This window comes from Leyella stercorea, from assembly GCF_019052365.1.
Classification (GTDB): Bacteria; Bacteroidota; Bacteroidia; order Bacteroidales; family Bacteroidaceae; genus Prevotella.
This window is the reverse complement of the sequence record NZ_JAHQUY010000006.1, coordinates 1-57,671: the sequence shown is the minus strand read 5'-3', so window position 1 is coordinate 57,671 and position 57,671 is coordinate 1. Positions and strand designations below refer to the sequence as shown.

General features: G+C 49.5%; 52 protein-coding genes and 2 tRNA genes (1 of these 54 running past the window's edge). 37 read left to right on the top strand and 17 right to left on the bottom strand.

All coding sequences use genetic code 11. The features are described from left to right. From lon to KTQ90_RS02145, 3 genes are all read right to left on the bottom strand, one after another. Window positions 1-775 carry the start of an endopeptidase La gene (lon, locus tag KTQ90_RS02155; protein WP_217317057.1) on the bottom strand. 1,682 nt of this gene lie to the left of the window's left edge, so the window shows 775 of its 2,457 coding nt (coding positions 1-775); it begins with the start codon at window positions 773-775; the stop codon falls past the left edge of the window. A gap of 80 nt (window positions 776-855) precedes the next feature. Further along, on the bottom strand, window positions 856-1,548 hold the full coding sequence (locus KTQ90_RS02150) for a tRNA1(Val) (adenine(37)-N6)-methyltransferase (protein WP_217317056.1): 693 nt from the start codon (window positions 1,546-1,548) through the stop codon (window positions 856-858). 47 nt (window positions 1,549-1,595) lie between these two features. Further along, the gene (locus KTQ90_RS02145; RefSeq protein ID WP_217317055.1) at window positions 1,596-2,627 is read right to left on the bottom strand and encodes a diacylglycerol/lipid kinase family protein; all 1,032 of its coding nucleotides are present in this window, start codon (window positions 2,625-2,627) and stop codon (window positions 1,596-1,598) included. A 179-nt stretch (window positions 2,628-2,806) separates the two neighbouring features. Here KTQ90_RS02145 and spt point away from each other — a divergent pair, with 179 nt between their 5' ends. The 7 genes from spt to menB all read left to right on the top strand — a co-directional run bounded on the left by spt (window position 2,807) and on the right by menB (window position 9,088). After that, window positions 2,807-3,997: a serine palmitoyltransferase gene (gene spt / locus KTQ90_RS02140; protein ID WP_217317054.1), complete on the top strand. Its 1,191-nt coding sequence runs from the start codon at window positions 2,807-2,809 to the stop codon at window positions 3,995-3,997. Between the two features lie 228 nt (window positions 3,998-4,225). Further along, window positions 4,226-4,299, top strand: a tRNA-Pro gene (locus KTQ90_RS02135). Between the two features lie 61 nt (window positions 4,300-4,360). Further along, window positions 4,361-4,434, top strand: a tRNA-Pro gene (locus KTQ90_RS02130). Window positions 4,435-4,609: 175 nt separating this feature from the next. Then, window positions 4,610-7,072 (top strand): phenylalanine--tRNA ligase subunit beta, encoded by a 2,463-nt coding sequence (pheT, locus tag KTQ90_RS02125; RefSeq protein WP_217317053.1) that lies wholly within the window; start codon window positions 4,610-4,612, stop codon window positions 7,070-7,072. 29 nt (window positions 7,073-7,101) lie between these two features. After that, window positions 7,102-7,839: a YebC/PmpR family DNA-binding transcriptional regulator gene (locus KTQ90_RS02120; RefSeq protein ID WP_022159141.1), complete on the top strand. Its 738-nt coding sequence runs from the start codon at window positions 7,102-7,104 to the stop codon at window positions 7,837-7,839. A 120-nt stretch (window positions 7,840-7,959) separates the two neighbouring features. Beyond that, complete coding sequence (locus tag KTQ90_RS02115; protein WP_022159140.1) at window positions 7,960-8,211, top strand: TIGR03905 family TSCPD domain-containing protein; 252 nt, start codon at window positions 7,960-7,962, stop codon at window positions 8,209-8,211. Between the two features lie 49 nt (window positions 8,212-8,260). Further along, window positions 8,261-9,088 (top strand): 1,4-dihydroxy-2-naphthoyl-CoA synthase, encoded by an 828-nt coding sequence (menB, locus tag KTQ90_RS02110; RefSeq protein WP_217317052.1) that lies wholly within the window; start codon window positions 8,261-8,263, stop codon window positions 9,086-9,088. A gap of 127 nt (window positions 9,089-9,215) precedes the next feature. Here the strand turns inward: menB and KTQ90_RS02105 are convergent, their stop codons facing one another. Further along, complete coding sequence (locus tag KTQ90_RS02105; RefSeq protein ID WP_217317051.1) at window positions 9,216-9,617, bottom strand: hypothetical protein; 402 nt, start codon at window positions 9,615-9,617, stop codon at window positions 9,216-9,218. An 83-nt stretch (window positions 9,618-9,700) separates the two neighbouring features. Between KTQ90_RS02105 and lepA the strand changes: the two genes are divergently transcribed. Both lepA and KTQ90_RS02095 read left to right on the top strand, forming a co-directional pair. Next, a complete protein-coding gene (gene lepA / locus KTQ90_RS02100; protein WP_217317050.1) occupies window positions 9,701-11,482 on the top strand; it encodes a translation elongation factor 4 in 1,782 nt (593 codons plus the stop codon). Window positions 11,483-11,554: 72 nt separating this feature from the next. Further along, window positions 11,555-12,154: a Crp/Fnr family transcriptional regulator gene (locus KTQ90_RS02095; RefSeq protein WP_217317049.1), complete on the top strand. Its 600-nt coding sequence runs from the start codon at window positions 11,555-11,557 to the stop codon at window positions 12,152-12,154. 65 nt (window positions 12,155-12,219) lie between these two features. On the opposite strand, the gene KTQ90_RS02090 is transcribed toward KTQ90_RS02095, so the two are convergent. From KTQ90_RS02090 to KTQ90_RS02080, 3 genes are all read right to left on the bottom strand, one after another. After that, complete coding sequence (locus KTQ90_RS02090) at window positions 12,220-12,618, bottom strand: BamJ family beta-barrel-assembly machinery protein (RefSeq protein ID WP_022159135.1); 399 nt, start codon at window positions 12,616-12,618, stop codon at window positions 12,220-12,222. 126 nt (window positions 12,619-12,744) lie between these two features. Then, window positions 12,745-13,494: a class I SAM-dependent methyltransferase gene (locus KTQ90_RS02085; protein WP_254359314.1), complete on the bottom strand. Its 750-nt coding sequence runs from the start codon at window positions 13,492-13,494 to the stop codon at window positions 12,745-12,747. 12 nt (window positions 13,495-13,506) lie between these two features. After that, entirely contained in the window at window positions 13,507-14,811 is a 1,305-nt protein-coding gene (locus KTQ90_RS02080; protein ID WP_217317048.1) for a M18 family aminopeptidase, read from the bottom strand. Window positions 14,812-14,961: 150 nt separating this feature from the next. On the opposite strand from KTQ90_RS02080, the gene KTQ90_RS02075 reads away from it, so the two are divergent. Both KTQ90_RS02075 and KTQ90_RS02070 read left to right on the top strand, forming a co-directional pair. Further along, window positions 14,962-18,492, top strand: a complete 3,531-nt coding sequence (locus KTQ90_RS02075; protein WP_217317047.1) for a sensor histidine kinase — start codon at window positions 14,962-14,964, stop codon at window positions 18,490-18,492. After that, window positions 18,471-19,196: a DUF5932 domain-containing protein gene (locus KTQ90_RS02070; RefSeq protein ID WP_217317046.1), complete on the top strand. Its 726-nt coding sequence runs from the start codon at window positions 18,471-18,473 to the stop codon at window positions 19,194-19,196. Before KTQ90_RS02075 ends, KTQ90_RS02070 begins: the two co-directional genes overlap by 22 nt. Before the next feature lie 137 nt (window positions 19,197-19,333). Here KTQ90_RS02070 and KTQ90_RS02065 read toward each other — a convergent pair whose 3' ends face one another. The 4 genes from KTQ90_RS02065 to KTQ90_RS02050 form a co-directional block, all read right to left on the bottom strand. Further along, the gene (locus tag KTQ90_RS02065; protein WP_217317045.1) at window positions 19,334-22,879 is read right to left on the bottom strand and encodes an Eco57I restriction-modification methylase domain-containing protein; all 3,546 of its coding nucleotides are present in this window, start codon (window positions 22,877-22,879) and stop codon (window positions 19,334-19,336) included. A gap of 40 nt (window positions 22,880-22,919) precedes the next feature. Beyond that, window positions 22,920-23,828, bottom strand: coding sequence for a restriction endonuclease subunit M (locus tag KTQ90_RS02060; RefSeq protein WP_217317044.1), 909 nt, complete (start codon window positions 23,826-23,828; stop codon window positions 22,920-22,922). Further along, the gene (xpt, locus tag KTQ90_RS02055) at window positions 23,828-24,400 is read right to left on the bottom strand and encodes a xanthine phosphoribosyltransferase (RefSeq protein WP_022159128.1); all 573 of its coding nucleotides are present in this window, start codon (window positions 24,398-24,400) and stop codon (window positions 23,828-23,830) included. Before xpt ends, KTQ90_RS02060 begins: the two co-directional genes overlap by 1 nt. Window positions 24,401-24,493: 93 nt before the next feature. Beyond that, window positions 24,494-25,351, bottom strand: coding sequence for a GNAT family N-acetyltransferase (locus KTQ90_RS02050; RefSeq protein ID WP_217317043.1), 858 nt, complete (start codon window positions 25,349-25,351; stop codon window positions 24,494-24,496). 226 nt (window positions 25,352-25,577) lie between these two features. Between KTQ90_RS02050 and KTQ90_RS02045 the strand changes: the two genes are divergently transcribed. Together KTQ90_RS02045 and KTQ90_RS02040 are read left to right on the top strand one after the other, a co-directional pair. After that, window positions 25,578-26,348 (top strand): Rossmann-like and DUF2520 domain-containing protein, encoded by a 771-nt coding sequence (locus KTQ90_RS02045; protein ID WP_217317042.1) that lies wholly within the window; start codon window positions 25,578-25,580, stop codon window positions 26,346-26,348. Between the two features lie 31 nt (window positions 26,349-26,379). Continuing rightward, the gene (locus KTQ90_RS02040; RefSeq protein ID WP_217317041.1) at window positions 26,380-26,898 is read left to right on the top strand and encodes a KdsC family phosphatase; all 519 of its coding nucleotides are present in this window, start codon (window positions 26,380-26,382) and stop codon (window positions 26,896-26,898) included. A 17-nt stretch (window positions 26,899-26,915) separates the two neighbouring features. On the opposite strand, the gene KTQ90_RS02035 is transcribed toward KTQ90_RS02040, so the two are convergent. Next, complete coding sequence (locus KTQ90_RS02035; protein ID WP_217317040.1) at window positions 26,916-27,347, bottom strand: Fur family transcriptional regulator; 432 nt, start codon at window positions 27,345-27,347, stop codon at window positions 26,916-26,918. Between the two features lie 151 nt (window positions 27,348-27,498). Here KTQ90_RS02035 and KTQ90_RS02030 point away from each other — a divergent pair, with 151 nt between their 5' ends. The 20 genes from KTQ90_RS02030 to KTQ90_RS01935 all read left to right on the top strand — a co-directional run bounded on the left by KTQ90_RS02030 (window position 27,499) and on the right by KTQ90_RS01935 (window position 50,539). Next, window positions 27,499-28,566 (top strand): bifunctional 3-deoxy-7-phosphoheptulonate synthase/chorismate mutase type II, encoded by a 1,068-nt coding sequence (locus KTQ90_RS02030; protein WP_217317039.1) that lies wholly within the window; start codon window positions 27,499-27,501, stop codon window positions 28,564-28,566. A 9-nt stretch (window positions 28,567-28,575) separates the two neighbouring features. Beyond that, a complete protein-coding gene (locus KTQ90_RS02025; protein ID WP_217317038.1) occupies window positions 28,576-29,148 on the top strand; it encodes a Maf-like protein in 573 nt (190 codons plus the stop codon). Between the two features lie 141 nt (window positions 29,149-29,289). Continuing rightward, on the top strand, window positions 29,290-30,285 hold the full coding sequence (locus tag KTQ90_RS02020) for an AAA family ATPase (protein WP_217317037.1): 996 nt from the start codon (window positions 29,290-29,292) through the stop codon (window positions 30,283-30,285). Window positions 30,286-30,295: 10 nt separating this feature from the next. After that, on the top strand, window positions 30,296-31,168 hold the full coding sequence (locus KTQ90_RS02015; protein ID WP_217317036.1) for a DUF58 domain-containing protein: 873 nt from the start codon (window positions 30,296-30,298) through the stop codon (window positions 31,166-31,168). A gap of 3 nt (window positions 31,169-31,171) precedes the next feature. After that, entirely contained in the window at window positions 31,172-32,242 is a 1,071-nt protein-coding gene (locus KTQ90_RS02010) for a BatD family protein (protein WP_217317035.1), read from the top strand. A gap of 36 nt (window positions 32,243-32,278) precedes the next feature. Continuing rightward, window positions 32,279-33,277, top strand: coding sequence for a vWA domain-containing protein (locus KTQ90_RS02005; RefSeq protein WP_217317034.1), 999 nt, complete (start codon window positions 32,279-32,281; stop codon window positions 33,275-33,277). A gap of 121 nt (window positions 33,278-33,398) precedes the next feature. Beyond that, window positions 33,399-34,418, top strand: coding sequence for a VWA domain-containing protein (locus tag KTQ90_RS02000; protein WP_217317033.1), 1,020 nt, complete (start codon window positions 33,399-33,401; stop codon window positions 34,416-34,418). Window positions 34,419-34,430: 12 nt separating this feature from the next. Beyond that, window positions 34,431-35,105, top strand: a complete 675-nt coding sequence (locus KTQ90_RS01995) for a tetratricopeptide repeat protein (protein ID WP_217317032.1) — start codon at window positions 34,431-34,433, stop codon at window positions 35,103-35,105. A 25-nt stretch (window positions 35,106-35,130) separates the two neighbouring features. After that, entirely contained in the window at window positions 35,131-37,791 is a 2,661-nt protein-coding gene (locus KTQ90_RS01990) for a BatD family protein (protein WP_217317031.1), read from the top strand. A 76-nt stretch (window positions 37,792-37,867) separates the two neighbouring features. Further along, entirely contained in the window at window positions 37,868-38,563 is a 696-nt protein-coding gene (locus tag KTQ90_RS01985) for a phosphatase PAP2 family protein (protein ID WP_217317030.1), read from the top strand. 203 nt (window positions 38,564-38,766) lie between these two features. Then, window positions 38,767-39,987: an S-adenosylmethionine:tRNA ribosyltransferase-isomerase gene (locus KTQ90_RS01980; RefSeq protein WP_217317029.1), complete on the top strand. Its 1,221-nt coding sequence runs from the start codon at window positions 38,767-38,769 to the stop codon at window positions 39,985-39,987. A gap of 32 nt (window positions 39,988-40,019) precedes the next feature. Beyond that, window positions 40,020-41,222 (top strand): DUF2027 domain-containing protein, encoded by a 1,203-nt coding sequence (locus KTQ90_RS01975; RefSeq protein ID WP_217317028.1) that lies wholly within the window; start codon window positions 40,020-40,022, stop codon window positions 41,220-41,222. Window positions 41,223-41,313: 91 nt separating this feature from the next. Continuing rightward, window positions 41,314-43,242 (top strand): NAD(+) synthase, encoded by a 1,929-nt coding sequence (locus KTQ90_RS01970; RefSeq protein WP_217317027.1) that lies wholly within the window; start codon window positions 41,314-41,316, stop codon window positions 43,240-43,242. Window positions 43,243-43,251: 9 nt separating this feature from the next. Beyond that, window positions 43,252-45,174 (top strand): dipeptidyl-peptidase 3 family protein, encoded by a 1,923-nt coding sequence (locus KTQ90_RS01965; protein WP_217317026.1) that lies wholly within the window; start codon window positions 43,252-43,254, stop codon window positions 45,172-45,174. 23 nt (window positions 45,175-45,197) lie between these two features. Further along, window positions 45,198-45,812 (top strand): DNA alkylation repair protein, encoded by a 615-nt coding sequence (locus tag KTQ90_RS01960; RefSeq protein WP_217317025.1) that lies wholly within the window; start codon window positions 45,198-45,200, stop codon window positions 45,810-45,812. Between the two features lie 47 nt (window positions 45,813-45,859). After that, window positions 45,860-46,360, top strand: a complete 501-nt coding sequence (locus tag KTQ90_RS01955) for a Fur family transcriptional regulator (RefSeq protein ID WP_022159108.1) — start codon at window positions 45,860-45,862, stop codon at window positions 46,358-46,360. Further along, entirely contained in the window at window positions 46,353-47,627 is a 1,275-nt protein-coding gene (locus tag KTQ90_RS01950; RefSeq protein WP_022159107.1) for an adenylosuccinate synthase, read from the top strand. The genes KTQ90_RS01955 and KTQ90_RS01950 overlap by 8 nt, the downstream gene beginning before the upstream one ends. Before the next feature lie 86 nt (window positions 47,628-47,713). Continuing rightward, window positions 47,714-49,075: a histidine--tRNA ligase gene (hisS, locus tag KTQ90_RS01945; RefSeq protein WP_217317024.1), complete on the top strand. Its 1,362-nt coding sequence runs from the start codon at window positions 47,714-47,716 to the stop codon at window positions 49,073-49,075. Between the two features lie 413 nt (window positions 49,076-49,488). Further along, window positions 49,489-49,842 carry a CidA/LrgA family protein gene (locus KTQ90_RS01940; protein ID WP_217317064.1) on the top strand — a complete coding sequence of 118 codons (354 nt, stop codon included), beginning with the start codon at window positions 49,489-49,491 and terminating at the stop codon, window positions 49,840-49,842. Window positions 49,843-49,846: 4 nt separating this feature from the next. Then, complete coding sequence (locus KTQ90_RS01935) at window positions 49,847-50,539, top strand: LrgB family protein (protein WP_217317023.1); 693 nt, start codon at window positions 49,847-49,849, stop codon at window positions 50,537-50,539. 106 nt (window positions 50,540-50,645) lie between these two features. On the opposite strand, the gene rlmH is transcribed toward KTQ90_RS01935, so the two are convergent. Both rlmH and KTQ90_RS01925 read right to left on the bottom strand, forming a co-directional pair. Then, the gene (gene rlmH, locus KTQ90_RS01930) at window positions 50,646-51,116 is read right to left on the bottom strand and encodes a 23S rRNA (pseudouridine(1915)-N(3))-methyltransferase RlmH (RefSeq protein ID WP_022159103.1); all 471 of its coding nucleotides are present in this window, start codon (window positions 51,114-51,116) and stop codon (window positions 50,646-50,648) included. Continuing rightward, window positions 51,106-51,414 carry a DUF4491 family protein gene (locus tag KTQ90_RS01925; protein ID WP_217317022.1) on the bottom strand — a complete coding sequence of 103 codons (309 nt, stop codon included), beginning with the start codon at window positions 51,412-51,414 and terminating at the stop codon, window positions 51,106-51,108. The genes rlmH and KTQ90_RS01925 overlap by 11 nt, the downstream gene beginning before the upstream one ends. A 151-nt stretch (window positions 51,415-51,565) precedes the next feature. Here KTQ90_RS01925 and infC point away from each other — a divergent pair, with 151 nt between their 5' ends. From infC to rplT, 3 genes are all read left to right on the top strand, one after another. Next, the gene (gene infC / locus KTQ90_RS01920; protein WP_022159101.1) at window positions 51,566-52,255 is read left to right on the top strand and encodes a translation initiation factor IF-3; all 690 of its coding nucleotides are present in this window, start codon (window positions 51,566-51,568) and stop codon (window positions 52,253-52,255) included. 89 nt (window positions 52,256-52,344) lie between these two features. After that, window positions 52,345-52,542 carry a 50S ribosomal protein L35 gene (gene rpmI / locus KTQ90_RS01915; protein WP_022430121.1) on the top strand — a complete coding sequence of 66 codons (198 nt, stop codon included), beginning with the start codon at window positions 52,345-52,347 and terminating at the stop codon, window positions 52,540-52,542. Window positions 52,543-52,578: 36 nt separating this feature from the next. Continuing rightward, entirely contained in the window at window positions 52,579-52,923 is a 345-nt protein-coding gene (rplT, locus tag KTQ90_RS01910) for a 50S ribosomal protein L20 (RefSeq protein WP_007903208.1), read from the top strand. A gap of 104 nt (window positions 52,924-53,027) precedes the next feature. Here rplT and KTQ90_RS01905 read toward each other — a convergent pair whose 3' ends face one another. From KTQ90_RS01905 to ispE, 3 genes are all read right to left on the bottom strand, one after another. After that, window positions 53,028-53,717 carry a DnaJ domain-containing protein gene (locus tag KTQ90_RS01905; protein ID WP_217317021.1) on the bottom strand — a complete coding sequence of 230 codons (690 nt, stop codon included), beginning with the start codon at window positions 53,715-53,717 and terminating at the stop codon, window positions 53,028-53,030. Between the two features lie 156 nt (window positions 53,718-53,873). Beyond that, window positions 53,874-54,770, bottom strand: coding sequence for an RluA family pseudouridine synthase (locus KTQ90_RS01900; protein WP_254359316.1), 897 nt, complete (start codon window positions 54,768-54,770; stop codon window positions 53,874-53,876). A gap of 87 nt (window positions 54,771-54,857) precedes the next feature. Further along, on the bottom strand, window positions 54,858-55,703 hold the full coding sequence (gene ispE / locus KTQ90_RS01895; RefSeq protein ID WP_217317020.1) for a 4-(cytidine 5'-diphospho)-2-C-methyl-D-erythritol kinase: 846 nt from the start codon (window positions 55,701-55,703) through the stop codon (window positions 54,858-54,860). A 199-nt stretch (window positions 55,704-55,902) separates the two neighbouring features. Between ispE and KTQ90_RS01890 the strand changes: the two genes are divergently transcribed. Then, window positions 55,903-57,420 (top strand): DUF4301 family protein, encoded by a 1,518-nt coding sequence (locus tag KTQ90_RS01890; protein ID WP_217317019.1) that lies wholly within the window; start codon window positions 55,903-55,905, stop codon window positions 57,418-57,420. Window positions 57,421-57,671: the final 251 nt, after the last annotated feature.

The window sequence follows — 57,671 nt, the reverse complement described above, 5'->3', positions numbered from 1 at the left end:
TCTGCTGCTGCAGGAAGTATTCGCGCTGCTGCTCATCGAGATCCTCGCGAGTCTTTGTGCGGATATTCTGCTTCAGTTCGAGCAACTGAATCTCCTTGTGCAGCACCTTCAGCGTCTTGATTACACGATCCTTGATAGAACTTGTAGAGATAAGTTCAGCCTTGTCGTCTATCGAGAAGGGCAGATTCGTACATACGAAGTCGACAGCTATAACATCATTCGATATGTTGTTCAGAGCGAACTGTGACTCGTCGGGTAGGTCTTCGTTCTGTCTGATATACTCTATGGTTGTAGAGCGCAAGTCATCCATTGCGGTGTTGAACTCCTTGTCGTCGGCAGCGGGCAGTTCCTCCATCGCCGGTGCCACTTCGCCCATGAGGAATGGCTTGTTGGTCGTGAGCTTGTTCAGACGGCAACGACCCAAGCCCTGGATTATGGCTGTAATGTTATTGCCAGGTCCGGGCAGTTCAAGTATCTTTACGAGGCGTGCATAAACTCCGTATTCGAAGAGATCGTTGGTGCTTGGATGCTCAACCTCCTGATCGTGTTGGCAGAACACAGCGAAACTTATGTCCTGCTTCTTGCGTAAATGATCGAGCAGATTGAGGCTTTGTTTTCTTCCGATGATGACAGGAGTAATCACTCCCGGGAACATTGCCATGTTACGTGTGGCAAGGATGGGCAATTCGCCTTCTATATTTACGTTGAACAAATTTGAAATATCGCCGTCGTAATCGGCAATCATCTGTATTGAAGTACTCGTTCTCTTATTCATATCTCGTTATCTGTGTATCGGGGCGTGTGTATTTCCGTGCAAAGTTACTTAAAATTCTGCTAATGAGTGAATTTTTGCTGTTATTTTATGTAGAAATCAGCGGTCAGATTAGCGTACCATTCTGATCTCGATCCGTCTGCCTCTTGCAGGCATACTTCCTCCATTTCTCTCTCGCATCTGCAGTAGGCGTGACGGAACGCAACAAGATGGCGTTTAGGTTGTTTGCGTGGGGTGGTGCGCACGGCGCATTGGCGTGACATCGCAAGTCCTGCCTTGTAAGCTTCCGCAATGAACGCTTGCAGACACTCCGTAGGTATTATAGCGCTGAACTCGCCGTCGCTATCGAGTAGCGCTTTCACGGCGGCGAATAACTCGCAGTATTTCAGCGCACAAGCATGTCTTGCTGTGGTACGCTGTGCGTTGGGGTTGATGAGGCTGTCGATGAAGAAAGGAGGATTTGACACTATTGCGTCGTACTTGTGGTGAGTAGGGTAGAGCTGGATGGCTGTTTCCGCAATGCTGATGCGGTCGGCGTATGCAGTGGCGGCTACGTTCTCGCGTGCCTGAGTGGCGGCTTCAGCGTCTATCTCAACGGCGTCGATGGTGGCTTTAGCGAAACGCTGAGCCATCATGAGCGCAATGAGTCCGGTGCCAGTGCCAATGTCGAGAATGCGTGAGCCGCCATTGGCCCATGCTCCGAGTAGCACGCCATCGGTGCCCACCTTCATGGCGCAGCGGTCTTGGTGGATTACAAACTTCTTAAAAGCAAACATTCGTGATAGTAAAGATGTGTTGGTGGAGGCGTGGCGCCTCCGCTGTATTACAAGTCGAACTTATTCTGCACAGCTTTGCTCCACTGCTGCAGTTTCTGTCGACTCTTGCTTATTTCCTCGCGTATGTTATTTATCTCGTTAAACAGTTCGGTAGCAGCGTTCTGTAGCGCATTCGGTTTGCGCTGGTTTCTGTCGGCGAACGGGTTCACTACGATCTTTATTCCCTTCGGCTTAAGCTCGACGTCTATGTCCGCACCAGTCATTACAGGGTCGCCGTCGTAGTGGATGGCGCCGGGGCTGTCGCGATGAACGTGCAGCTTCTTGCAGCGGAATGTCTTTATCTTCGAGTTGTTCTTGTTGAGCGTCTTGTTGAACATCTCGATGCTTATCTGCGGAGCGTCGATGAGTCCGAACGGTTCCATGATGATAACATCCATCAGTCCGTCGCTCATGGAAGCTTGCGGTGCGATATATGCGTTGTTGCCGTACTGCGACGCGTTGGCGCACGATATGAGGAATGCCTTGTGCAGGCTCGTCTCGTCGTCTGCCATCACGGTATATGTCTCTGGCTCGTATTTGAGTCCTTCTCGCAGCACATTCTCTATATATGTGAGCGGTCCGCGTTTACCAGCCTCGGCGAACTTCAGGCTGATGAAGGCGTCGAATCCCATTCCGCAGGTGCAGAAGAACGGGTAGCCGTTGATGATGCCGTAGTCGAGATCGCGCACCTCGAAAGCGTTTATTATTTCAATCGACTTCTTTACGTTGATAGGCAACTGCAGGTGGCGTGCCAGTCCATTGCCCGAACCGCATGGTATGATGCCGAGAGCAGTGTTGGAGTGCACGATGGCGCGTGCCACTTCGTTTACGGTGCCGTCGCCTCCGACAGCCACAACCATGTCTACGCCGTCATCCTTAGCCTTAGCGGCTATCTCCGAGGCGTGTCCGGCGTATTCGGTTATTGCGATTTCATATTCAAACTTCTCTTTGTCAAGAAGCTGGTCGATCAGTCCGGGGATGGCAGCCTTGTCCGACGTGCCTGAAATGAGGTTGATTATGAAAATGGCTTTTTTCTTCATATTTATTAATGCTATAAATAAGGCACAAAGATAATAAAATAATGTTACACGTAGGAATTTCGTTTGGTGAAAAATATCAAAAAGTCATATTTCTTGCGAAAAATGTGCGTGTTTAACATATTTTTCGTACCTTTGCACCTTGGAAATAACAAATTTGAAATATACCTATTTAAATTATAATGGGACAGTTACAAGAAAAGTATAAAAGCTATCGCCTTCCACAGAAGTACATGGCAGAAGGTGTTTATCCCTATTTTCGTGAGATTACGAGCAAGCAGGGCACAGAAGTAGAAATGGGCGGACACAAGGTCCTTATGTTCGGCTCGAACGCTTATACCGGACTTACCGGCGATCAGCGCATCATTGATGCTGGTAAGGCAGCTCTCGACAAATACGGTTCTGGTTGCGCAGGTAGCCGCTTCCTCAACGGTACGCTCGATATTCACGTACAGCTTGAAAAAGAACTTTCTGAGTACATCGGCAAGGACGACGCTCTCTGTTTCTCTACAGGTTTCTTCGTGAACAGCGGTGTAATCCCCGCAGTTGTTGGTCGTGGCGACTATATCATCTGCGACGATCGCGACCACGCCAGCATCGTTGACGGACGTCGTCTCTCGTTTGCTACACAGCTCCACTACAAGCACAACGATATGGAAGATCTTGAGCGCGTGCTGAAGAACCTTCCAGAGGAGGCTATCAAGCTCATCATCGTTGACGGCGTGTTCTCAATGGAGGGTGACCTTGCTAATCTGCCTGCTATTGTAGAACTGAAGCATAAGTACAATTGCTCTATTATGGTAGACGAGGCTCACGGTCTCGGTGTGTTTGGCAAGCAGGGTCGTGGTGTTTGCGACCACTTCGGACTTACCGATGAGGTTGACCTTATCATGGGTACATTCTCTAAGTCGATGGCTTCTATCGGTGGTTTCATCGCTGGCGATAAGGACACAATCAACTGGTTGCGCCACACTTGTCGCACATACATTTTCAGCGCATCTAACACTCCGGCTGCTACAGCAGCTGCTCTTGAGGCCCTGCACATCATCCAGAATGAGCCGCAGCGCATCGACGACCTTTGGAAGGTTACACGCTACGCGCTCCGCCGCTTCAAGGAAGAGGGCTTTGAGATTGGAGAGACACAGAGTCCGATTATTCCGCTCTATGTTCACGATGTTGAGAAGACATTCGTTGCTACAGCAAAGGCTTTCGAGTATGGCGTGTTCATCAACCCCGTTATTCCGCCGGCTTGCGCCCCACAGGATACTCTCGTGCGTTTCGCGCTCATGGCAACCCATACAGAGGAGCAAGTAGAGCGTGGCGTTCAGATTCTAAAGCGTGTGTTCAAGGAACTTGACATCATTAAGGACTAATGTATTATTTCTATATGCAGCAAAAGGCAGGCTTTCCGTGTGGATTGCCTGCCTTTTGCGTTATGCGGTTTGGAGTCTGCAAGTAAAGGTGGAGTAGGAAAGTGTGGCATGTTATTTGCTATTATTGTGCATTATTGTTTCGATTATTGTGGTGTTTGGTGAAAAAACACGTGCTAAATTTTGGTTGTGTCAAAAAATAATTGTACCTTTGCACTCGCAATTTGAAAACGGGGTGTAGCGCAGTCCGGTAGCGCGCCTGGTTTGGGACCAGGTGGTCGCAGGTTCGAATCCTGTCGCCCCGACTTCTTTCCGATTGCAACAACGGGTTTCTCAACTGAGGAACTTGAATATAATCAACACCAACGGGGTGTAGCGCAGTCCGGTAGCGCGCCTGGTTTGGGACCAGGTGGTCGCAGGTTCGAATCCTGTCGCCCCGACTGAAAAGAGAAACGTTTTTATGCAAGCGTTTCTCTTTTTTTGTATCTGATAGTGTGCAATTTAACATTGCTACGCAACTCTTGCTACTTTTATTATTCATAATTTTGCTCACTTTCTCAAATTTTATTACTTTTGCACAAAGTTTCAAGTAGTAAACAAAATAAAATCAATATAATGGAGATTTCATACAAATGGCTTAAGGAGTATGTCGATTTCGACCTTACACCGCAGGAGACAGCCGACGCGCTGACATCATGCGGTCTCGAAGTAGACGCTCTTGAAGAAGTGCAGACTATCCGTGGCGGATTGAAAGGTCTGTACGTGGGCAAGGTGCTCACATGCGAACTGCATCCTAATTCAGACCACCTTCATATCACAACCGTCGACCTCGGCAAGGGCGAACCGCAGCAGATTGTCTGCGGCGCACCGAACGTAGCTGCTGGTCAGAAGGTTATCGTTGCCGACCTGGGCTGCGTGCTCTACGACGGCGACAGCGAGTTTACGATCAAGAAGTCGAAGCTCCGCGGCGTAGAGTCTTTTGGTATGATTTGTGCCGAAGACGAGATAGGCGTGGGCACCGCTCATGATGGCATCATCGTGCTGCCGGAGGATGCTCCCGTCGGTCAGCCTGCTGCCGAGTATTATCACTTGGAGAGCGACTGGGTTATCGAGATAGACATCACAGCCAACCGCTCTGACGCACTCTCTCACTGGGGCGTAGCGCGCGACCTCTATGCTTGGCTCAAGCGCAACGGTCACGAGACATCGTTGCACCGTCCCGACTGCTCTGAGTTCAACGCTGACAACAACGACATGCCTATCGACATAGAGATAGAGAACACCGAGGCTTGCCGCCGCTATGCTTGCGTAAGCATCACAGGCTGCGAGGTGAAGGAGAGCCCCGAGTGGTTGCAGGACAAACTGAAGATTGTAGGTCTGCGTCCTATCAACAACATCGTCGACATCACCAACTATGTGATGATGGCATACGGTCAGCCGATGCATTGCTTCGATGCCGACATGGTGGAAGGCAAGAAGATTGTTGTGCGCACTCAGCCCGAAGGTACAAAGTTCGTCACTCTCGACGGCGAGGAGCACACACTCGGCGAGCACGACCTCAGCATCTGCAACGCCAACGAGCCGATGTGCATCGCTGGCATTTTCGGCGGTAAGGGCTCGGGCACATACGACACAACTACAAACGTTGTCCTGGAGAGCGCTTACTTCCACCAGACATGGATACGCAAGAGCGCACGCCGTCATGGCCTGAGCACAGACGCAAGCTATCGTTTCGAGCGCGGCATAGACCCGAACGGTACAATCTATGCCTTGAAACAGGCTGCCATCCTTTGCAAGCAGTTGGCTGGCGGAAAGGTGAGCATGGAGATAAAGGACGTATATCCTACTCCGATTGCCGACGCACGTGTGCAGCTCGACTTCGAGTATGTAGACCGTCTGATTGGCAAGAAGATTGGCAATGATATGATAAAGAGCATCGTGGAGAGCCTTGATATGAAGATCGTTGAGGAGACAGCTGAGGGATTGCTGCTCGACGTGCCGGCTTATCGCGTAGACGTACAGCGTCCGTGCGACGTTGTGGAGGATATTCTGCGCATCTACGGATATAATAATGTAGAGATTCCGACACAGCTCAAGTCGTCGCTCACAATCCTCGGCGACGAGGACAAGGCATACCACTGGCAGAACGTAGTGGGAGAACAGCTCGTAGGCTGCGGCTTCCGCGAGATTCTCAACAACTCGCTCACAAAGACGGCATACTATACCGAACTGAACCGCTACACAGAGGAGACAACCGTAAAGGTGATGAACCCGCTGAGCTCTGACCTCGGTGTTATGCGCCAGACTCTGCTTTTCGGCGGTCTGGAGAGTGTAGGTCGCAACGTGAACCACAAGATGCCTAACCTGCGTTTCTTCGAGTTCGGCAACTGCTACCACTACTCGCCGGAGAAGAAGAACGATGAGGACCCGATAAAGGCTTATACCGAGGAGATGCATCTCGGCATGTGGCTCACTGGCAAGCGCGTTGAAGGCTCATGGGCACACGCTGACGAGCAGTCGTCGTTCTATGAATTGAAGGCTTATGTGATGAACATCTTCACACGCTTGGGTGTCAACCCGGGCATCGTCGTTACAGAGTCGTCAGACAACAACGTGTTCGGCAAGGCGCTCGCTCTGAAGGCACGCTCTGGTAAGGTGCTCTGCGAGATGGGCATCGTTTCGCACAAGTTGCTCAAGAAGATGGACATCGAGCAGGAGGTGTTCTATGCCGACATCAACTGGGACAACATGATGCGCGCCATCAAGAAGAACGAGGTGCTCTATCACGACATCTGCAAATTCCCGTCGGTAAGCCGCGACCTCGCATTGCTTCTCGACAAGAATGTACAATTCGAGCAGATTGAGCAGATTGCACGTCAGACAGAGAAGAAGCTCCTCAAGAGCGTAGAACTCTTCGACGTGTACGAAGGCAAGAACCTGCCGGAAGGCAAGAAGAGCTACGCCGTTAACTTCATTCTGCAGGACGAGACAAAGACTCTCAACGACAAGCAGATTGAGGCTATCATGTCTAAGCTCATCAACAACCTGAAGACTAAGTTGGGAGCAGAACTCAGATAATAAACAATAAAAATACAATATAAAACAAAATGGGAAGAGCATTTGAATACCGCAAAGCTACAAAGCTGAAGCGTTGGGGCCACATGGCTAAGACATTCACCCGTCTGGGCAAGCAGATCGCTATCGCTGTTAAGGCAGGCGGTCCGGAACCTGAGAACAACCCGTCACTCCGTTCTATCATCGCTACATGTAAGCGCGAGAACATGCCGAAGGATAACATCGAGCGTGCTATCAAGAACGCTATGGGTAAGGACCAGAGCGAGTACAAGGAAGTAACATACGAGGGATATGGCCCTCATGGCATCGCTGTCTTCGTTGACACACTTACCGACAACACTACACGTACTGTAGGCGACGTTCGCTCGGTGTTCAACAAGTTCAACGGTACACTCGGTACAACTGGTTCGCTTTCTTACCTCTTCGACCACAAGTGCGTGTTCACTTTTAAGAAGAAAGACGGCGTGGACATGGAAGAGCTTATTCTTGAGCTCATCGACTTCAACGTTGAGGACGAGTTCGACGAGGACGACGAGGAAGGCACAATCACTATCTACGGTGACGATGTAAAGGCTTACGCACAAATCCAGAAGTTCCTCGAGGAGCAGGGCTTTGAAGATATCGGTGGCGAGTTCACATACGTACCTAACGACCTTAAGGACCTTGACGCTGAGCAGCGTGCTACCATCGACAAGATGGTTGAGCGCCTTGAGGAGTTTGACGATGTACAGAACGTTTACACAAACATGAAGCCGGAAGAGGCTGAGTAAGAGTAAGAATAAAAAATATTGAAAAGAGTGGTTGGCTACAGCCACTCTTTTTTTAGTTGACAACAGATGTTCCGCAAGTGTTGTTCCTGCGGAACGCTTTAGAAGATAACAATATTAGGCATGAATCATTTGGAGTACGTAACCTGCGGCACATGCAGCCGACTTATCACTATCGACGTTGATGCGGCCGGCATCATCCGCAACCTTTCTTTCCTCGGCGGCTGCAACGGCAACCTTAAGGGTATCTGCGCCCTCGCTGTCGGTAAGCCGGCTGCAGAGATAAAGCAGACGCTCAAGGGCATCACCTGCGGCAGTAAGGACACAAGTTGTCCTGACCAGCTTGCTGCAGCCTTGGAGCAGATGGGCTATTAACTTCGGTGCCGTCCTTACGTGACGCACCTAATATAATAAAAAAAAATATATGGAGACAAGAAATTGGAAAACCATTGAAGGTTTCGACTTTAAGGAGATACTCTTCGAAGAATATAATGGCATAGCGAAGATAACGATCAATCGTCCGCGCTATCGCAACGCATTCACACCGCGCACTACATGGGAGATGTCGCAGGCATTCGCATGGTGTCGTGAGGCGCAGCGCATCAGCGTCGTAATCCTTACCGGCGCAGGCGATAAGGCGTTCTGCTCGGGTGGCGACATGCACGTGAAGGGACGCGGCGGTTATGTTGGTGAGGATGGCGTGCCTCGTCTTAATGTGCTCGACGTGCAGAAGCAGATCCGCTCGCTGCCTAAACCGGTTATCGCTATGGTCAACGGCTACGCTATCGGTGGCGGTCATGTGCTTCACTTGATGTGCGACCTAACCATTGCAAGCGATAACGCAATCTTCGGACAGACCGGACCTAAGGTGGGTTCGTTCGACGCTGGCTTCGGCGCAAGCTATCTGGCTCGCATCGTAGGTCAGAAGAAGGCTCGCGAGATTTGGTTCCTCTGCCGTCAATATTCGGCTGTTGAGGCTGAGCGAATGGGGATGGTCAACAAGGTTGTGCCTTTCGATGAACTTGAGGACACCTGCGTAGAGTGGGCTGAGACAATGATGGAGCGTTCGCCTCTCGCTCTACGTATGATAAAGGCAGGTCTCAATGCCGAACTCGACGGTCAGGCTGGTATTCAGGAACTTGCCGGTGACGCAACAATGCTCTATTATATGCTTGATGAAGCGCAGGAGGGTGGCAAGGCGTTCCTTGAGAAGCGCAAGCCCGACTTCAGCAAGTATCCGAAACTGCCGTAGAGTTTGTCCAGTTGAGAGTTGAGAATTGAGAATTGGGAGTTATGATTACCAATTATTGTTTTTGAAATTGTTGGAATTTTACATATCATAACTTTCAACTCTCAACTTTCAACTCTCGATTCTCAACTTACTTGTTGTACTCTTTCGGCGTGTACACTTTGTCGAAATACTTCACTTTCGAGTCCTTGCCCGAGTGCAGAGTCAATGCAAAGTTGAAACCTTCGCTCTTGTAGGCGCGCAGACTTGTGCTTTCGTCAATTTGCTTCATGAAGTTGTCGACAATAAGTTTGCGGTTCATTTCGAATACTTTAGCGTCGTCCAACTCGTCCATTATCGAACAATAATAATGGTATGTCCTCGTGTTCATTTCGAAGACAACACTATCCGTACGCATGTAGTTGAGAACCGGAGTGGGGCAGTTTCTTTCCGTGTATTCACGGGCCTCGCGCTGGGCGCGTTTTTCAATACTCTCGTGGCAACTGCAGAGCAGCATGGCACTTGCTATGGCGCAATATAAAAACGTTTTCATTTTCTTAGTTGTTTTTCTTGTGCAAAGATACCTAATTGTCAGAAAAAATAAGTAATTTTGCATGTAAAAACTGATATATATCAATGAATAATATAAGGAATTTCTGTATTATTGCTCATATCGACCATGGCAAGTCGACACTTGCCGACCGATTGTTGGAGCGTACACAAACTATCAAGATAACTGAAGGCCAGATGTTGGATAACATGGATCTGGAGCGTGAGCGTGGTATAACCATCAAGAGTCACGCTATCCAGATGGAGTACAAGCATAATGGCGAAACGTATATATTGAATCTTATTGACACTCCGGGGCACGTCGACTTTTCTTACGAAGTGTCGCGAAGCATTGCTGCCTGCGAAGGTGCTTTGCTCGTTGTCGATGCTACACAGGGTGTGCAGGCACAGACCATCTCTAACCTCTATATGGCTATTGAGCACGACTTGGAGATTATCCCCGTGCTCAACAAGATAGACATGCCGAGCGCAATGCCGGATGAGGTGGAGGACGAGATAATCGAGCTTATCGGATGTAAGCGTGAAGACATTCTGCGCGCATCGGGTAAGACTGGTGAGGGCGTCGACGAAGTGCTTGCTGCAATCGTAGAGCGAGTGCCGCATCCTAATGGTGACACGAAAGCTCCGCTTCAGGCGCTTATCTTCGACTCTGTGTTTAATTCGTTCCGTGGTATCATCGCTTACTTCAAGATAGAGAATGGCGAGATACGCAAGGGTGATAAAGTGAAGTTCTTCAACACCGGTATGGAATATGTTGCCGATGAGGTTGGTGTGCTGAAAATGGATATGGTGCCTCGCGATGTACTTGAGACAGGTGAGGTAGGATATATTATTTCGGGTATCAAGGATGCTACTGAGGTTAAGGTGGGTGATACAATCACTCACGTAGCACGACCATGCGACAAGGCGATTGCAGGTTTCCAGGAAGTGAAACCGATGGTGTTCGCCGGAGTTTATCCTATCGACCCGAATGATTACGAGAATCTGCGTGCTTCGCTTGAGAAGTTGCAGCTTAATGACGCTTCGCTCACGTTCTCTCCCGAGTCGTCGGTAGCGCTTGGCTTCGGTTTCCGTTGCGGCTTCCTCGGACTCTTGCACATGGAGATTGTGCAGGAACGCCTTGATCGTGAGTTCAATATGGACGTAATCACAACTGTTCCCAACGTGTCGTACATGGTTTATGACAAGCATGGCAATGTAAAGGAAGTTCATAACCCGTCAGGATTGCCGGAACAGACAATGATTGACCATATTGAAGAGCCGTACATCCGCTCAACAATCATCACAACCACCAACTTTATCGGTCCGATTATGACGCTCTGTCTCGACAAGCGTGGTGAACTTATCAATCAGGAATACGTTAGTGGCAATCGTGTTGAGTTGCACTTCATGCTTCCGTTGGGCGAAATTGTCATCGACTTCTACGATAAGTTGAAGTCGATAAGCAAGGGATATGCTTCGTTCGACTATCATCTCGACGGTTTCCGTCCGTCGCGTCTTGCAAAGCTCGATATTCTGCTCAACGGTGAGCCGGTAGACGCACTCTCTGCATTGACACATCAGGACAATGCCGTTACAATCGGACGCAAGATGTGCGAGAAGTTGAAAGACCTTATCCCGCGCCAGCAGTTCGATATTGCAATTCAGGCAGCTATCGGCGCAAAGATTGTGGCTCGCGAGACCATCAAGTGTGTGCGCAAGGACGTTACAGCCAAGTGTTACGGTGGTGACGTTAGCCGTAAGCGTAAGTTGCTTGAGAAGCAGAAGAAGGGTAAGAAACGCATGAAGCAAATCGGTAACGTGGAAGTGCCGCAGAAGGCATTCCTTGCCGTGCTTAAACTCGACTAAGAGACTTGTCTATTAGACTACATATAAACTCAACTTGTTTACTAAAAAATAGAATAGAAAGGAAAGTATCTTATGAAAGAGAAGTTCAACGCCAATACCCGCGACGTAGCTCGCGAGTTAGCGCGAAGATACAGTACTATGACGCATGAAGAGCTTGATGCTCTCGAAAGCATTCTTGTTCCGATTAAGTACCCGAAAGGTGAACTGGTGCTTAAGGAGGGCGACGTGTGCCGTAACTTTTACTACATCGACCGTGGTTTGATGCGCCAGTTCTACTTCAAGCATGGCAAGGAAGTGACAGAACATCTTGCGCAGGATCATACTATCGTTATGTGTATAGAAAGCCTCTTTAAGGAGGAACCTACACATCTCCAGATAGAAACCCTCGAACCTACTGTCGTGTATGCTATTCCTAAGGTGGACCTTGAGAGAGTGGCTCTGCATAACGTCAACATACAGATTCTCTATCGCAAAATTCTTGAGGAGAGCCTTATTACTTCTCAGGTACATGCCGACCTTGTGCGCTTCGAGACTGCACAGGATCGTTACAAGAAGTTATGTAAGCTTATGCCGCAGGTGGTGCTTCGCGCTCCGCTTGTATACATAGCAAGCTATTTGCAGATGACACCAGAAACTTTGTCGCGTGTAAGAGCTTCAACGTTGCTCGACTAATTGTCTTATCAAGTATACTCAAAGTTCTTGATGAAGTATATAAAAAAGGAATAGTGTAGCAATTGCTACGCTATTCCTAATAATTCTATTTCGAATATAAGTGTCGAACCGCCAGGTATTCCTGGCTGCGAGAACTTGCCGTATCCCATATTTGCAGGGATATACACTTCCCATTTGTCGCCTACACACATCTGTTGCATGGCTACTATCCAACCCTTTATCAGATCGCTCAAGCGGAACGCAATAGGAGCGCCACCACGACTTGAGTCGAATTTCTTGCCGTTTATTGTGCGACCGGTGTAATGAGCCGTAACGATGGAGCGTGGAGTAGGATGCTTTCCGTCGTTGTTTCCTGAGCTCAACACCTTATAATATATACCTTCCGGAAGCGCAATCACACCTTCTTCTTCAGCTTTTGCAGCAAGCCAGTCGAGGTTTGCCTTAGCATATTCGCGTTTGTTCATTCTTTCTATTTAATATTGGTTGTTATATGAATTGATATTGATGATTAATGCGTCGTCTTCTATTAATTAGAGTATCGATTTCTGTTAATTAGAGTATCAATTAATATTGATTAATCTGGCGTTTTATTATTGTGTAGACGTAATCCGTGCGAGATAGTCGTAATGATCGCCTTCCTCTATAACATTACAGCTTAGTCCGCATTGCTCGCAACTTGCTTTCAGAAGTGTAGAGTCCACGTATAGCCAATCGAACGAGTCGCCTTTTATGTTCTTGTAGACCATTTGATAGTCAACCTCACCATAATAGCTGCCTCCGAGATCAATATCCACTGATCCGTCCTCGTTTTCGTAAATATACTTCAAGTCGCTTGAATCGATAAGAATCTGTGCGCCTTCAGCCATCAGTTCCTTCAAGCGGTTGAGCAGCATCGGCAAGCGCGCGAGTTTGCCTGCAATGCCCGTGCCGTTCATAAGCAAAAGAATAGTGTCGAACTTGCCTTGCAGCTGAGGGTCGAAGAGGTTTATACATTCCACATCTTCTATTCCGCGAGCCTTCATTACTTCGCAGCTTAGCGGCGACACATCAATGGCTTTCACCTCAAATCCCTTTTTCTTCAACACAAGCGCATGGCATCCGGCTCCTGCACCAATATCCAACACCTTGCCACGTACAATCTCTAATGCACGCTTTTCAAGCTGTGGCATCTCTTGTTCAGATCGGAACAGATGCTCAACCGGCATTTCGTCCTCTTCGAACATGGAAGAGAGCACACGCAGATGTGCCGCTCTTCCGTTCTTATAGTAGTCGCTGATAGCGCTGCCCATCGGGTCGTGAGAAGCGTCTATAGTCGTTTTGTTCAATGTCTTCAATGTCATGAGGCGAAGGTGTTACGAATAGAATTCTGTAAATACCTTCACGCAGTATACATGGTCAGCCACGCTTCCCGTCTCTCTACAACTGTGCATAGCAAGGATAGCGTTGCCCATATCCACACCACGAAGCGGAATAGACGAAGCAAGGATATTGCCTAATGTGCTTCCGCCAGCTACATCACTATGATTTACGAAACGCTGACACGGAACGCCCGCTTTCTCGCAAAGACCTGCAAATACTGCAGCCGAAACAGCGTCAGAAGCATACTTTTGTGCAGCATTGAACTTGATAACCGGTCCGCCGCCGAGCATAGGATGGTTAGTTGGGTCGTATTTCTCAGGATAGTTAGGATGCCAAGCGTGAGCGTTGTCAGCCGAAATCATGAACGCACGCTCCACTGCCTGATAGTAAGCCTCCTCAGTATTGCTTTGAGCAAGAGCGATGCGCTTCAGCATGAATGAGAGGAACGGACTACCTGCACCCTGCTTTGTCTGCGAACCAGTCTCCTCGTTGTCGAAGAGTGCGAGCACCTGCGTTGTGTCGGTCGTATCTGAAGCGATAAGAGCTTCAAGACCAGCATAGCACATAGAGAGGTCGTCGAGACGTCCTGAAGATATAAACTCGTTGTGTACGCCGAATGTGCACGCCGGAGTTGCGTCTGCAAGGTAAAGGTCGAAGTCGAGAATGTCTTTAGCGCAGAACTCGCGTCCTGCTGCGTTGCTGTTCAGTTCCTCAAGAATTACATTCATCAAGAGATTGCCGGCTTCGAGCTTGCTTGTAATCTGTCCGAGCAACGGCAGCACATCTTTCTGCTTGCTGAGAGCTACGCCGTCGTTCACCTGACGGTTGAAGTGGATAGCAAGATTGCTTATCTGCAGGAGTGGGCGCTTGATGTGCAGCAGCAGAGTCTGCGGCTGCATAACGTCCTCGCCTCTGACAATCACGCGACCGGCAAGAGTAAGTGGACGGTCGAACCATGTAGACATAATCGGACCACCGTAAACCTCGGTGTTCAGCTTCACGATGCCGCCCTCGGTAAGCATTTCTGCGTTGGGCTTGATGCGGAAAGTAGGCGAGTCGCAATGAGCGCAAATCATGTGGAAGCCGGCGTCGGCAATAGGCTTGTTGCCGATGCGGAAAGCAAATACAGAAGAGTCGTTCTTGGTAACAAAGAAGCGGTCGCCACTCTTCACCTCGCCTAAAGGCTGTGACGGGTCTACACGGCGGAAACCATTAGCAAGAAGAGTGTCTGCGATATTCTTGACAGCCAGGAAGTTCACCGGCGAAGCGTCAAGGAAAGAAAGAAGTCGTTTTATCATTGTCGTTTGTTTTATTACGTGAATAATGTTGAATACTGTAGGGCGTAATTTGGTAGCTACATAATATAGCGTTTCAAAGTTAAAGTTTTATTTCGGAGTGTGCAAGTAAATGGAGTTTTTTGTATACTTTTGTATTTAAATATTTGGCCTATGAAAATATTCAAATCCCGATATATTGCCGTTGTAGCATGGCTCGTTTGTTTGGTCATGCTTATAGCGTCGTGTTCAGCCTCCAATGATGGAAAGGTAGTAGCTTTGAACGAGAAATCATACGAAGCGCATTATAAGAGCTTGGATTCGACAAAGGTATATGCAGGGAAGGCTTTGTCGTTGGCGTCTTTTGAATCAAAGGAATGGGCTCACGCCATGAACGACATGGCTTTCTACTACATCGCAAAGATGCAATACGCAGAAGCCGAGCGAATACTCGACGAGGTCGTAGAAAATGCCGACGACGAAATAGAACTGATGATTAGTCGTGTGCAGCTGATGCGTCTTTGCCAGCGCAAGTCGCAGAACAAGAACTTCTATCACGAGCGTCATTACGCCCTGCAGCACATGGAGCAGATTGAGAAGGAGTACGCCAGTCTGTCGGCTGCCGACCGCAAGCGTTTTGTCTACGCCCGTTCGGAGTATTGGATTGTGCTCTCCACCTATTTGTATTATATCGGACAGCCGCGCGGAGCGTCGGAGGCAGTGCTGAGCATCGAGGAAGATGCGCTGTTGATGAGCGATATGCCGCAGTTGCTCACGTTCTATTATAATGTTGGCTCTGGCGGAATATTGCTGGGCAGACAGCACGATAAGATACTGCGCACGGAGTTCAACTACCTCATACGTTGCTACATGCTTGCGCGCCAATGCGGTTATACCTATTGGGAGGCTAACTCGATGCAGGCATTGAGCGAGAAACTGCAGGACGAGAGCAAGCGTGAGTTTCTCTTGAAGAACTATCGCCCCGAGATTAACTTTCTCAATGTCGACTATATGCCCGACACGTTGCTTGCCGGCAACCTTGCGGAGCGAGCTTTAGATTTGTTCCGTAAGTATGGCGATGTCTATCAGATTGCAGGCGCATGGCGCACATTGTCGGAGGCTTTCTTCAAGGTGGGCGACAACAAGTCGGCGCTTATCTGCCTTAATAATGCCATTGCCAACGACACCACCATAAACGCTGCTCCCGACCTCGTTGCCTCCATACGCGAGCAGATGTCTATTGTCTATTCCGCACTCGACAACAAGAAGCTGAGCGACTACAACCGCAATATCTATCTCGACATGCAGGAGTACACACGCCAGGACCGTATGCTTGAGGCACGTGCCGAGCAGCTCGACTCGTCGCTGCGCAAGCAGGACATCATGATCGCTATCGTTATTGTAGCCATCATCTTGCTCATTGTGGCAATGGCGTTCTTCATCTATAAGACCAAGAAGGAAGCTGCCAGCTTCCCGATAGACAGTCTGCTGCAGCCGCTCAACGATTGGCAGAAAACGCGTTCCGACTATTACGAACAGACCGAGGAACGCTACGAGGAAATGCGCGAGCAGATAGCCATCCTTCAGAACCAGTACGAGCATTATCTTGAGAAGAACATAGAGCAACGCGCAAAGGTGTCGCTGGCATCCTCGGTAGCTCCGCTCATCAATCGTATGCTACATGAGGTGAAGATGCTTTCGTCTGACAAAGAGACCGACGAGCAGCGCAACCTCCGTTACGAGTACATCGGTCAGCTGGCGTCTTCTATCGAGCAGACCAATGAGCGGCTTACCGATTGGGTGAAACTGAAGCAAGGCGAGATAGTGCTGCGCATAGAGAGCTTCGAGCTGCAAGCCTTGTTCGACACACTCCGCAGTAGCGACATCGAATACAAACTCCACGGCATCAGGCTCAACATTTCTCCAACCCACAGTGTCGTCAAAGCAGACAAGGTGCTGACGCTCTTCATGCTCAACACCATTGCCGAGAACGCACGCCGCTTCACGCCGAACGGCGGAAGCATTGACGTCTATGCCGTCGAGACCGACGATTATGTAGAGGTGTCTGTGAAAGACAGCGGCAAGGGAATGGACGAGGCACAGCTCGCTTCACTCTTCAAGCCACGCTATATCACCGACTCCAACGACACGACAAAGGAGGGCGGACATGGCTTCGGACTCCTCAACTGCAAGGGTATCATAGAGAAGTACAAGAAGATGAGTTCGTTCTTCAGCGTCTGCTCTATAGAGGCCGAGAGCGAAGTGGGCAAGGGTAGTCGCGTCTTCTTCCGACTGCCAAAGGGTGTGAAGAAGGCTCTCATGCTTTGCGCCTTGTTCCTTGGCGTGCTCAGCTCGTGCACCAAGCCAGTGCCGACGGGAAAAGTGATAAACGAAAGCGAACGTACACGCCAAGCCGACTCGCTCGTAGACAGTATATATTATTATAATGTAGCGGGCAACTATCAGCGCACGCTTCAACTCTCTGACAGTTGCGTGCGAGTGCTCAACCGCTTGTTCGCCGACAGCCTGCTTATTGGCAACGGCGAGCGCGGCATGCTGCTTAAAGGTGCGGATGCTGACGACGCCATCGAACTGAAGTGGTTCCGCGACAGCGTGGGCATGGACTACAGCATGCTTCTCGCCCTGCGCAACGAGGTGGCGGTGGCAGCACTTGCCGTGCACGATATTGACTTGTACACGTACAACAATCAGGTGTTCACGAAACTATTCCGCGAGAGTAGTGCCGACCGTTCTATAGCCACCTATGTGCAGAAGATGCAGCGGGCAGAGAACAACCGCAACGTGGCTATCGTGCTGCTTGTACTGTTGTTGCTTGCCGTTTTCCCCGCCTACTACTTCCTCTACTATCGCCACAAGCGCTTCTACAACTCGTGCATAGAACGCATCGGGCAGATAAACGACCTGTTGCAGTCGGACACGCTCTCGTCGCATGTGAAGATGAGGCAGATAAGAGCGTTGTGGAAGAACGATATAAAGATTCCGAAACAGATAGCGGTGATGGGCAAGAACACCACGCTCATATCAGACATCGTGGAGCGTATCTGCGGTGTGCTTGCAGAGGATGTGAACAAGACGGCTTCGATGGAGCAGCAACTGGTAGTGCTTGAGGAGGACACCAAACGCATCACCGTCAACCGCGACCGCCTTTACGTCATCAATAATATTCTGGACAACCGACTTTCTACGCTGAAGCACGAGACGATGTTCTATCCCTCGCGTCTGAAGCAGATATTGCAGGCTCGTAGCGGCAACGCTCAGATGTCTGAAAAGGAAATGCTGGCTACGCTCGATGAGATAGCGTCCTACTACGAGACTATGTATACAACGCTGCTCAGCCAGACCGTTCAGGTGGCGCAGGCGATGTCTTCGTTTGAGCCGAGTGTAGCGATGCGTTACGTGCTCGTATTGCTGAAACGGGCTAACGGAGGCAAGCCGCCGAAGCGTTCAGAGACGGACGCCGCTAACGGATACATAAAGCTGATCTTCAATCTCGACACGCAATATCCGACGGAGAGCAATCCGCAGTCTACGTACGACTACCTCGTGCTCTGCCAGATTATGCGCGACATGGGCGAGTATTACCGTGCACGCGGTTGCGGCGTGGAGACAAAGCGCACAAAAGAAGGAACATCAATAATAGTAATTTATATAAAGCAAGATATATGGAAAAGTTTAAAGTTATAATAGTGGAGGACGTGCTGCTCGAACTGAAGGGCACGGAAGGTCTTCTGCATAGCGAGGTGCCGGAGGCTGAGATTATAGCTACGGCTAACTCTGAGGATTCGTTTTGGGAAGTTTTCGCTTCAAGCAAGCCCGACCTCGTGCTGCTCGACCTCGGACTGGGCGGCAGCACAACCATCGGCGTCGAAATCTGCAAGAAACTGAAGGCGGAACACAAGGACGTGAAGGTGCTCATCTTCACCGGCGAGATACTCAACGAGCAGTTGTGGGTGGACGCTCTGCACGCCCATTGCGACGGCATCATCCTTAAGAGTGGCGAGCTGCTCACCCGCGACGATGTTTTGAGCGTGATGAACGGCAAGAAATATGTGTTCAACCAGCCCATACTCAAGAAGATAGTGGACAAGTTTTGCGACACAATACAGCAGCAGATGGATCATCAGGAGGTTCTGATACGCTATGAGATTGACGAATACGACGAGCGTTTCCTGCGCCATTTGGCTTTAGGTTACACGAAAGACCAGATTTCGCAGTTGCGCACAATGCCGTTCGGCGTGAAGAGTCTGGAGAAAAGACAAAACGAACTGGTGCAGCGCTTGTTCCCTAACGGCAATGGCGGTATGGGAGTAAACGCAACACGTCTTGTTGTTAAGGCTTTTGAACTTAACATTCTTGATGTGAACAATCTTTATTCTGACGAAGCATAAAAGCTAAGCCCACCGATTGTTATTGCTTAGCTTAAGAAAAGTCATCGTACACCGAACGCCGCCCGATCGGATTGCGTCCGCCGCCCGATTGGGTTGCGTTCGCAGTCCGATCGGGCGGCGTTCGGTATCCGATAACTTTACATCTCCTTAATAGTGTTTTCGATAAGGCTTCTTTCCGCCTCGTCAACACTATATTTCTCGTAAAGCTGCTTGTCTATCTCTTCAACAGCAGCACTCCAGTTTATATCCGACTTGCTCGTGAAGTCCTGCAGCGGCACAAACATGAACTTCTCCGGCGAGAGGTCCTGCGAAGTGATAGTCTGCAGGATGAGGTAGCGCACAAACTTTGTCTTCAGATATGTGAGCAGGTTTTCAGCCTCTTCGGCTGTGGCGTAAGCGCCGGCTACAAGATAGCTCTGCGTGCAGACACATTGTGGTTGCAGGATGGCGAGAGCCGAGAGCACACGATACTGTCCGTTACGGTCGGGTGTGCCGGCATGCTCGCAGGTAGCCTTCGAGAAGATCACCTTGTGTAGGTCAACCCATTGCTGATTTTTCTTGATGTCCTCGCGCAGCACGTACGACGCATCGCCCGACGACTTCAGCATTACGGCTGTTGGGTCAGTTTCTGGTTGCGCTGTGCCGCGGTATGTAGACACGAAGCCGAACGGAGTCTGCGGACTTATCTGCGCGTTGAGCATGGTCTTCGACATGGCCTTCACTTTGTGGATGAGCGAAAGCGCACCATTGTTGCGCACGAAGATATTGAACTCGTCGAGCTTGCGAGGCAGCGTGTTTGAGTTGCCGCCGAAGTGGTTCGTAAACTGGCAGTTGGTCTTGTGCTTAGCGTCCCACAGGAAGTAGCTCACACCGCCAGAGATATCGACAGTAGGGAAGCAATCCTTAGAATCTACATAGTCGAAGATGGCACGAATGTGCGTGTCGCCAAGCATCGACTGGCGGAATTGGTCTAGTCCGCGTCCGCCGGTAAACCATCTTGAAGGCGTTATCATCGTGATGAATTGCGGGCGTATCTGGCGGGCAATGTCCACAAACTGGTTGTAGAGCGGTATGCCGTAGTTGTCTTTCTTCTCGCCGATATTCATCTGATAGGGCGGATTGCCTATGATTGCGTCGAATTTCATTTTCTGGTTTGTGCTTGTATTTGGATAGTTACGTGGGTCGCAGAGGGTGTTGGCAAGTTTCGTCTTGTACACAATCACCTGACTGTTGAGGTCGGGTATGGTGATGATGTTGGGCTTCACGTCGTTGTCGAAGCCTACGAGTGTGCGGCGTGTGATACATGCCGCCATGGCAGTCTTGCAGACAGCAAACACGTTATGCTCAACAACCTCTTTCCACATGGAGCATGACTCCTGGTCTGACAGCATGTCGAATAGACCCTGCGACTGGCTGCTACGCACCTTATATAAAGAGTAGGCAACGTAGAGCGAGTAGAGGCCCGTCTTCGAGCAGATGTCGAGGATTTGTGCGTTCGGATTCATCAGCGTGCGGTTTGTTACGCCCTCGTTGTATACGAAGCGTGTCTGCGCGAGCGGCTTCTCAAACTTGTCGTCGAAGAAGCAGTAGCCGCCGAGCGTGTCGGAGAGATGACGGTTGACGACGTTCCACGGAGTGAGAATGGTCTCGCGGTCGGGGTAAGAGAAGTCGGAGAGGATGTTTGCAATCTCAGCCACACGCTCGTCCGGCGCAAGTGTGTCGGCATGGCGCAGGCGTGCAACGATAGCCTTGGCTGTGGCCACGAAGATGTCTTCGCGGTAGAGGTGCTTAAGGCGCTTGAAGAGCTGCATGGTGATGCCGCGCGGCATGAAATGGCGCCACGATTCGGCGTCGATGTTACGCAGAAATGAGTCGATGGTCAGACCCTCGATGTTGTCCACCGTGCCGTAAATCATGATAGGGAAGCGGGTGGATATCTGGCTCAATATGGCTATTGCTCGCTGGCGTGGGGTGAGGCGTGCCATAGCTGCAGCCTCTCTCGACTGAGTGGCTGTCGCCTCGTTCTGCTTTTCTGCGTTTTCAGCAGCCTTGATCTTAGCCTTCTTCGCCGGCTTCTTTGCTGCCTGAATGTCGTTGCTTCTCTGTCGGCGCTCCTCGAGCACCGCATTAGCCATTGCCTCTGCCACTTCTTCGAGAAGGCGTATGTCGTTCTTGCCGAGATTGTTCAAATCGGTATACAGACAGTCGCCGTGGAAGCCATTGCGGATGAGGCTTGTAGAGTATGAGGTGTTGATATAGCGAATGAACGTTTCTGTATCAATCTGGTTGCGCTTGCCTCCGTCTACGATGATGGTGGGGCAGTAGTGAAGGAACTCGGTGAGCTTCTGCACGCGTGCTTCGTGATCGGTCGTAGCAATGTTGTTGCTGATATACTGGTCGATGGCTGTGAGTGTTCTAACAGGCGAGAAGTCGAAGGTGTAGCATTCGGCTTTCATGCCCTCACGATACGGACTCTGGCAACGGAAAATGGTCTGGAAGTAGTGGGCGCAACCCGTTTCGGCTGAACCTGCGAGCATAAACACGGCTGTCCATTCGGGTATGGAAACACCCGTTGTGAGACGTCCGCAAGAGAGAGTGATGGTGCGTTCGTTGCTGCTGATAGCCGTCTTCACTTCCTCAAGCGGGGAAGTCTGCGAAGATACTCCGTCGCCTGCTACATTAATAACCTTATAGCCGCGGAACGGATTCTCGGCAGTCTGCTCTGTGAGTATCTGCGCAAGACAACGCGCTGCATTCACACCCGGCATATACCATAATGTGTGGCAGAGCGACTGGCTCAGCGCCTCGTTAGCGAACGGATACTGAGGAGCTGTAGCGAGAAGGCTGACGAACTTTCTTACGTCGGCTTCATGCACGAAGCACATCTGAGCCTCGTCAACACGGAAGAATTCTGCGAAGTTGAAGCCCTCGTTGTCTGTAAGGAAATAAGGAGCGAATGTGTTGCGCAGATTGTAAGTTAAGATGTTCATTCGCGCCATGTTAGCGTACGGGTTAGGCGTGCCGGCAGCAGAGCTGTCCCACTGCTCCTTTGCACGTTGCTCCATGCAATAGTCCCAGTTGTATACGTCTGCGGTGTCGAAGTTCTGGCGTATACTATATGGTGTGCCCGAGAGATAGAGCGTGCGCATGCTGCGACGCTTCTGCAGTTCGGCTATAACATCGTTGCCGAGGCGTGTGGTGATGCCCTCATGTGCCTCGTCGACGATAAGGAAATCCCACTTTGCCGAGAACACGTCGTCGTTCTTCACAATGCCCTTCTGCTGGTTCACGCGTTTAGAAGAGCGCAAATCCTGCATAGATGCGAAATAGACGTAGTGGGTGTCTTTGTCTTTTGCAGCATCCTCAAGTTCGGCAAACGACGCGCCACGACGCTTTCGCTCGTCCTCAGACATGGCAGACGTTGTACGGCTGCCGTATGTCCATCCTTCAAGTTGCAGTTTCTCTATAGAGTCGAACCACTCCTGTCGCACAGCAGGGCGATGAGTGAGTACGAGTGTGCGTCTGTATCCAAGACGATGTGCCACTTCGATAGCGCAGAGCGTCTTACCGAAGCGCATCTTTGCATTCCAGAGCACCTTGCGTGAGCGTTTCAGAGCCGTCACCGTGAAGTCTATAGCTTCTTCTTGTTCTGCTCGGAATACTATGCTTTCTGTTGATATCATTCTTGTTGAGTATTTTAGTTGCGACTGTTCAGTCGTATATCTATTTCACTATGTCTTTGTAAGCAATTCTCTTGCCGTCGAGCGGTTCGGCGTTATGCCATTCCATGATGACGGCGTCGCGGTCGGAGTTGGGAACGTTGAAGTTCAGTCCGTCCATCTGCCATATATTCCATGAAATGATTTCTGCAGCCTTCAAGACGGCGTCGCGGTGGGGCTGTCGGTGCCAACGCTCTGTGTAGTATTCGCAGAACGAAAGAAATACAGACTCGCGCGTCAGAAAGACGTTGTCGCCCTGACTGTCGAAGCCGTATACCGACTGAAGTGCTTGGTAGGCTTTGCGAATCCATTGGCGCTTATTTGCCTTTGTTGGCTCTGACGGAGTGTTCTCGTTGATGATACGGAACTTGCGGTCGAGCATGCCAATGCGTTCACCAATAGGAATCAGTCTTCCCGTTGTTGTGTCGTAGCGCGAAACCAGATAAGGTCCTTCTCCGCAGGTTATCTCCATGCGTCTTGCTCGCACGTATGACATCCATGTGCGGTTCTTCGGAAAGACGACAGGCTGTTGAGATGTCACCCATGCGTGTTCGCCGTTCTCGTCGATATGTTCAGAATTGAACACATCTCTCTTGCCGAACCATTGCTCATCGACAAGGTTGTTTTGCGCATTGCATATCCACGCTGGTGTGAAGACCTCTGCACGGTTTTTCGAGCGTGATGTCTGCATGGATGGATGTTTTTTTATGCGAGGCTGTATAAGGTCTTGATGGTGGCTGACCAGCTCCGGTGTTATCTGCGCATTAAACGAAAACGGGCTGTTATCGCCCGTTTTGTCTGCGTCAGTAACGCTGTAATCGTCAGTTGCCCAAGAGATGTATGAGTTGCTCTCGGGCGAACTGAGCGATTGGTCTTTTAGGAGCAGTTCGAGGAGTTGAAGGTCGTTCCTCATTATGCGTTTTTAATCTTAATCTCGCAGTTGTCGAGCGACTCAATGATAGCGAGCGACTCTACACGCACACCATGTTCGCGCAGATACTGTCCGCCATCCTGGAATGCCTTCTCGATGATGAAGCCCATGCCTTCGAGTGTGGCTCCCGACTGCTTGCAGAGGTCGATGATGCCCTTGGCTGCGTTGCCGTATGCAAGGAAGTCGTCGATGAAAATAACGTGGTCGTCAGGAGTGAGATAGTCGCGTGAGATAACCACGTCGTAGTCGCGCTGCTTTGTGAACGACGTAACCTTTGTAGCGAGCATGTTGTCGAGCGTGTTCGGCTTCTTCTTCTTTGCGAACACAACCGGAAGGTTCATCAGAAATCCCATCATGATAGCCGGCGCAATGCCCGATGCCTCAATAGTAAGAATCTTGTTCACTTTGGTGTTTGCAAAGCGGCGTATGAACTCCACGGCGATGTCCTTCATAAGGTTAGGATCCATCTGGTGGTTAATAAACTTGTCTACTTTGAGGATGCCACCAGGGTAGCATTTGCCGTCTTTCTGAATTCTGTCTATGAGTGCTTTCATTGTTATTGAGTTTTTGTTTATATTTTTATTGTTTTGGTGTCTGTCTGTTAGATATATCTTTTAAGCATGCTATGCTTTTATCATTGTATGCCGTTACTCGTTATAGAACCAATCCATGAGCCTGCCTACCCAAGGAAACTGTATGCGGAACCAGCGGTATTCGGAAACCTGCTTGCCTCCGAAGTTGAGGATAAACTCGCGCATGGGGTTGCGCTTGAAAGGTAGTCCGGCATCAAGGAAGAACATGTGTGCATAGCCATGCTCGTGTGCATACTTCAATGCAGACCATACCGTGTATGTAGCAGGGTAGAGCATCATGAAACTCTTGCGGCGCGAAGCCAACTGCCACATGTAGGCGTTGCCGCCGAAGAAGAAGCAAACGCATGTGCCGATGATACGGTTTCGGTATTTTGTTGCGAATATCTTGCAATGCTTGCTTGTTGCCAGGTTTTCGAAGAGCTTGCAGCTACGCACGGTGCGTCGAGGCTTCAGTCTGAAGTAGTGGCGCATGAGCTTCACGGCTTGCTGCAGTTCTTTGCCTTCAGACTCTATTGTTGCGGCTTTCACTCCGCGCTGTTCTGCAGCCGAAATCTTGTCGCGAAGCTTTTGGGGCAGACGTTCGTAAGGATGTTTTGAGTGCAGCGAGTTGTGTATTTTCTGCCATTGTATTGGAAAGAACCCGTTCTCGCGCAGTTTGCCATATCCGAACATCTTGCTGCTCAAGTCGCTTATCTCTATGAACAGGCACAGCTTGTGTGTCAGTTCGGCAGTTATTGCTTTCACGAAGAGAGAGAAGATAGCTTCCTTGTTCTCTACTTCTGGCGCATAAACGCCCTCGCCATATATGTGGCAATGCGAATAGGTAAACGGGGGTAGCAGCAAGTGGTGGTAAGACACTACAGCCAAGAGATGTGCCACAATATGTCCCTGCCCGTCAGTAGCTAACGCCATGTATGGTTTCTGTTTTGGTGTGGCTTCAAGTATCTTGAACAACTCCACACTTTGAAAGAAATCATCGCATATTATGCCGGGCAAATCGGATGCTTTAGTAATCAGAGTAACACTAACCTCTTCTTTCATGTGGCAAAAATAGCAAATCTTTTTTAAAAATCGACTCGTTTTCTGTGCTTTTTCTGCGCATTTGCTTACTTTTGTAGCTATAACAGGAAAAGAACTTATGAAAATAGTAATGATAGGAGCTGGCAATGTGGCAACAAACATTGCTAAAACCCTTGCCAAGATAGGAGAAACGCCAGCGCAGATATGGAGCAGGACACTTGCTTCGGCTGAAGCGCTCGCTGAAACTGTAGGTAGTTGTGCTACAAGCGATTGGAATAGTGTAATGAAGGATGCTGATGTGTATATAGTGTCTGTAAAAGACGACGCAATGCTTGATGTGATTGAACAACTTTGCAGCCGATGCAAGCATGGCGTCTTTGTACATACGGCTGGCACAATGTCGATGAGTCTGTTCATGGGTAAAGCAGAGCATTATGGCGTGCTTTATCCAATGCAGACTTTCTCAAAGCAGAAAGAAGTGAACTTCAGAACCATTCCTTGTTTTGTTGAGGCTTCCGACCAGCAGACGCTTGATATAATAATGGAGTTGGCACGACGTCTCTCCGATAATGTTCGCGAACTTAAGGAGGCTGACCGTAAATGGCTTCACATTGCTGCGGTTTTCTCCTGCAACTTTGCTAATGTGTGCAACACTATGGCTGCAAAGATACTCGAACGTCATGGACTCGATTTTAATGTGATGCTTCCGCTTCTCGATGAGACTGTGGCTAAACTCCATCGATTACATCCGAAAGAAGCGCAGACTGGACCAGCTTCGAGAGGAGACGTTGGTGTAGTTGGCAAGCATCTTGCTTTGCTTGAAGACGACAAGGAATTGAGCGAGGTGTATAGTGTCCTGTCCAATTACATATTGAAGAATAGAGCGTAAATGCTTGTGTTTAACTGTTTTGATTAGAAGAATGATTGACTACAATTTAAAAAAGATACGTGCCGTAATATTTGATGTGGACGGCGTGCTGTCGTGCGATACTGTCACCGTGTCTCCTATAGGCGAACCTCTGCGAACTGCCAACCTGAAGGATGGTTATGCCATACAATATGCCTGTAAGGTAGGTCTGAACGTCTGCATCATTACGGGTGGAAATACCGAGGCGGTACGCAAACGCTATGAGGCGCTTGGAGTGAAGGAACTGTATATGGGTTGTAGCGTGAAGATAAAGACCTATAACGAGTTCAAGGCTAAGTACTCGCTGTCTGATGACGAAGTAATATATGTAGGCGATGATATACCAGATTACGAAGTGATGTCGCTCGTAGGCTGTCCTTGCTGCCCGGCAGACGCAAGCGCAGAAATAAAGTCGGTCAGCAAGTACATCTGTCAGCGTCGAGGCGGTTGTGGAGTAGGTCGCGATATCATTGAGCAAGTGCTCAAGGCTCAAGGAAAATGGATGGCAGAAGGCAGAGCCTTCGGATGGTGATATTTCGGATTGTAACTTTATTTGCGTCTGCTACACTCGGGGCATTCTCCCTTAATGATGAATGATAAGGAGTTGGCTTTGAAACCATCGGGTAGGGCGACGTTCTCTACCGGAATGTCTTTCAGGCAGAAGGTGCGTGCGCACTTTTCGCAATAGAAATGGGCGTGACTTGCCGTATGGTCGTGCGAGTCGTGATGAGAGCACAGCTCATAGTTGAGCGCACCTTTGCCGTCCTCGAAAGCATGCACGATGTCGTGTTCGAGGAAAAGTGTAAGAACGCGGAAGATGCTCGACTTGTCCATAGGCAACAATATCGCCTCCATCGCCGAAAGACACATGGGGCGATGCTCGTTTTGAAGCGTTTTCAGAATGAGAATGCGGTTAGCCGTAGGACGCACACCTTTTTGTTTCAGCAGTTCTTCTGCATTATTGCTGTCTATATTGTTCATATTTGGATATTGCGAGACAAAATGTTCTTGTTATTAGACGCAAAGTTACAATGAAAAGATGTAAATGTGGCAATTAATCATAATTTATTTGTAGGATAGAAATAATTGTTATACATTTGTTTGTAAAATAACAACTTTTAAACTGAAAACGATGGATTTGTCTTTGATCCCTCTAAATATAAAAGGCAGTGGACAGCGTCCATTTGTCATAGCTGGTCCATGTTCGGCAGAGATAGAAGAACAAGTGATGTCAACAGCCCGACAACTCGCTTCGCTTGGTTGTAACGTGTATCGGGCCGGCGTTTGGAAACCTCGCACCAAGCCTGGCGGTTTCGAAGGACACGGCGAGAAGGCTTTGCCGTGGCTGAAGCGTGTGAAGGAAGAGACAGGAATGCTTGTGGCTACAGAGGTTGCTACGCCCGAACATGTGGAGCTTGCTCTTGAATATGGTGTCGATGTCCTTTGGATAGGAGCTCGTACATCTGCCAACCCTTTCGCTGTGCAGGCTATTGCCGATTCGCTTAGTGGCGTTGATATCCCCGTACTTGTGAAGAACCCCGTGAATCCAGACCTCGAATTGTGGATAGGAGCGATGGAACGTCTCAATCAGGCAGGCATCAAGCGCTTGGCTGCCATTCATCGTGGCTTCTCGAGTTACGATAACAAGATTTATCGCAATGCCCCAATGTGGCAGATACCTATTGAATTGCGCCGCCGCATACCGGAGTTGCCGATAATCTGCGACCCAAGTCATATCGGTGGAAGGCGTAATCTTATATCCCCACTTAGCCAGCAGGCTATGGATCTTGGTTTCGACGGCTTGATTGTGGAGACTCATTGCTTTCCGGATGAAGCGTGGAGCGATGCTGCACAGCAAGTCACGCCCGACGAACTCTACCGGATATTGTCGCACCTTACAATACGCGACGGACATATAAATATAGAAGGCATACACGGCTTACGAGAGCAGATAGATGCCCTCGACAATAACCTTATAGAGATTCTTTCCAATCGCATGAACATCTGCCGAAAGATAGGCTGCTATAAGAAAGAGCATAACATGACGGTTCTGCAGGCTAACCGATATAAAGAGATAATAGATAAGCGTGGAGCACAAGGCGACTTGTGTGGTATGGATTCGGATTTCGTTAAGCATATATTCGAACTGATTCACGAAGAGTCGGTACGTCAACAAATGGAAATAATCAACAAGCAATAGTACGCAAAGATGAAGATAATATTGTCAAGTAATTCGCCACGCCGTAGAGAGCTACTCGCCGGTCTTGGCGTTGATTTTGAAGTGAAAGTAATAAAAGGTGTGGACGAATCGTATCCCGACACGCTGCCGTCAAAGGATGTGGCAGAGTATATAGCACGTGAGAAGGCTGCTGCGTATGAAGTGGCAGACGACGAACTCGTGATTACTGCCGACACGGTGGTGATTGTTGGCGACGATATCCTCGGCAAGCCGCATGATGCAGCTGAGGCTCACGCCATGTTGCGTAAGATAAGCGGACGCACACACCATGTCGTTACTGGCGTTTGCATGAAGACCAACCAGGAGCAGCATAGCTTCTCGGTCATGACTGGAGTTACGTTCAAGGAACTGACAGATTCCGAGATCGATTATTACATTGAGCACTATAAGCCATTCGACAAGGCTGGAGCTTACGGTATTCAGGAATGGATAGGATATATCGGCGTTACCGGACTAGAAGGTAGCTATTATAATGTTATGGGTTTTCCCGTTCAGCGCGTGTATGCAGAATTGACAAATCGGTTTAAGATTGTTCAATATTAGTGAAATGTTTCGACTATTTAATATATTTTAGTCTATATATTTCGCCTCTGTTTTATTATTTCAGTAATTTTGCGCTTAATTTATGGCGCAGCTATAAAGGTTGTGCCCGATTTAACGAGTAAATATTAAACATAAACTATTATGTCAGAATCAATAGATATCCGCCAGCTTAACGCTCGGATAGAACAGCAAAGCAGTTTTGTCACCAACTTGGTGACAGGTATGAACCAAGTGATTGTTGGACAGAAACACCTCATCGAGTCGTTGCTTATTTCGCTTCTTAGCGATGGTCACATCCTTTTGGAGGGTGTGCCTGGTTTGGCAAAGACTCTCGCCATAAAAACTCTCTCACAGCTTATCGATGCCGACTACAGCCGCATTCAGTTTACACCCGACTTGCTACCAGCCGACGTTGTAGGTACGCTTATATATTCGCAGAAGGACGAAAACTTCCATGTGAAGAAGGGTCCGGTATTTGCGAACTTCGTACTTGCGGACGAAATCAACCGTGCGCCGGCTAAGGTTCAGAGTGCCTTACTCGAGGCTATGCAGGAGCATCAGGTTACTATTGGCGAGCAGACATTCAAACTTCCTAATCCGTTCCTCGTAATGGCTACGCAGAATCCTATTGAACAGGAGGGTACCTATCAGTTGCCTGAGGCTCAGGTAGACCGTTTCATGCTCAAGGTGGTTATCGGCTATCCTACACTTGAGGAGGAGAAACTCATTATCCGTGAGAATCTGCGTGGTGAGGAGAAGAAGGTGTTGCCAGTAACAACTGCAGCGGAGATTTTGAAGGCTCGCGAGGTGGTTGAAGAGGTATATATCGACGAGAAGATTGAGCAGTATATTGCTGACATAGTCTTCGCTTCACGTTACCCCGAGAAGTACGGTTTGGGCGAACTGAAGGACATGATTACTTTCGGCGGTTCGCCTCGTGCAAGTATCTCGCTTGCAAAGGCTGCACGTGCTTACGCTTTCATCAAGCGTCGCGGCTACGTAGTGCCAGAGGATGTGCGTGCCGTTGCACACGACGTGCTGCGCCATCGCATAGGTCTCTCATACGAGGCTGAGGCAAGCAACATCACAAGTGAGGAGATCGTATCTAAGATAATAAATAAGGTAGAGGTGCCTTAAACATAAGACAATGGAAACGTCAGAGATACTTAAAAAGGTTCGCAAGATAGAAATCAAGACGAAGGGTCTGAGCCAGAACATATTCGCAGGCCAGTACCATTCTGCCTTTAAGGGTAGGGGTATGGCGTTTGCCGAGGTTCGCGAGTATCAGTTTGGCGATGACGTTCGCGACATAGACTGGAATGTCACAGCACGTTTCCGCAAGCCTTACGTGAAAGTGTTTGAGGAGGAGCGCGAACTCACCGTTATGTTGTTGATTGATGTCTCGGGGTCGCTCGATTTCGGCACATGCAAGTGTATGAAGTCGGTGATGGCTACTGAGATTGCTGCTACCATCGCCTTCAGCGCTATGCAAAACAACGACAAGATTGGTGTTGTGTTCTTCTCAGACCGTATAGAGAAGTATATTCCACCGAAGAAGGGACGTAAGCATATCTTGTATATAATACGAGAGATGCTCGACTTCCATCCGCAAAGTACGAAAACGGACATTGGCGAAGCGGTGGCTTACTTCACACGTATGATGAAGCGCCGCACAACCGCTTTCGTCATCAGCGACTTCTATGACAATAAGGACTTCCTGAAGCAGTTCCAGATAGCCAACAGCAAGCACGACCTTATGGCTGTGCAGGTTTACGACCGCTGGGCAAAGCAGTTGCCGGATGTAGGACTTATGAAGGTGCAGGATGCAGAAACGGGTAGCGAGATGTATATCGATACCTCAAGCAAGAAGGTGCGTGCTGCTCATGCTCGCTATTGGACGGAGCGTGAGGCGATACTTCGTGAGACATTCTCTCAAGCAAATGTTGACTGGATGTCTGTGGCTACCGATGAGGATTTCGTGAAAGCGATGATGACTTTGTTCTCATCAAGAAACAGTTAAACAATGAAAAGATTAATAACTCTCATATTGTTCGTGTCGTCACTCACGATGGCTGCCGCACAGCAGGTGGGTGTTGAGGCTAAGATCGACTCTGTGGCGATAATGATTGGCGAACAGGCACATCTTCAACTGACTATCACAGCTCGCCAGGGCGCAAAGATTGTGTATCCGCACTACAAGCGTTCGCAATATCTTGTGCCTGGTGTTGAGGTGCTTGACGATTCGAAGGGCGACACGGCTGTTGTCGACGGCTATTGGAGCGTGAAGAAGATACTTACGCTTACGAGTTTCGACGAACGACTGTATGCCATACCTGGCATCACGGTGAAGGTAGACGGTAAGAGCTACAAGTCGAACCCCGTAGCGCTTAAGGTTATCACTTGCGATGTAGACACTCTCAACATGGACAAGTTCTTCCCACCGAAGTCGGTACAGGACAATCCGTTCCTTTGGTCAGAGTGGACGCCTCTTATTTGGATGACGCTTATCGTGCTGTTACTTATTGCGTTAGGCTCATGGGTTATAGTACGTCTGAAGCAGAACAAACCGATTGTTGCTCGCATACGTATCGTGAAGAAAGTGCCGCCACACAAGAAGGCATTGGACGAGATGAACCGCTTGAAGGGCGAGTCGCATACAGCCGATTATGACCAGAAGGCTTACTATACGCAGCTTACAGATACCCTGCGCCAGTATATACGCGAGCGTTTCGGTTTCAATGCTATGGAGATGACCTCTTCAGAGATTCTCGAAAACCTGCGTAGTGCCGGCGACGAGAAAATGCTTGCAGAGCTAAGCGAGTTGTTCATGACTGCCGACCTTGTGAAGTTTGCGAAATATTCGGCACTTCTCAACGAGAAAGACATGAACCTTCTTAACGCCATTAACTTCATAGACCAGACCAAGCGTGAGGATGCTCCTACAGAAGAGCGTATAGAACCGACACTTAGTGAGGAAGAGGTGCGTACACGCAAGACGCGTGTTGCGCTTAATACGCTTTTGGGCGTTATCGCCGTGGCTGTAGTCGCACTGGCAGGCTATGTGGTTTATCGTGTATGGCTGCTCCTTATGTAAGGGCAGGCTGTTACAGAACGAAAGTAATATACAACAATGGAATTTGTAAATAAAGAATACTTCATACTGCTCACGTTGCTGATACCTTATATAATATGGTATTGGCGCAATCGCAAGCATAGCGAACCTACCATGCGTGTCAGCACCGTGGCTGCATACTACAAGGCGCCCAAGAGCTGGCGACAGCGCATAGTGCACGCCCCTATGGTTCTGCGTTGCCTTGCCTTTGTGATGATTGTGTGCGTCATGGCACGTCCTCAGACTCGCAACTCTTGGGACAACAAGTCGGTAGAAGGCATCGACATCATGCTTGCTATGGACGTCTCGACGTCTATGCTTGCTGAAGACCTGAAGCCAAATCGTCTTGAGGCAGCCAAGAACGTAGCAGCAGAGTTTGTGGCTGGTCGTCCGAACGACAACATCGGTCTTACAATCTTTGCAGGCGAGTCGTTCACACAATGTCCTATGACTACCGACCATGCATCGCTTCTGAATCTGCTCGGATCAGTTCGTACAGACATAGCTGCACGCGGCATCATCTCAGACGGTACAGCCATTGGTATGGGACTTGCAAACGCCGTTTCGCGACTGAAGGAATCGAAGGCAAAGAGCAAGGTCGTAATCCTTCTTACAGACGGTAGCAACAACATGGGCGACATCTCGCCGATGACGAGTGCAGAGATAGCGCAAAGTCTTGGCGTGCGTGTATATACTATTGCGGTAGGAACCAACAAAGTGGCACCTTATCCCGTGCCAGTAGCCGGAGGCGTTCAGTATGTGAATATGCCGGTAGAGATAGACACGAAGACTCTGAGCGAGATTGCGCAGATAACGAATGCCAACTCTTATCGTGCAACAAACAACCGAGAGCTGTCGCAGATATACAAGGACATCGACAAACTCGAGAAGACAAAGATGGACGTTAAGCGTTTCTCTAAGCACTACGAGGCTTATCAGCCCTTTGCCATTGTGGCTCTGCTGCTGCTCATAGCAGAGATTCTGCTACGCTTTACGGTTCTTCGCCGAATACCTTAAGGTTGACGGCGTACGAAATCCGCTACAGATACGGGTTGCAACAACCGTATAGTGTTGTCTTTAGTGGCATAACCTTAGGCTATTGCCAAAATAAAAACTCAAAATTCAAAGTTTTAAAACAATGTTCAGATTTGAGAGCCCCCAATATTTATGGCTGCTATGGCTTGTGGTAGTGCTGGTAGCAGTCAGATACTATAGCCTATGGCGCAGGCAAAAGAAGATAACGCGCATTGGCGACAAAGACCTTGTGCGTCAGCTTATGCCCGATGCCTCGACCATGCGTCGCCGCGTGAAGTTCTGGCTTACGATGGCAGCCGTGGCCGTGCTTGTGGTTGTCATAGCTCGTCCGCAGATGGGCTCAAAGATAAGCAACGAGAAGCGCAACGGCATAGAAACTATCATCTGCCTCGACATCAGTAACTCGATGCTGGCTCAGGACGTAGCGCCATCGCGCTTGGACAAGAGCAAGATGCTTGTAGAGAACCTCGTTGACAACTTCTCTAACGACAAGATTGGTCTTGTTGTGTTTGCTGGCGACGCCTTCGTACAGCTGCCTATCACGAGCGACTATGTGTCGGCAAAGATGTTCCTGCAGGGCATCAGTCCGGCGCTCATCTCCACACAAGGCACAGATATAGCACGCGCCATCTCCGTAGCATCGAGCAGTTTCACGCAGCAGCAGGGTGTAGGCAAGGCGATCATCGTGATAACCGATGGCGAGGACCATGAAGGTGGAGCGTTGGATGCAGCCAAGGAAGCACGCAAGAAAGGCATCAACGTGTTCATCCTCGGCATAGGCAGCACAAAGGGCTCTCCGATACCCGTTGGCGGCGGCGAGTATATCCGCGACAATGCAGGCAACATCGTTATGTCGGCTCTCAACGAGGACATGTGTCGCGACATAGCCCGTGCCGGTAGCGGCACATATATCCATGTAGACAACACCAACGACGCTCAGGAGAAGTTGAACGACGAGCTTTCGAAGCTCCAGAAAGGCGAGACCGAGAGCGTTATCTACAGCGAGTATGCCGAACAGTTCCAGTCGTTCTGCATCGTGTTGCTCGTTCTGCTGATAGTGGAGGCGTGCATCATGGAGAAGAAGAATCCGTTGTTCAAACATTTCAGACTATTCAAGAAATAAACGATATTCAACATGAAGAAGTTTTTAGTTCTTTCAATCTTGATGATTCAGGCATTGGTAGGCTTTGCGCAGACCGACCGCCAGCACATACGCTACGGCAACCGCTGGTTCAAACAGGACAACTATGTGAAGGCTGAGGCAGAATACCGCAAGGCAGTAGACAAGAACCCGTCAAATCCGCAAGCGCTCTACAATCTCGGTTGCGCCTTGCTCATGCAGAAGAAAGATTCGGCAGCCATCCAGCAGTTTGAGAACGCTGGCAAGATAGAGACCGACCCGAAGCGTAAGGCTATGGCATACCACAACATCGGATGGATATGCCAGTCGTTGAAGATGTACGGCGAGGCTGCGGAGGCATACAAGGAGAGTCTGCGCAACAATCCGTCTGACAACGAGACCCGCTACAACCTTGCGCTCTGCATGCGCCAGCAGAAAAAGAACAAGCAGAACAAGGACAAGCAACAGCAAAAGAAGCAGCAGCAGAACAAGGGCGAGAACAAGAGCAAGGAAAAGAAAGAACAAGACAAGAACCAAAAGCAACAGCAGCAGAAGCAGCAGGAAAAGATGAGCAAGGAGAACGCCGAGCAGATGCTTAACGCCGCCATGCAGCAGGAGCAGCAGACACAGCAACGCATAAAGGACGCCATGCGTCAGAACAGATCGCGCAAGTTGCAGAAAAACTGGTAGACCACATAAAAATACATCATTCAGAATGAATAAGAAGATAACCACACTATTACTGACATGTTTTGCGTATGTACTCACGGTATGTGCGCAAAACATTTCTGTTTCTGCCCCTACACACGTTGCTACTGGCGAGAACTTCCGTGTGTCGTACACTATAGCTAATGTGTCGGTAGACGAGTTCCGTTCGGCTTCCATCCCTTCCGGTCTGGAAGTGATAGCTGGTCCGTACACATCGCAGCAGTCGAGCTATCAGATTGTGAACGGACATACCAGCCGCTCGTCGTCGATAACCTATACCTACACGCTCTATGCGGAGAAAGCTGGCTCATACACCATAGGTGCAGCACACGCCAAGGCAGGTGGCAAGACAATAGCCTCGCGGCCATTCCGCATACAGGTGTCGGGCGCCACACGCAACAACGGTTCGTCGGCGCCAAATATGCACGATGACGCCGTTTCGCCGTCGCATAGTTCGGGAGGCAGAATATCTTCTAAAGATCTCTTCGTGAAGGTGACAGCCAACAAGAAGCACGTGCATGAGCAGGAGCCGATATTGCTTACGTACAAGGTATACACCCTCGTAGACCTTACGTCGCTCGATGGCAAGATGCCCGACCTTAAGGGCTTCCACACGCAGGAGATACCTCTGCCGCAGCAGAAGAGCTTCCACATAGAGAAGTTGAACGGTAGAAACTATCGTTGCGTAACGTGGAGCCAATATGTGATGTACCCGCAAATGACTGGCAAGATGACGATACCGAGCCTCACGTTCAAGGGTGTTGTCGTTATGCAAAACCGTAATGTAGACCCGTTCGAGGCGTTCTTCAACGGTGGCTCGGGATATATAGAGGTGAAGCGAAACATCGTAGCGCCGGCTATAGATATACAGGTAGACCCACTGCCGCAGAAGCCTGCCGACTTCTCGGGCGGAGTAGGTCGCTTCTCAATTTCTTCGCAGCTTCTGAGCAACATCGTGAAGGCAGGAACGCCTGTAACGTTGCGTGTTGTGGTGGGTGGCAACGGCAACCTTAAACTCATCAAGCAGCCAGTTGTTACCTTCCCGAAGGACTTCGATAAGTACGACCCGAAGGTGACCGACAAGACCAAGCTCACAACGAACGGCTTGGAAGGCAACATGGTGTACGACTTTCTTGTGGTGCCGCGCAACCAGGGCAACTATACCATTCCGGCTGTGTCGCTCACATACTACGACACGGCAAGCAATCAGTACAAGACGGTGAAGACGTCGCCGCTCACCATCAAGGTAGAGCCAGGCGATGGCAAGGGTACGTCAGTAACAGACTATTCTGAGGCGCAGCCGACCGATATAAGGCCTATAAAGCAGGGCATGTACGACACGATTGATACCGCGCACCTTTTCTTTGGATCTGTGGGTTTCTGGTTGTGGCTGATTGTGCCGTTCGTCGTGTTTGTAGCACTTGTGGTTATCTTCCACAAGAAGGCTGTGGAGAACGCCGACATCATAGGCAAGCGCGGCAAACGTGCCAACAAGGTGGCTACGAAACGCCTTAAGACCGCTTACAAGTTGCTCACGGCAGGCAAGCAGAATGAGTTCTATGACGAGGTGCTGCGTGCGCTTTGGGGCTATGTGGGCGACAAACTGAACATGCCGGTAGAGAAACTCTCGCGTGAGAACATCAGCGAGCAACTTGCTACACGTAGCATAGGCGAAGATATTATAGGCAAGTTCCTCTCGGCTCTCGACGAGTGCGAGTACGAACGCTACGCTCCGGGCAGTGCAGAGGGAAATATGACAAAGACATACGATAGTGCTATGGTAGCTATTACGGAGATTGATGGAGTCTTGCGTGGCAAGACAGCAAAGAAAAGTGGCAATGTGGCGAGATTAATATTGCTGTTTATGGCGATGAGTTTCGGCTTTGGAGCGATAAGTGCAAATGCCGCTGACAATGCCTCTAATGAGCAGCAGACAAGCAGTAACGGCACAGTAGCCATCACGACATCCCAGCATGGTAAGCGTGGCGCTGCCATAGCAGCCACTGCTTATGCCAAGGGCGACTATCAGCAGGCTGCGGCTTGCTATACCGAACTGCTGAAGGCAGGCGAGAGCGCGGAACTGTACTACAATCTCGGCAACTGCGAGTATCGTTTGGGCAACATCACGCAGTCGATTATAGCCTACGAGCGTGCGCTGCGACTTAACCCTGGCGACAGCGACGTGCGCTACAATCTACAGTTCCTGCGTGGCAAGACCATCGACAAGGTGGTGCCGGTAGACGAGATGTTCTTCGTGACGTGGTATCACTCGCTGCAGAATGTGTTGAGCATCGACACATGGGCTACGATGGCTGTTGTGGCTTTCGTGGTGTCGCTGGTGCTTATGCTTGCATACCTCTTCGGTAGCAACATCGTTCTGCGTAAGGTGGGCTTCTTCGCAGGCTCTGCACTTTTCGTGCTGTTCCTTGTGAGCGTTCTGTTCGCCTACCAGCGCAAGGCTGCGCTTTCGGAGCATAGCGTAGCCATAGTGCTTTCGCCGACGCTCAACGTGAAGGCAACACCGTCGGAGAGCAGTTCGGACGCCTTCGTGATACACGAGGGTACGCGTCTGACCATCACCGACCGTTCGATGAACGCCTGGTATGGCGTGCGTCTTGACGACGGCAAGGAGGGCTGGCTGCCCAAGAACTCGGTAGAGGTGATATAAGTTCTCCTACGTTCCTCCACGTCGTGGGCTAAGGAAGAGACGATTCAAGTTTGTGGTTTACTTTCAAATTATAAAAATGAATATCGACACGCTTTTAGGATATGATCAGGTACTGTTGTTGGCGCTGAACGGCAGCGACTCGCAGTTTATGGACGGACTGATGATGGCCCTGACATCGGGTCTGACTTGGATTCCGTTGTACATAGCCTTGCTGTATCTTGTGATAAAGAATAGCGAGACGATGGGACAGATAGCGCTGATAGTGGCTTGTGCCGCGTTGTGCGTTCTGTTTGCCGACGGTTTGGCAGACGGCATCGTTAAGCCGGGTGTGGCGCGTTTTCGCCCGTGCAACGACCCTTTGCTGCGAGGCGTTGTACAGACTGTGGACGGCTACTGCGCCAATGGTCTGTACGGCTTCTTCTCGGCGCATGCGTCAAATACGTTCTCGATAGCCGTGTTCTTCAGTCTGCTTGTGAGAAGTGGCATACTGAGTACGGGCTTGCTTTTGTGGTCGCTTGTATGCTGTTACACCCGTATGTATCTGGGCGTACACTATCCGTTTGATGTGCTCGTAGGACTGTTGTGGGGTGGCACGGTAGGCTGTGCTGTCTATCTTCTCTACTATAAGTTCAGGGCGAAGATGTCGCAGTCGAAGTGTTTCGTTTCTACACAGTATACTTCAACGGGCTTCAGCACGGACGACATAGACATCGTGATGCTTGTGCTTGTGGCTACTCTCATCTACACCGTGCTGCGTGGTGTACTGCATTGATAGTGAATTGCCTCTATGATAGAATAATATTCCGTCATAGAGGCAATTTTATTCCATCACTGCTGGAGCCTTATTCCAGACCTACCGGAATTCGTTCATATTTTTAGTTAAAATAATTGATTGCTAAGATTAGTATATCAGAATTTATAATTACCTTTGTAGATTAAGATGAAGCCCCGTGTGGCAAATACAACAAAACGATTATGGAGACAAAACACATACATATCAAGGATTATAACTATGCGTTGCCTGACGAGCGTATCGCTAAGTTCCCGTTGGCGCAGCGTGACAGAAGCAAGCTGTTGCTGTATAAGCATGGCGAGGTGTCGGAGGACGTGTTCTGCAACATTGCGGATCATCTGCCCAAGGGCGCTTTGATGGTGTTCAACAATACGCGTGTCATTCAGGCGCGTATGCATTTCCGCAAGGCTACGGGAGCGTTGATAGAGGTATTCTTGCTCGAGCCTTATGCTCCGGCAGACTACGAGCAGATGTTTCAGACCAAGGGCGAATGCGAATGGCTCTGCATGATTGGCAATCTAAAGAAGTGGAAGGGCGAGACACTTGAGCGCACGTTCGATGTGAACGGCGAGGCTGTTACTCTGAAGGCTGAGCGCCTTGAGGATGTGGGCAAGAGCTACAGAGTGCGCTTCGTGTGGGACAATGCGGAGGTGTCGTTAGCCGAACTGCTCGACGCTGTGGGCGAGTTGCCTATTCCGCCGTACTTGAACCGCGAGACGCAGGAGAGCGACAAGACGACATATCAGACCGTCTACTCGAAGGTAAAGGGATCGGTGGCTGCTCCGACAGCAGGTCTGCACTTTACGCCGGAGGTGCTGGCGGCTATTGACCGCAAGGGTATCGACCGCGAAGAGCTGACGCTGCATGTGGGTGCGGGTACGTTCAAGCCGGTGAAGTCGGAGGAGATTCAAGACCACGAGATGCATACCGAGTATGTGTGTGTGCATAGAGAGACGCTCGAAAAGCTGATAAAGCATGGAGCAGAGGCTATAGCTGTGGGCACGACGAGTGTGCGCACGTTGGAAAGTCTTTACTACATGGGCGTGAAACTGGAACAGAACATGGATCTCTCAGAGGAGGAACTGCACGTGGACCAGTGGGAACCGTACGAGAACGAGGCTGCGAAGGGTGTGACACCGATGAAGGCTTTGGAGAACATCGTGGCTTATCTGGACAAACACGGGCTGAGCGCTCTGCACTCGAGCACACAGATTATCATTGCGCCGGGCTATGAGTATAAGATTGTGAAGATGCTCGTGACTAACTTTCATCAGCCGCAAAGCACGTTGCTGTTGTTGGTGAGCGCATTTCTGCACGGCGACTGGCATAAGGTGTACGACTATGCGCTGGCGCACGATTTCAGATTCTTGAGCTATGGTGATAGTTCGCTGCTGATACCTTAGTTAAATGTAAAAGAGTAAAGAAGAAAAGTAAAATGAAGATAGGAGATAAAGTACAATTCTTGAGTGATATCGGCGGCGGACGCATAGCCGGTTTTCAAGGTAAAGATATAGCGCTGGTGGAGGATGAAGACGGTTTTCAGATTCCGACGCCAGTGACGGACCTTGTAGTGATGAGCAGTAGCGACGACTACTCGATATCGAAGTCGATACAGAAGAAGAGTGGGGCGGAGGAGCCGACGGCAACTGATCCCGATACGTTCAACATGTCGGTGAAGGCGAAGATAAACCAGATGGACGAAGACGTGCTGGAGGATGAAGACGAGTATGACGCTGCGGACAGAGAAATCACGTACAAGGCGAAAGTGGAGGAGCGCAAGGGCGGTAACGTGCTGAACGTGTACTATGCGTTTGTGCCGGAGGATGTGAAAAACTTCTCTAAGACAAGTTTCGCTTGCTATCTCGTTAACGACAGCAACTACTACGTTCACTATCTGTACATGAGCGTAGAGGGCGGCACATACACGTTGCGCGGCGAGGGAGAACTGGAGCCGAACACGAAGATGTATGTGGAGAGTTTCGCACTCGATGAGTTGAACGAGATTGACCGCGTGCGTTTCCAGTTGCTCTCTTTCAAGCGCGACAAGGAGTTTGTGGCAAAGCCGGTTTGCGACGTGCAGTTCCGCATCGACAAGGTGAAGTTCTATAAACTGCATACATTCCAGAAGAACGACTTCTTTGAGACGCCTGCGTTGCTGTACCCCGTAGTGAAGAACGACGGCGTAGCGCAGCTGAAGCCCGTTGATGCAGAACAGCTGATATACGTGGACGATGAGAAGGAGGAGAAGAAGGCTGCTGACAAAGCTGGCGAACTGCCGAAAAGCGCTATGGAGAAGTTGAAGAAAAGTAGTCTGAACACTTCAGCTACTCATCGTAATAGTCGCGCCAATGGCGATGACATCCTTGTTGTAGATCTTCATGCCGACGAACTGCTGGAGACAACTGCAGGTATGGGCTCTGCAGATATCCTCAACTATCAGCTCGACTACTTCCGTCGTACGCTAGAGGAGAACAAACACAACAAAGGCAAGCGTATCGTGTTCATACATGGTAAGGGCGAAGGCGTGCTACGCCATGCTCTCGTGAACGAACTGAGATATAGATATAAGAACTATAGATACCAGGACGCTTCGTTCCAGGAGTATGGATATGGAGCGACACAGGTAACGATACGATAAAAGTAAAAGAGTAAAAAGTAGGAGGTGTGGGCATTTTGCCCATACCACGCAGCCACAAAACTTTTAAAAGTAAAAGATAAAAAAGGCTTTTATGAATTACGGATATATAACTGTTGCTTCGGCGATACCTCAGGTGAGGGTAGCCGATGTAGACTACAACGTAGAGCAGATAGAACGCTTTGTTGTAGACGCAGACAAGCGCGGCGTGGAGATATTGGTGTTCCCCGAACTGTCGGTTACGGGCTACTCGTGTCAGGACCTCTTTGCACAACAGACTTTGCTTGATCGTGTGGAGAAGAAGATTGCCGACATGCTTGAGGCTACAGAGCGATGCGATGTGATAAGCGTTGTTGGCGCGCCGATATGCATTGGCGGCGGAGTGTACAACTGCGCCGTGGTATGCCAGCACGGCAAGGTGCTGGGCATTGTGCCAAAGCGCTTTCTGCCCAACTACGGCGAGTTCTACGAGAAGCGATGGTTCGCCTCGTCGGACGACCTTACAGAATCGGTTGTGATTGGCTACGCCGGCAGTTGGGTGAGCGTGAGTGGCGAAGAAACGTTGTTCAAGACGGCACGCGGCGTGAAGTTCGGCATAGAACTATGCGAGGATGTATGGTCGCCATTGCCCCCGTCGACCGACCTCGTGCTGTCGGGAGCCGATATTATACTTAACCTCTCGGCATCAGACGACCTCATCGGCAAGAACGCCTATCTTAAGAGTCTGCTTGCACAGCAGAGTGCCCGACTGATATGCGGCTACGTATATAGTTCATGCGGCTTCGGCGAGAGCACGCAAGACGTGGTTTATGGCGGCAATGCGTTCGTCTATGAGAACGGCGCCCTGATGGCAGAGTCGGAGCGCTTCTCGTTGGAAGAACAGCTCGTGGTGAGCCAGATAGACGTGGACAAACTTCGCACAGAGCGCAGAAGAAACACCTCGTTCGTACATGCCCAGTGTGGACATAAAGCCAGAGTGTTCGATGCAGACGAAACAGACGAAAGAAGATTCGAGCTGCTTCGCCATGTCGATTCGCATCCATTCATACCAGAGAACGACGACATGTACGCTTCGTGTGACGAGATATTCAGTATTCAGGTGTGCGGTTTGGCAAAACGCTTGGTACACACCCATTGCAAGTGTGTCGTGATTGGCATCAGTGGCGGTCTTGACTCTACACTCGCCCTGCTCGTCTGCGTTAAGACCTTCGACAAGTTGGGCTACGATCGCAAGGGCATTGTGGGCGTCACGATGCCGGGCTTCGGTACCACAGACCGCACATACAACAACGCCATGACCCTTATGAAGGGTTTGGACATAACTATACGTGAGGTAAGCATTCGCAAGAGCGTTACGCAGCACTTTGAGGATATTGGTCACGACATAAACGTACACGACGTGACGTACGAGAACGGACAGGCAAGAGAGCGCACGCAGATACTCATGGATCTCAGCAACGAGTTGGGCGGCATGGTTATCGGTACGGGCGACTTGAGCGAACTGGCGCTCGGATGGGCTACATACAACGGAGATCACATGTCGATGTATGGCGTGAACGCGAGCATACCGAAGACCCTCATACGCTATCTCGTGAGCCATGTGGCAGAGAACAGCGTAGACGAGCAGTCGAGAACAACCCTGCTCGACATCATCGACACGCCTATCTCGCCCGAGCTGATACCTGCCGACGAGCATGGCAACATAAAGCAGAAGACAGAAGACTTGGTTGGTCCGTACGAATTGCACGACTTCTTCATTTACAACTTCATGCGCTTCGGTTTCAGTCCGGCAAAGATATACATGCTTGCACGCCATGCGTTCAGCAAAGACCTCTATTCGGACGAAGTGATAAAGCATTGGCTGAAGACCTTCGTTAGACGATTCTTCAACCAGCAGTTCAAGCGCTCGTGTCTGCCCGACGGTCCGAAGGTGGGCAGCGTGAGCTTGAGTCCGCGCGGCGACTGGCGTATGCCCACCGACGCATCAAGCGCGCTTTGGCTGGCAGAATGTGAAAACCTCTAAATGTAAACAATGACAGAACAATTCAGATATACCGACGAGCGGTTTGCCGACATACAGATGCTACGCTACCGCCTCGACGGTTTTGAGGCGCTGACCCTGCGTCAGAAGCTATACATATACTACCTCGCCAAGGCAACGCTCTGCGGACGCGACATAACAACCGACCAGTTCGGACGCTACAATCTGCGCATACGCAAAGTGCTCGAAGCTATATACGAACGCTACGAAGGCGACCGCACGACGGTAGAGTACAAGGCGTTGGAGACATACCTTAAGCGAGTGTGGTTCTCGAACGGCATACACCACCATTACGGCTGCGAGAAGTTTGTTCCAGCTTTTACTGAGGAATACTTCAGACAGGTTGTGGACTGTTGCGGTTGCGAAGACGAGAATATCGATGAGCTTTGCAAGGTGATATTCGACCCTACTATTCAGCCAAAGCGTGTAAACCAGAAAGCCGGTGACGATCTCGTGCAGACATCTGCATGTAATTATTACGAGGGAGTGACACAGCAGGAAGCGGAAGACTTCTACGAGGCCATGCGCGACGAGAACGACCCAATGCCGATATCATACGGACTCAACACAACGCTCCGCAAGACAGCTGACGGCATGCTGAAGGAAGATGTGTGGCACGAAGGCGGACTCTATGGCGATGCGATAAAGCATATCATTTACTGGCTCGAGAAAGCGGCGGAAGTGGCAGAGAACGAGCTTCAAGCGAAGATAATCGGTATGCTCGTAGACTACTACAGAACAGGCGACCTCCGCAAGTTCGACGCCTATTCAATAGAATGGCTGAAAGAGCACGAAGGACGCATTGACTTTATCAACGGCTTCATAGAAGTGTATGGCGACCCACTCGGCATGAAGGCATCGTGGGAAGGCATCGTGACGTACAAGGACATGGTGGCAACGCAACGCACGCAGACCATCAGCAAGAATGCACAATGGTTTGAAGACCACTCGCCCGTAGACCCTCGCTTCCGAAAGCCGCAGGTTGTCGGCGTGACGGCTAACGTGGTATGCTCGGCGATGCTCGGCGGCGACGAATATCCGTCTACGGCGATAGGCATCAATTTGCCCAATGCCGACTGGATAAGAGCGCGCTACGGTTCGAAGAGTATAACGATAGGCAATCTGACACACGCATATAATCAGGCGGCTAAAGGCAATGGTTTCCTGCAGGAGTTCGTAGCCGACGAAGCGACACGCGCCTTGATTGAGAAATATGGTGACGTATGTGACGACCTGCATACCGACCTGCACGAATGTCTCGGACACGGATCGGGACAACTGCTCGCAGGAGTGTCGGCAGACGCACTCGGTTCGTACGGCAGCACGATAGAAGAAGCACGCGCCGATTTGTTCGGCCTGTACTACATAGCTGATGCAAAGCTCGTAGAACTGGGTCTCGTGCCCGATGCAGAAGCATACAAGTCGCAGTACTACACATACATGATGAACGGTCTGCTTACTCAGCTCACTCGCATCCAGCCAGGGAACGAGATTGAGGAAGCGCACATGCGCAACAGAGCTCTCATAGCCCGTTGGACGCTGGAGCACTATCCGTCGGCAGTAAGACTCGTGAAACATGAGGAGAAAACCTACGTGGAAGTGAGCGACTACGAGCAGTTGCGTGAGGCGTTCGCCAAACTGCTTGCAGAAATCCAGCGCATAAAGAGCGAAGGCGACTTCGAGGCTGCAAAGCAACTCGTAGAGCGTTACGCAATACACGTAGAGCCGAAGTTGCACGAAGAACTTCTGGCACGCTACAAGTCGCTCGGCATAGCGCCGTACAAGGGGTTCCTGAACCCGAAGATGAAGCTCGTGAGCGACAGCGAAGGCAACGCTACCGATGTGCGCCTCGACTATACAGAAGCCTACGACGAGCAGATGCTGCGCTACTCGAAAGAGTATGGCTATCTTTAGTTATATATAATATAATGTGTGACATGGAAACATCCGAACAGGTAAAACAGATTAAGCGTTCTTTTCGTCTGTATATGAACGGCGTAACGTCGACTTCGATGCGACAGAAAGGACTCGACTATAAGATAAATTGGGGAGTGTCGCAGATGGATTTGCGACACATGGCAGAGCAGTACGGCAAGGACAAGGCACTTGCTGCGGCTCTGTGGCAGGAGAATATACGCGAGTGCAAGATACTGGCTACGCTCATCATGCCCGCTGCCGACTTTACGGCAAGCGAGGCGATGGAGTGGGCTGCTACGTTGTCGACAGTAGAGATGGCAGAGACGGCTGTATTCAATCTTTTCCAGCACATGACGGAGGCAGAACAGTTCTCGCTGATGCTGCTTGCGAACGAAGATAAGCTGGTGCGCATCTGTGCTTACAACCTCGTATGCCGTCTGTTGAAGCGCAATAACGAATGTACACCGCAACTGTATGCTGCGCTGTTCAAGAAAGCCGCAATCGACCTTAAAAGTGCCGACCGCCAACTGCTTCATCCGCTCGTCAAATGTCTCGATTATGTTTCGTCTACTGATACAGAACAGGCTAAAGAGGCTACACAATTGTTGAAAGAGGCAGGATTTGGCGCTTTTTAGTGTTTCTTTTTGGTCACTTTCCCAAAATAATGTAACTTTGCATATTGATGGAAAACGATAAAAAAGCGGCAGCACGCGCTGCGCTGACCAAATACATAGAAGAGAACAACTGTAGGAAGACTACGGAGAGGTTCGCGCTCCTCGATACGATATACGATATTGAAGGACTTTTCACTATGGAAGAGCTTGCGGAGCGTATGGCGGTGCAGAACTTCCATGTGAGCAGAGCCACGCTCTACAACTCGCTCAATCTGTTTGTTAAGTTGTGTCTTGTGGTAAGACATAGGTTTCAGGCAGAGACAAAGTACGAAGCATGCTGCGACACGTCCAACCATTGCTACCAGACATGCACGGTATGTGGCAAAGTGGTTGAGCTGGACGTGCCGGAAGTGGCAAAAGCGCTCGAAAGCGTGCGCCTGAAACGTTTCCGCAAAGAATACTACTCTGTGTATTTTTACGGAGTATGTCAGACGTGCCAGACACGAAGCAAACGCAAGAAGAACAACTTAAAAGGAACGAAGAAATCAAATATTGATAAAAATGAATAAAGGTAAAGTTGATGTCCTGCTCGGATTGCAGTGGGGCGATGAAGGCAAGGGTAAGGTAGTAGACGTACTGACCCCTAAGTATGATATTATCGCACGTTTCCAGGGTGGTCCGAACGCTGGTCATACCCTCGAGTTTGAAGGTCAGAAGTATGTCCTCCGTAGCATCCCGTCTGGTATTTTCCAGGGTGGCAAGGTGAACATTATCGGCAATGGCGTGGTTCTCGCTCCCGACCTTTTCATGAATGAGGCGAAGGACTTGGAGAAGAGTGGTCACGACCTGAAGAGTCGTCTGCACATCTCTAAGAAGGCACACCTCATCATGCCTACACACCGTGTGCTCGATGCCGCTATCGAGGCTTCGAAGGGCAAGAATAAGGTGGGAACAACCGGTAAGGGCATTGGTCCGACATACACAGATAAGGTTTCGCGCAACGGCTTGCGTGTTGGCGATATCCTCGACAATTTCCAGGAGAAGTATGAGGCTCACAAGGCTGCTCACCTGAAGCAGATTGCAGCACTCGGCTATACCGACTTCGACATCACTGAGTTGGAGAAGGTTTGGATGGAAGGCATCGAGTATCTCAAGCAGTTCCAGATTGTGGACAGCGAGCACGAGATCAACAAGATTCTGCGCTCGGGCAAGGACATCCTCTGCGAGGGTGCTCAGGGCACAATGCTCGACGTAGACTTCGGTTCTTATCCTTTCGTTACTTCTTCTAACACTATCTGCGCAGGTGCTTGCATCGGCTTGGGTGTCGGCCCGAACCGCATCGGCAACGTATACGGCATCATGAAGGCTTACTGCACACGTGTTGGTTCAGGTCCGTTCCCGACAGAACTTTTTGACGAGACAGGCGCAAAGATTCGCGACCTCGGTCACGAGTATGGCGCTGTTACCGGTCGTGAGCGTCGTTGTGGATGGTGCGACCTCGTTCAGCTTAAGTATTCTGTCATGATCAACGGCGTAACAGAGCTTATCATGATGAAGAGCGACGTGCTCGACAGCTTCCCCGTTGTCAAGGCTTGCGTAGCATACGAGTTGCCCGACGGTACACAGACCACCGACCTGCCTTATGAGCTCTACGACGCTAAACCGGTGTACAAGGAGTTCAAGGGATGGAACACGGATATGACAAAGTTCACATCTGAAGATCAGTTCCCGCAGGAGTTCAACGACTATGTGAAGTTCCTCGAGGAGTATCTTGAGACTCCTATCCGCATCATCTCTATCGGTCCGGACCGCGCACAGACTATCGTAAGAAAGTAAAAAAATAACTGAACTAAAGAAGTTAAAGTTGCAGCAAGTAGCTTTAACTTCTTTAGCTTTTTTAATTCAATAACTCTAAATTATTAATGGCAAAACCAAGTATACCCAAGGGTACACGCGACTTCTCGCCGGTTGAGATGGCGAAGCGCAACTATATATTCGACACAATTCGCAGCGTTTACGCTCTCTACGGCTTCCAGCAGATAGAGACTCCGGCAATGGAGACATTGCAGACTCTCATGGGCAAGTATGGCGAAGAGGGTGACAAACTTCTCTTTAAGGTTCTTAATTCGGGCGACTGCCTTGCAAAGATTGACGACGAGGAACTGCTCGGCCGCAACTCGCTGCATCTCGCTTCGAAGCTTTGCGAGAAGGGCTTGCGCTACGACCTTACCGTGCCGTTTGCGCGCTACGTCGTACAGCACCGCGAGGATATTCAGCTTCCGTTCAAACGCTACCAGATTCAGCCGGTATGGCGTGCCGACCGTCCGCAGAAGGGCCGCTATCGCGAGTTCTATCAGTGTGACGCCGACGTTGTAGGTTCCGACTCGCTGCTCAACGAGGTGGAGCTGATGCAGATTGTAGACACCGTGTTTACAAAGTTCGGCATCCGTGTGGCTATCAAGATTAACAACCGCAAGATTCTTACCGGTATTGCTGAGGTGATAGGCGAGGCTGAGAAGATTGTTGACATCACGGTAGCTATCGACAAGCTTGACAAGATTGGCATCGACAACGTGAATGAGGAACTTCGTCGTGTTGGCATATCGGAGGACGCTATCGAGAAACTGCAGCCGATAATCGCTCTTGCTGGTACTAACGACGAGAAACTCGCTACTATCGCAGAGGTTCTCGCTGGTTCGGAGGTTGGCTTGAAGGGCGTTGAGGAGACACGCTTCATCCTCGACACGCTGAAGACTTGCGGTTTGCACAATCAGATTGACCTCGACCTCACACTTGCACGCGGTCTGAACTACTATACCGGTGCTATTTTTGAGGTGAAGGCTCTCGACTACGCAATCGGTTCTATCACAGGTGGCGGTCGCTACGACAATCTTACCGGCATCTTCGGACTTCCTGGTCTTAGCGGTGTAGGCATCTCGTTTGGTGCCGACCGTATCTACGATGTGCTTGGCGGTCTTGACCTTTATCCGAAGGAAGCGGTGAACGGCACACAGCTGCTCTTCATCAACTTCGGCGAGAAGGAGAGCGCTTACTGTCTGCCGGTTCTGCGTCAGTGTCGCGAGGCTGGCATACGCACAGAGATTTATCCGGACAGCGTGAAGATGAAGAAGCAGATGGCTTATGCCAACGCTAAGCAGGTGCCGTTCGTGGCGCTTGCTGGCGAGTCGGAGATTGCGGAGTGCAAGCTCACATTGAAGAATATGACTACCGGCGAGCAGACTCTCGTAACTCCGGAGGAGCTGATAGCTGCAGTTAAGGCATAACATACATAGTATATAAGATACATATATATATAAAAAGAGGTGTTTCAAGACTTACGCTTTGTGGTTTTGAAACACCTCTTTTTGTGTTGTAGCGTTCGCAATCCGAACAGACCCCGTCCGCAATCCGATTAGATTCCGTCCGCGATCCGATCAGGTTCCGTCCGCTGCACGATGACTTTTACTGAGCCTTTACATTCTGTTCTTTTGGTCTTTGTTCGTTTCCGTGTCGCGATATTTGTTGTAAATATAAACCAATAGTATTCATGTCGATAGATAATAAACAAGAACAAATGGAGAAAAGTGATTTTGTGCCAAGAAAACAGCCGCTTTTGTTGTGTCATGTTATTAAAAAACCTTAACTTTGCATCCGATTTATAACAACATTTAGGTTTAAAAGGTTTTCAGGTATTATGATGATTAGACAGTTGGCAATCCTTTTCGGTTGCCTTGCCTTGGGTGAGCTTATCATCTATCTCACTCACATTCCGCTTCCGTCAAGCATTCTCGGAATGTTGCTTTTGACTTTGCTTCTGAAGTTGAAGGTGATACGACTTGAGTGGGTGCGCAGCATTTCAGATTTTCTTGTGGGTAACATTGGCTTCTTTTTCGTTCCGCCAGGAGTAGCCATCATGCTCTATTTTGACATTATCAAGGCTCAGCTGCTGCCAATCGTCGTGTCAACGGTGGCGTCAACCATTCTTGTGTTGGCTGTTACGGGTTGGGTACATCAGTTTTACGGTAAAGCAAAAGACAAATTGAAAGGATAAGGATATGGAATATTTCTCAAATGAGTTTTTTCTCATAGCGCTCACATTCGGCACTTATTTTCTTGGTAAGCTGCTGCGTCGCTGGACTGGCTGGGTTGTGATGAACCCGATTCTTGTGTCGATATGCTGCCTTATAGTGTTCTTGAAGGTAACAGGCGTGAGCTATGATACGTATAATCAGAGTGGAAAAATGATTGAGTTCTGGCTGCGTCCGGCTGTTGTGGCGCTTGGTGTGCCTCTCTATATGCAGCTCTCTACGATAAAGAAGCAGCTCACGCCGATACTTCTTTGCGAGTTTATCGGATGCGTAGTAGGTATCGTGTCTGTAGTATATATCGCTAAAGCTATGGGAGCGTCGCGCGAGGTGATACTCTCGCTTGCGTCAAAATCGGTTACGACGCCTATTGCGATGGAGGTAACAAAGAGTATAGGCGGTATTCCTCCGCTTACGGCTGCTGTAGTGGTTTGCGTAGGTTTGATGTGTGCTGTGTGCGGCTATCGCACTATGGGCTTTGCGCGTGTAAAGTCGCCTGTAGCGCAAGGTCTTTCGATGGGTACTGCAGCTCATGCCGTGGGAACGGCTACGGCGATGGAGAAGAGTCCGGTACACGGAGCATACGCCAGTCTTGGACTGACGCTTAACGGCATTCTTACATCGCTGCTCACGCCGTCTATCATCCCGTTATTGGGTGTGTAGGACGTTTGTGATATATTAAAATAAGAAGCATAAAATAACAAGGTGCGAGCATTTCTGCCCGCACCTTGTTTGTTGCTATAGGGCTGTTCGTGTGAGCGCTATAGTGTTACTCGTGATGGTAGCTCTCGCCCTTGATGATAGTGCAGGCGCGATACAGCTGCTCGGTGAATATCAGTCGCACCATCTGATGCGAGAATGTCATTCGCGAGAGCGAAATCTTCTCGTCTGAGCGCTTGTAGACGGCGTCGGAGAAACCGTAAGGTCCGCCTATGACGAAAACAAGTCGGCGGGCAGTCTGCTGCTTTTTCTGAAGCCATGCGCCCATCTCCATACTGGTGCGCTCCGCTCCGTGCTCGTCGAGCAATACTACGGTGTCTGAAGGCTGTATGAGTCGCAGTATCTGTTCGCCTTCAGCCTGCTTCTGCTGGTCCTCGCTGAGGTTCTTCGTGTTCTTCAGGGCAGGGATGGTGGTTATGCTGAAAGGCATGTAGTGCGAGATGCGCTCCGTGTAGTCCTTGATGCCGTTGATGTAGAGCTTGTCGTTGGTCTTGCCGACAAGTATCAGCTCAGTCTTCATACTCCTCCTTTCTCTTGGGGTTCATAGGAAACCAGTCCTTCTTCACGCGTTGCTTCTGCTCGAACAACTCGCCGATGCTCCACAGGCAAGAGGCTCCCAATACTCCGAGAATCGAAGAGGCTATGACGTTGGCTGTGAGCATCGATCCTACGATGAATGCAATGCCTGCAAGAAGGAAAATCCACCAAAGGCGGACACCGAAATAGTATTCCACTTTAATGACAATGGGGTGGAACAGTCCGATAACCAAGAACGTGCTGATAGCTATCGAAAGTCCGGTAAAATGTATATTCTCCATATTAATTATACGTGTTTTGATGCAAAATTATAAAAATTATTGAAGATGTGCGTGTTGTATGACAAAAAAGCATCAAAAATATTTTGCTGGTCGGCTAAAAATAGGTAACTTTGCACCCACTTAAAAGAATTAGCTTATCAAAAATAGTTTAATGAAGAATGACAAAATGAAAAACCAGTACCGCGTGAATGAGCAAATTCGCGTTCGGGAAGTACGTGTAGTAAGTGAAGGTGGTTCAACCGTTATGGCGACTCGTAGCGCTCTTGAGATGGCGCGCGAACAAGGCGTGGATCTCGTGGAGATCTCTCCTAACGCACAACCTCCTGTTTGTCGACTCATTGACTACAGCAAATTCCTCTATCAGCAGAAGAAACATGCTAAAGAGATGAAAGCTAAGCAGGCTAAGGTTGAAATCAAGGAGATTCGTTTCGGACCGCAGACCGACGAACACGACTACAACTTTAAGTTGAAGCACGCTCAGGAGTTCCTCACAGAAGGCAACAAGGTTCGTGCTTACGTTTTCTTCCGTGGTCGTTCAATCCTCTTCAAGGAGCAGGGTGAGGTGCTTTTGCTGCGCTTCGCTAATGATCTTGAGGAATATGCAAAGGTAGAGCAGCTTCCGAAGCTCGACGGAAAGAAGATGTTCCTTTATCTCGCTCCGAAGAAGGCTGGCGTTGTCAAGAAGAGTCAGCAGAAGATGGACCGCGAGAAGCGTGAGGCTGAAGCTCGTTCTGCTAAGGATGCAGAGAACGGAGTAGAGGAGATGCCGACAAACGGCGGACTTCTTGCTAACGCAAAAGTAAGCGCAGAGGCTCTCAAGGCTCTCAAAGGCGAGGAATAAGCAATAAGAAGACAACATGATAAATGTGCGTAACGCCTTGGTATATGCGTTGCCACATATAATAAATAACAATTTTAAATTAATAAAAAATGCCAAAAGTAAAGACTAACTCCGGTGCAAAGAAGAGATTCCGCTTTACCGGTACAGGTAAGATCAAGCGTCATCACGCTTATCACAGTCACATTCTGACTAAGAAGACAAAGAAGCAGAAGAGAAATCTGGTTCATCAGACAATCGTAGACAACAGCAACCTCAAGCAGGTTCGTGATTTGCTCTGCCTCCGTTAATTTTATTAGTCAAAACATTTAAAGGAAAGAAAAACTATGCCAAGATCAGTCAATCATGTTGCTTCAAAAGCAAAGAGAACAAGAATCCTGAAGCTCACCAAGGGTTACTATGGTGCAAGAAAGAATGTTTGGACAGTAGCGAAGAACACTTGGGAGAAGGGCCTCACATACGCATACCGCGATCGTCGTAACAAGAAGCGCACATTCCGCGCATTGTGGATCCAGCGTATCAATGCTGCTGCTCGTCTCGAGAATATGAGCTACTCTACACTTATGGGTGCTCTCCATAAGGCAGGTATCGAGATCAACCGCAAGGTGCTCGCTGACCTCGCTGTTAACAACCCTGAGGCTTTCAAGGCTATCGTAGAGAAGGTAAAGTAAATCGAAACCATTGTGGAGTCTGACTTCACTTTATCGGTGAGATTTAATTTTCTCAAAATATAATAAGGGTGACAATGTATTGCACATTGTCACCCTTATTGCGTTTACCCTTGTTGCATCTCTCTGAGCAACTGTTTCTGTCGCTCGCTGAGGTTTGTAGGCAACTTCACGTTGTATGTTATGATGAGGTCGCCCATTGTGCCATCGCCGCGGTCATATCCCTTGCCACGCAAGCGCACCTTCGTGCCGTTCTGCGTTTCGGGCTTTACTTTCAGTTTTATCTTCGATCCGTTGCCAAGCTGTATTATCACCTCGCCGCCGAGTAGGGCTGTGTATAGGTCGATATTCACGTTGGCGTTCATCTCACCCGTATTCTGTCGTGCCGAACTGCGTGTGCGGCTATGTGTGCGACCTGCTTTTGCGCCGAACAAGTCCTGGAAGAAGCTTGAGAAGCCTCCTCCGCCCTCGCCGAAGCTTGAGAAGTCGAAGCCCTCGAATGGCGAACCGCCACCATTGCTGCTCCAATACTGCTGACCGCCAGCTCCGCCTTGTTGTGCATAAGCGTCGGCTTCGCGCCAGCGTTCGCCATATTGGTCGTACTTCTTTCGCTTTTCAGGGTCGGAAATAACGTCATACGCTTCGTTCAGCGCCTGGAACTTAGCCTTAGCTTTCGGGTCGTTAGGGTGCAAATCCGGATGGAACAGCTTAGCTCTTTTGCGGTAAGCTTCGCGCACTTGGTCTTGTGGAATGTTGCGGTCTACGCCAAGTATTTTGTAATAATCAATAAATGCCATAGTCTTTACCTCCAATTATATATTTTTGTTAGTATCATCATTCATTAATCATTACGCAAAATCTGTGCCTAATTGTAGTTTTGTGTAAATAAAAACAAAACTTAATGTAAATAATATTTATTGACAATTAGGCACAGACATACGGAATTGATTTCGTTAGAACAGACTTCTGAATGCTGTAGGGATAGGTGTAGAGAACTCCATTGGCTCGCCCGTAGCGGGGTGGGTGAAGCAGAGCATGTATGCGTGCAGGCATAAACGATGCAACGGGTCGTCGCCGTTGCCGTATTTCACGTCGCCACAAACGGGATGTCCCATGTCTGCCGAGTGTACACGTATCTGGTTCTTGCGACCGGTCTCGAGCTTATACTCAACGAGCGAGTGTTCTGTGGTGCGATTGAGCACCTGGAAGTGTGTGACAGCATATTTGCCACCATTGTCAGTTGGCGACGAATATGTGATGTATGCCTTGTTGTCCTTCAGCCAGTTGGCGATTGTGCCGTTGTCTTGCTCCATCTCGCCACTCACTACTGCGACATAGCGGCGGTCGTAAACAATCTGATGCCAGTTGTGCTCGAGTATCTGTTCTGTCTCTATGTCCTTGGCATATACCATGAGTCCACTTGTGTCGCGGTCGAGGCGGTGTACAACGTGTGCGCGGCATTTCTGGCGCGACTTCAGGAAGTAGTCGTCGAGCACCGATTTCACATTGAGCGAAGAATGGCCTGCTGCCATCGACAGAATGCCGATATTCTTCTCTACAACGACGAGCCATCTGTCTTCGTATACAATCTTAACGTAGCGACTTTTGAACTGGTTCTGCTTCTTGTGGCGGCTGATGATAATCTTGTCGCCAGCTTTAAGCTGGTAGTCGAACTGAGTTACCATTCTTCCGTTCACGGCAATGCCACGACCTTGCAGCGTTGCTTTCAACTTGGAGCGGCTCTCGCTTACGTTATTGATGAGATATTCGAGCAGGGGAGCGTTCTCCTTTACGGTGATAACCAGATTGTCGCCTCCTTGTGTCTTGTATGTATTGTTTGTATTGCGCATTTATTTTGAATTTATATAGTTTCTATTCTGTTTGTATATCAGCTACAAATATATGTATAATACTTGAAATTCTGCGGTCTGCAATCATTAAATGTCAAGGACAAAGACCTTGCAGTCGGAGAATTGCTTCTCGAATGCCGATTTGTCTGCCTTTTCCTTGAATATGCCGAACAGACTGCTGCCGCTTCCGCTCATCTGTGCGTAAGCCGCTCCCATGTTATACAGAGCCTCTTTGATGGCAGCCAATTCGGGATGGTTTGGGAAGATGCTTTCCTCGAAGTCGTTTGTCAGTCTGTTGCGCCATGTCTCGATGGGTTGCGCGACAATGTCGCGGCACGAAACGCTCGGCTTTTGTGGATGGATATGTGCAAACGCCTCCTTTGTAGAGATTGCCAATGACGGTTTCACTACAACCATGCTGTAGCCTTTTAGATTATTATCGGTAATCGTAACCGGCGTAAGAATCTCTCCAATGCCCTCTGCGTAGGCAGGTTCAGAGGCGATGAAGAAAGCGCAATCGGCGCCCAAACGGGCTGCGTACTTCTCCATGTTCTCTTTGCTGATGTTCAGTTTGTAGCTGTCATTCAGCAGTCTTATCATAAAGGCTGCGTCGCTCGAACCTCCACCAAGTCCAGCTTCTGTTGGGATATGCTTGTACAGATGCGCATGAACTCGTGGCAGGTTATAGTCGGCTGCCAGCAGATTATATGCCCTTGTTATGAGATTGTCCTCCTCGTTGCAACACACACTATTGCCAGTCACTTTAAGATCGCAGTTCAGTTTAGACGGAAACGCCTCGTGCATAGTCTGCACTTCCAAAGCGTCGCATAGCGGAATAGGGAAGAAAACGGTTTCAAGATTGTGATACCCGTCAGGGCGCTTCTCGGTGATGTTGAGTCCGAGATTTATTTTTGCGCAAGGGAAATTTATCATAAGTTATAATTTAAATTGCTGTTTAAACACGTATGCAAATACGATTCAATCATTGTCGGAGATAATATCACCACAAAATTATAAATAAGAATTCTAATTCATAAAATAATGGGCGTTTTTTTCCCTCATTTGAGAAAAAGTCCTTACATTTGTATGTGTTAAGCCAAGTCTTGAATTTAATTCTTAAAACTACAATATTATGTTTTCTAACCAAGATTTAACCCAGATAGCACAGCGAGGCATTACACCCGAGGCTATCGAGCATCAACTCACACAGATTAAGGAAGGATTCCCGTTCTTGAAGATTGAAGCTGCAGCAGCAGTAGGCAACGGCATCTTCTCGCCAGACTCTGCGCAAGTTGAGAAGTACGTTAACGATTGGAGCGCTTATCTTAGCGACCAGCATACTATCGTGAAGTTCGTGCCGGCAAGTGGAGCTGCGAGCCGTATGTTCAAGAATCTCTTTGCGTTCCTTTCTGCCGACTATGACGAGCCGACTACCGACTTCGAGAAGTTCTTCTTCGACAATATCAAGAAGTTCGCTTTCAAGAAGGCTCTTTGCGCAAAGTGCAAGGAGAACGAAGGCGAATGTGTTTGCGACCTTATCAAGCACGGCAAGTATAAGGCTGTCGTAGCAAACCTGCTTGAGGCAAAGGGCTTGAACTATGGTCAGTTGCCGAAGGGCTTGCTGCTGTTCCATCAGTATGAGGATGGTCCGCGCACTCCGATGGAGGAGCATCTCGTAGAAGCAGCGCTCTATGCTTGCTCTGACGGTAAGGCTAACATTCACTTCACGGTTTCGCACGACCATCTCGAACTCTTCAAGAAGAAGGTGGCAGAGAGTCTGCCTTACATGGAGAAGAAGTTCAACGTTACGTTCAACGTAAGTTTCTCTGAGCAGAAGCCGAGCACAGACACAATAGCTGCAAACACAGACAACACTCCGTTCCGCAACGAAGACGGCACATTGCTGTTCCGTCCGGGCGGTCATGGCGCACTCATCGAGAACCTCAACGAGATTGAGGCTGACGTTGTGTTCATCAAGAATATCGACAACGTTGTGCCAGATAGAATCAAGGACGAGACTGTTTTGTACAAGAAGCTTATTGCTGGCGTTCTTGTTGACACACAGAAGCAGGTGTTCGAATATCTGCGCGAACTCGAGGCTGGCGTGCCTTCTCGCGAGAAACTTACAGAGATGCTACGTTTCGTTGAGACAACATTGTGCTGCAAGAAGGCTGGCGCTGCAGAATTGGCAGATGCCGAATTGGCTGAATACCTCAAGACTAAGTTCAATAGACCTATCCGCGTTTGTGGTGTAGTGAAGAATGTAGGCGAGCCTGGTGGCGGTCCGTTCCTCTGCTACAACAACGACGGAACTGTTAGTCCGCAGATTCTTGAGTCGAGCCAGATTGATACAAACAACGAGGAGTATGTACGCATGTTCAAGGAAGGCACACACTTCAACCCAGTTGACCTTGTTTGTGCTACAAAGGACTACAAGGGCAATCGCTTCAACCTTCCGGAGTATGTCGACAAGAAGACAGGCTTCATCTCTTCTAAGAGCAAGAACGGCAAGGAACTTAAGGCTCTCGAACTTCCGGGTCTTTGGAATGGCGCAATGAGCGACTGGAACACAATCTTCGTTGAGGTGCCAATCGGCACATTCAACCCCGTGAAGACTGTGAATGACTTGCTTCGTGAGCAGCATCAGTAAACATTATAGAATATAGACTGGCACACTTTGTGTGATAAAACCAATCGCATGAAGTGTGCTCGTTTATGTTTGGACGCCTTCGTCCATTTTTAATTTAACTAATCACTAAATGACTATCAAATTGAAGTTTTTCAATTATCTGTTTGTTCTCGTATGTCTTATTATGGGAACAGGCATGTCTATGCATGCAGAAGAACAAACGTTCACTCGTATTAATAGTATCGAAGAATTGAATGATGGCGATCGGTTTA

Excerpts from the sequence above, each read along its gene's own strand:
- KTQ90_RS02045 (WP_217317042.1), top strand. The coding sequence starts at position 25,578 with ATGAAAATAGTAATGATAGGAGCTGGCAATGTGGCAACAAACATTGCT.
- KTQ90_RS02080 (WP_217317048.1), bottom strand. The coding sequence starts at position 14,811 with ATGATAAAACGACTTCTTTCTTTCCTTGACGCTTCGCCGGTGAACTTC.
- rpmI (WP_022430121.1), top strand. The coding sequence starts at position 52,345 with ATGCCAAAAGTAAAGACTAACTCCGGTGCAAAGAAGAGATTCCGCTTT.
- pheT (WP_217317053.1), top strand. The coding sequence starts at position 4,610 with ATGGAGATTTCATACAAATGGCTTAAGGAGTATGTCGATTTCGACCTT.
- KTQ90_RS02090 (WP_022159135.1), bottom strand. The coding sequence starts at position 12,618 with ATGAACAAACGCGAATATGCTAAGGCAAACCTCGACTGGCTTGCTGCA.
- KTQ90_RS01965 (WP_217317026.1), top strand. The coding sequence starts at position 43,252 with ATGACAGAACAATTCAGATATACCGACGAGCGGTTTGCCGACATACAG.
- KTQ90_RS02050 (WP_217317043.1), bottom strand. The coding sequence starts at position 25,351 with ATGGCGTTAGCTACTGACGGGCAGGGACATATTGTGGCACATCTCTTG.
- KTQ90_RS02150 (WP_217317056.1), bottom strand. The coding sequence starts at position 1,548 with ATGTTTGCTTTTAAGAAGTTTGTAATCCACCAAGACCGCTGCGCCATG.
- spt (WP_217317054.1), top strand. The coding sequence starts at position 2,807 with ATGGGACAGTTACAAGAAAAGTATAAAAGCTATCGCCTTCCACAGAAG.
- KTQ90_RS01935 (WP_217317023.1), top strand. The coding sequence starts at position 49,847 with ATGGAATATTTCTCAAATGAGTTTTTTCTCATAGCGCTCACATTCGGC.
- KTQ90_RS02005 (WP_217317034.1), top strand. The coding sequence starts at position 32,279 with ATGGAATTTGTAAATAAAGAATACTTCATACTGCTCACGTTGCTGATA.
- KTQ90_RS01995 (WP_217317032.1), top strand. The coding sequence starts at position 34,431 with ATGAAGAAGTTTTTAGTTCTTTCAATCTTGATGATTCAGGCATTGGTA.
- KTQ90_RS01955 (WP_022159108.1), top strand. The coding sequence starts at position 45,860 with ATGGAAAACGATAAAAAAGCGGCAGCACGCGCTGCGCTGACCAAATAC.
- KTQ90_RS02145 (WP_217317055.1), bottom strand. The coding sequence starts at position 2,627 with ATGAAGAAAAAAGCCATTTTCATAATCAACCTCATTTCAGGCACGTCG.
- rplT (WP_007903208.1), top strand. The coding sequence starts at position 52,579 with ATGCCAAGATCAGTCAATCATGTTGCTTCAAAAGCAAAGAGAACAAGA.
- KTQ90_RS02120 (WP_022159141.1), top strand. The coding sequence starts at position 7,102 with ATGGGAAGAGCATTTGAATACCGCAAAGCTACAAAGCTGAAGCGTTGG.
- xpt (WP_022159128.1), bottom strand. The coding sequence starts at position 24,400 with ATGAAAGCACTCATAGACAGAATTCAGAAAGACGGCAAATGCTACCCT.
- KTQ90_RS01950 (WP_022159107.1), top strand. The coding sequence starts at position 46,353 with ATGAATAAAGGTAAAGTTGATGTCCTGCTCGGATTGCAGTGGGGCGAT.
- menB (WP_217317052.1), top strand. The coding sequence starts at position 8,261 with ATGGAGACAAGAAATTGGAAAACCATTGAAGGTTTCGACTTTAAGGAG.
- KTQ90_RS02065 (WP_217317045.1), bottom strand. The coding sequence starts at position 22,879 with ATGATATCAACAGAAAGCATAGTATTCCGAGCAGAACAAGAAGAAGCT.
- lepA (WP_217317050.1), top strand. The coding sequence starts at position 9,701 with ATGAATAATATAAGGAATTTCTGTATTATTGCTCATATCGACCATGGC.
- infC (WP_022159101.1), top strand. The coding sequence starts at position 51,566 with ATGAAGAATGACAAAATGAAAAACCAGTACCGCGTGAATGAGCAAATT.
- ispE (WP_217317020.1), bottom strand. The coding sequence starts at position 55,703 with ATGATAAATTTCCCTTGCGCAAAAATAAATCTCGGACTCAACATCACC.
- rlmH (WP_022159103.1), bottom strand. The coding sequence starts at position 51,116 with ATGAAGACTGAGCTGATACTTGTCGGCAAGACCAACGACAAGCTCTAC.
- KTQ90_RS01985 (WP_217317030.1), top strand. The coding sequence starts at position 37,868 with ATGAATATCGACACGCTTTTAGGATATGATCAGGTACTGTTGTTGGCG.
- KTQ90_RS01970 (WP_217317027.1), top strand. The coding sequence starts at position 41,314 with ATGAATTACGGATATATAACTGTTGCTTCGGCGATACCTCAGGTGAGG.
- KTQ90_RS02035 (WP_217317040.1), bottom strand. The coding sequence starts at position 27,347 with ATGAACAATATAGACAGCAATAATGCAGAAGAACTGCTGAAACAAAAA.
- KTQ90_RS01990 (WP_217317031.1), top strand. The coding sequence starts at position 35,131 with ATGAATAAGAAGATAACCACACTATTACTGACATGTTTTGCGTATGTA.
- KTQ90_RS02115 (WP_022159140.1), top strand. The coding sequence starts at position 7,960 with ATGAATCATTTGGAGTACGTAACCTGCGGCACATGCAGCCGACTTATC.
- KTQ90_RS02085 (WP_254359314.1), bottom strand. The coding sequence starts at position 13,494 with ATGACATTGAAGACATTGAACAAAACGACTATAGACGCTTCTCACGAC.
- KTQ90_RS01925 (WP_217317022.1), bottom strand. The coding sequence starts at position 51,414 with ATGGAGAATATACATTTTACCGGACTTTCGATAGCTATCAGCACGTTC.
- KTQ90_RS02025 (WP_217317038.1), top strand. The coding sequence starts at position 28,576 with ATGAAGATAATATTGTCAAGTAATTCGCCACGCCGTAGAGAGCTACTC.
- KTQ90_RS02070 (WP_217317046.1), top strand. The coding sequence starts at position 18,471 with ATGGAAAAGTTTAAAGTTATAATAGTGGAGGACGTGCTGCTCGAACTG.
- KTQ90_RS01900 (WP_254359316.1), bottom strand. The coding sequence starts at position 54,770 with ATGCGCAATACAAACAATACATACAAGACACAAGGAGGCGACAATCTG.
- KTQ90_RS02040 (WP_217317041.1), top strand. The coding sequence starts at position 26,380 with ATGATTGACTACAATTTAAAAAAGATACGTGCCGTAATATTTGATGTG.
- KTQ90_RS02020 (WP_217317037.1), top strand. The coding sequence starts at position 29,290 with ATGTCAGAATCAATAGATATCCGCCAGCTTAACGCTCGGATAGAACAG.
- KTQ90_RS02060 (WP_217317044.1), bottom strand. The coding sequence starts at position 23,828 with ATGAGGAACGACCTTCAACTCCTCGAACTGCTCCTAAAAGACCAATCG.
- KTQ90_RS02030 (WP_217317039.1), top strand. The coding sequence starts at position 27,499 with ATGGATTTGTCTTTGATCCCTCTAAATATAAAAGGCAGTGGACAGCGT.
- KTQ90_RS01890 (WP_217317019.1), top strand. The coding sequence starts at position 55,903 with ATGTTTTCTAACCAAGATTTAACCCAGATAGCACAGCGAGGCATTACA.
- KTQ90_RS02000 (WP_217317033.1), top strand. The coding sequence starts at position 33,399 with ATGTTCAGATTTGAGAGCCCCCAATATTTATGGCTGCTATGGCTTGTG.
- KTQ90_RS02105 (WP_217317051.1), bottom strand. The coding sequence starts at position 9,617 with ATGAAAACGTTTTTATATTGCGCCATAGCAAGTGCCATGCTGCTCTGC.
- KTQ90_RS01960 (WP_217317025.1), top strand. The coding sequence starts at position 45,198 with ATGGAAACATCCGAACAGGTAAAACAGATTAAGCGTTCTTTTCGTCTG.
- KTQ90_RS02010 (WP_217317035.1), top strand. The coding sequence starts at position 31,172 with ATGAAAAGATTAATAACTCTCATATTGTTCGTGTCGTCACTCACGATG.
- KTQ90_RS01975 (WP_217317028.1), top strand. The coding sequence starts at position 40,020 with ATGAAGATAGGAGATAAAGTACAATTCTTGAGTGATATCGGCGGCGGA.
- KTQ90_RS01905 (WP_217317021.1), bottom strand. The coding sequence starts at position 53,717 with ATGGCATTTATTGATTATTACAAAATACTTGGCGTAGACCGCAACATT.
- KTQ90_RS01980 (WP_217317029.1), top strand. The coding sequence starts at position 38,767 with ATGGAGACAAAACACATACATATCAAGGATTATAACTATGCGTTGCCT.
- KTQ90_RS02075 (WP_217317047.1), top strand. The coding sequence starts at position 14,962 with ATGAAAATATTCAAATCCCGATATATTGCCGTTGTAGCATGGCTCGTT.
- KTQ90_RS02095 (WP_217317049.1), top strand. The coding sequence starts at position 11,555 with ATGAAAGAGAAGTTCAACGCCAATACCCGCGACGTAGCTCGCGAGTTA.
- hisS (WP_217317024.1), top strand. The coding sequence starts at position 47,714 with ATGGCAAAACCAAGTATACCCAAGGGTACACGCGACTTCTCGCCGGTT.
- KTQ90_RS01940 (WP_217317064.1), top strand. The coding sequence starts at position 49,489 with ATGATTAGACAGTTGGCAATCCTTTTCGGTTGCCTTGCCTTGGGTGAG.
- KTQ90_RS02015 (WP_217317036.1), top strand. The coding sequence starts at position 30,296 with ATGGAAACGTCAGAGATACTTAAAAAGGTTCGCAAGATAGAAATCAAG.